Below are 55,950 nucleotides of genomic sequence, written 5' to 3'. Positions count from 1 at the left end.
CCGGTAAAGACCGGAACAGGATGCCCTTACGGGCAAGGCCACGCGACCAGTTCGCGGTCGGACAGTTTTCGCAGGGCTTCGATTTCACGGGTGCGCTGGCGATAGCGGCGATCAAAGGGGGTCTCAAAGGCGCGCGCCAAGCGCTTGCGCAGGGTGGCACGGTTGGAAGCGAAACTGTTTTCGCAATAGGCCATCTTGAACTCCCCCGGTTGGGTCATGCCGTGTGTGGCTGATGGGTTCAATCTAGGCACTGGCGCCCTGCCCCATAAGTCGGGAAAGCCGGGCCGTCCGGAATACCGGACCCCGGTCCGGCTTCTGGCGACAGGCAAGGGACCGGGCAGGCATGAATAAAGGGGGCGCACTCACAACGCCCCCTTGGACAATCATCGAAAGAACGGATGGGCGGGAAGCCCGAATAAGGATTGGTCATTGAAACCTTGGCGCCGCGTCAAACGGCGTCACGTCCGCGATCAGGCCTTGCCCGAAAAGACGTGAAAGAGAATGTCCTCGCGGGCAATGCCGCGCCGGGACAGTTCGGCGTCCGACAGTGCGCGCAACGCGTCGATGCGGGCGGTGCGCTGTCGGTAACGGCGGTCGAAGGGGGTCTCGAACAGGCGCGCGAGGCGCTGGCGGAGGGTGATGCGGTTCGAGACAAAGCCGTTGTCGAAATATGCCATTTTCCAAATCCCTTCCGGATGCAGCAGTTGCGCCAAACCTAGAAAAACACGCAGCCTCCTGACAGTCGGGTAAGCCATACCTAGGGTTTTCCCGACCCTGCCCCGGGACGTGGTCGGGGTGATCTGCGCAGGGCAGACCGTGTGCTAACAGCCGTCCAACGCGGGGCCACGCTCTGACGCCTACGCCGGACGCAACGGCGGTCGAATGGCGTGTCCGGGAAAGCCATGCGAAAACCCCGTTGAAAGGGGTCAGCGAGTGTGAGTGCGGGCCGATCCTGCCCGCGTCCGGAGCCCCGGCCCAAGCCTCTGCGACAAAAAGGTTTGATCTGCGTCAAATCCGGCCATTGCCGCCCCTAGGGTCACATTCTAAAACGTGAAACGAACTTAGGGCCCGGACGGATTCCCGTTCCGTGTCCTCTGCATAGGGATCAGCAGGAGGCAAACAATGGCAGATGCAGCCATTCACGGCCACGAGCACGAAGACAACCGCGGGTTCTTTACCCGTTGGTTCATGTCGACGAACCACAAGGACATCGGGATTCTCTACCTGATCGTCTCTGCGTTCGTCGGGCTCATTTCGGTCGTTTTCACCGTTTACATGCGCATGGAACTCATGTCGCCGGGCGTTCAGTACATGTGCATGGAAGGCATGCGCTTCCTGCCGACGGCGGTCGAGAACTGTACGCCCAACGGCCACCTCTGGAACGTGCTGATCACCGGCCACGGCATCCTGATGATGTTCTTCGTGGTCATTCCGGCACTGTTCGGCGGTTTCGGCAACTACTTCATGCCGCTGCAGATCGGCGCGCCGGACATGGCGTTTCCGCGGATGAACAACCTGTCGTTCTGGCTGTATGTCGCGGGCTCCACCCTGGCGGTCTGCTCTGTCTTCGCACCGGGCGGCAACAACCAGCTTGGGTCCGGCGTGGGCTGGGTTCTTTACCCGCCGCTCTCGGTCAACGAAGGCGGCATGTCGATGGACCTGGCGATTTTCGCCGTCCACGTCTCTGGCGCGTCGTCGATCCTGGGCGCGATCAACATGATCACCACCTTCCTGAACATGCGGACCCCGGGCATGACCCTGTTCAAGGTGCCGCTGTTCTCCTGGGCGATCTTCGTCACCTCCTGGCTGATCCTGCTGTCGCTGCCCGTTCTGGCCGGCGCGATCACCATGCTGCTGACGGACCGCAACTTCGGCACGACCTTCTTCGATCCGGCCGGTGGCGGTGACCCGGTGCTCTACCAGCACATCCTGTGGTTCTTCGGTCACCCCGAGGTCTACATCGTGATCGTGCCCGGGTTCGGCATCATCAGCCACGTCATCGCGACCTTCTCGCGCAAGCCGATCTTCGGCTATCTGCCGATGGTCTGGGCCATCATCGCGATCGGCGCACTGGGGTTCGTTGTCTGGGCACACCACATGTACACCGTCGGCATGTCGCTGACCCAGCAGAGCTACTTCATGCTGGCCACGATGGTCATCGCGGTGCCAACGGGCGTGAAGGTGTTCAGCTGGATCGCTACCATGTGGGGCGGCTCCATCGAGATGAAGACCCCGATGCTCTGGGCCTTCGGCTTCCTGTTCCTCTTCACCGTCGGCGGCGTGACCGGCGTGGTGCTGAGCCAGGCGGGCGTCGACCGTGCCTACCATGACACCTACTACGTCGTGGCGCACTTCCACTACGTGATGAGCCTCGGCGCCGTCTTCGCGATCTTCGCGGGTGTCTACTTCTACTTCCCGAAGATGAGCGGCCGGATGTACTCCGAGTTCTGGGGCAAGATCCACTTCTGGATGATGTTCATCGGTGCAAACCTGACCTTCTTCCCGCAGCACTTCCTGGGCCGTCAGGGCATGCCGCGCCGGTACATCGACTACCCCGAGGCATTCGCCACCTGGAACTACATCTCCAGCTGGGGTGCGCTGCTCTCCTTCGCATCGTTCGTGCTGTTCTTCGGGATCATGTTCCACGCCCTGACCCGTGGCGCCCGCGCCACCGAGGCAAACCCGTGGAACGAGTACGCGGACACGCTGGAATGGACCCTGCCGTCGCCGCCGCCGGAGCACACCTTCGAGCAGCTGCCGAAGCAGGAAGACTGGGACAAGAGCCCCGCCCACTGAGGGACGCTCTTACCTGAAACGCGAAAGGCCCCGGCATCTGCCGGGGCCTTTTCCTTTGGTGCGGGTGAACCCGGATCAACCGCCGTCGCGCCATTCATAGACGTATCGATAGCAGCCCAGCGGCTGCAACGTGACCGTCATCTGAAACCGGCCATCCTTGTAGCGCGCGCCCTCGGGCGGCGCGAACGTGCCGCTCCATGCGGCCGAATGTGCCTGGTTGTAGGCGGTGCCGATGAACCCGTCGGTACGATCCTTCACGATTTCGACACTCCCACGAGAGCCCTTGGCACAGTTTTCGCCCTCGGTGCCGAAATGGTAGAACAGCCCGCCATGCCCCCAGCCGGCGGCATAGTCCCCCTGAACGGTGGCAGAGAGCAGCACCTCCTGCCCCGGGACAAGGTAAGGAGGTGGCGCGGCCCAGGTATAGGTCACGACATAGGCGTCCCAGGCAGCGCCACAGCGTGGCTTGCTGCGGGCATACTGTCCGCTCCCGGCGCCGACCGCCCCTTTCGGATCGTAGCAGCTGTTGTTGTCGGCAAAGGTTGTCATCCCTGCCTCCGAAACCATCGCCCAATGCCCGCCCTGCGGCGCGCCCGGGCGCGGATCATTCCGCACCGGCGGCAAAGCCGGATCGGCCAGGCTAATGCGCTGCGCAATCTCGGCGCACCGGCCCTCGATGATCGGCAGGACGTAATGCGACAGCGCGAGGCTCTGCAGCCGCGCCTGCGCCACCTCCTGCAGGTCGATGCCGACCTCTCGATTGCGCCGTGCCTCGATCCGGGACAGCGCCGCGTCAAAGGCACGGTCAGCGACGGCCCTGGCGTCGTCGCGAAGGTTCTCGATGATGCGAAGCCGCTCATCGTTGCCGATATCGCGCTCTGGCACCGCGCCCTGCACCTTGGGCGGGCCGAATATCTCCTCGTAGGATTTGCGGAACCGCCGGTCCGCCTCGGCATAGGCCGCTTCTCGCGCGGCCAGCGCAGCCCTCGTCGCTTCTGCCGCGCGCAGCATCTCGGCCTCGATCTCTGCCACGTTGCGATCGGCCTTGTCGCGCAGCATGCCCTGCGCCCGCAGCACGACATTGCCGTCCCAGCCATTCATAAGCGCGTGCTGCACCATCTCCTGCACCCAGCGGGCGCGGTTCTCGGCCACGCGTTGCCGGTTCGCCTCCAGGATCGCCTCCGGGGTCAGCGCCAGCTTGCGCCCGGTGTTCGCACCATCCAGCACAACCTTGGTCCAGCCCGAGGCGATGAGCGACAGGAGATCCCATTCGTCCGGCATCTTCCAGATTTCCAGCAGCGACATGGCGTAGTCATCGAAAAGCACATCCATGTCCGGTGGCAGATGCGCATCCAGGTAAAGCGCCGTCATTACCGCCCGGGCGCACTCGTCGCCCCCGGTCATGTCCAGGACCTGCTGCAATTCCACCAGGTCCGCGCCGTGATAACGATCGAGGTCGCGCACCCCCGGCATGACCCAGCCCCGGGCCAAGGCACGCGCGACATGATCGTCGATCTGGCGCCGGGCATCGACCACATCGGCAAGCGCCACGCCCCCCGTCAGGACCAGTGCAAGGGCGGTGGTGGTCAGTCCGCGCGCCCATTGCCGCCGTCCCCGCCTTTGTTCCGAAACGCACATCCTGCCATCCTCCCGGTTCTGTGACACCGACCTTAGCAGTTGCCCGGGAACCCGGACTTTGACCCACAACAATTCTGCTGTATATCGCAGTGTGACGTGCACCCGGGGTGATGCCGGGAACCTTTCCGACGGAACAATGCCTTATCACTGGACAACGCCCCCACGCGAAGCTTCACAGGTCCTGCAGCTTTGGCCGCACAATTCCCTGTCGGCCGAGGGCTTTGCCGCGATGATCCTGGGCTTCTTTCTCTTTGCCTCGGTGCCGCTCTACAGCGTGATCGGGACGGCGGTGCTGTGGGGTCTCCTGCCCTTCATGCTAACGGCGACGGCGGCGCTCTATTATGCGCTGCGCCGCAACCAGCGCGACCGCCGCATCCTCGAGGTGCTGACCGTCACGCCCGAGGTCACGCATCTGACCCGCACCAACCCCAAGGGCGACACGCAGGACTGGGAAAGCAACACCTACTGGGTCAAGGTCGCCTGCCACGAGTCCGGCGGGCCGGTCCCCTATTACGTCACGCTCAAGGGCAATGGCCGCGAGGTCGAGATCGGCGCCTTCCTCAGCGAAGACGAACGCCGCGCCCTGTTCAACGACCTGACCGACGCGGTGCGCCGCGCGGCCAATCCCTGAAGGCGAAAGCATGGCGCAGGTTCCCGCTACCCCGAAATGGCACCGGGCCGCGTTGCGGCTGTCGGTGGCCCTGAACCGCGAAGGCTGGATCGAGCGGTTGACTCCGGCCCCGAGCGAGGCCGCCGCCCTGCGTCTGCGCGATGCCCTGGCAGCCCGCGTGCCACCGCTGCGCAAGCGCGTGGTTTTCCTGATCCCGCTGGTGGGGCCGGACCATGTCGGCGACTGGGAGGCGGTGAGCGACAGGCTCTCGGCGACACTGGACTGTTTCATCGCCCAGGACGACCCGAACTGGCAAGCGGTGATCTGCTGCCAGGAACGCCCGCCCCTGCCCGACGACCCGCGCATCACCTTCCTGCCCTTCTCGGCGCCGGAGCCCGGCAATGACAAATGGCTGAAGCTCGCCGCGCTGACCGCGCATCTTGACGACATGGACCTGCCGCCCGCCTATGTCATGAGTTTCGACGCCGACGACCTGCTGCGCCAGGGCAGCGTGCGCGAGATGCTGCGCCGCCAGGCACCGGGGGGCTATCTTGTTCAGTCCGGCTTTGTCATGGACGATGCGACCGGGACGATCGCCCTTGCCGATCGCCCCTCGCTGCGCGAGCCCATGCGCAAACCCTTCTGGAAACTCTGCGGTTCCTGCGCGGCGCTGGCCCATGATCCGGACCTGCAGCAAAGCACCGCCTTCCTGCAGGCGATGACCCAGCACGAACACCGCATGTTCCCCTACCTCGCCGCGTTGGCCGGTCGGTCGCTGGCGCCGCTGTCACAGCCCTCGGTTCTCTACGTCCTGAACCACGGAGAGAATTTCGGCGCACGCCGTGGGCGGGTCAGTTTCAAGACCCGCTTCGTGGAACGCTTCCGGATCGACGATCCGTCGGAACTGGCGCTGATCGCCGATGGCTTTCCCGTGCCGGAGATCGCAGATGACCCGGCAGAGGCCACCGCCTGACTCCAATGGGTCTGACCCCAACACGAAAAAGGCCGCCCCGGAAGGCGGTCCTTTTTATCCCCGTCAAGTTCCCGCCCGTCAGGCCGACAGACGATCCTTGACCCGGGGGCCGACGGATCCGAAATCCATCTGGCCGGTGTATTTCGACTTGAGCACCCCCATGACGCGGCCCATGTCGCGGATCGATTCCGCGCCGACCTCGGCCATTGCCGCGTCGATTGCCTTGGCGACCTCCTTGTCGTTCAATGCACGCGGCAGGAATTCCTCGATCACCTCGATCTCGGCGGTTTCGCGTTCGGCCAAGTCCAGCCGGCCTGCCTCTTCATAGCTCTTGGCGCTTTCGCGGCGCTGCTTGACCATCTTGCCAAGGATGGCCAGCACTTCGGTGTCATCGACCCCGGTTTCATTGCCTTCCCCGCGGACGGCGATGTCGCGATCCTTGATGGCGGCGTTGATCAGGCGCAGCGTCGACAGGCGATCCTGTGCCTTGTCCTTCATCGCCTGCTTGACCGCCGCGTTCACCTTTGCACGCAGTTCCATGACCTTATCCCCTCACGGTTCATGAATTTGTGACACTACTTCAGGACGCCCCCTGTTGCAAGCGCAGCATTTTGAGGCAACGTCTTGATAAACAACAATTTTTGTTTTCAACCAAGCACTTGACCAACGCCCCGGGCGGCCTTAGGTTCCGGCCAATTTGCCGCCATCCGGAGATCTGCCATGCCTGCCGCCCACGCACGCCCGACCGCTTGCCTTGCCCTTGCCGACGGGACGCTTTTCTATGGCACCGGTTTTGGCGCCACCGGCCAGACAACGGCAGAGCTCTGCTTCAACACGGCCATGTCCGGCTACCAGGAGATCATGACCGATCCCTCTTACGCGGGCCAGATCGTCACCTTCACCTTTCCGCATATCGGCAATGTCGGCGTGAACCCGGACGATGACGAGACCGGCGACCCGGTGGCGGCGGGCATGGTCGTGAAATGGATGCCGACGCAAAGCTCGAACTGGCGCGCGGCGCAGGAACTGGGTGATTGGCTGGCGGCGCGCGGGCGCATCGCCATCGGCGGCGTCGATACCCGCCGCCTGACCCGCGCCATCCGCCAGCAGGGGGCACCGCATGTCGCGCTGGCCCATGATCCCGACGGCAACTTCGACACAGAGGCGCTGGTTGCCGCCGCGCGCGGCTTCCCGGGCCTCGAAGGTCTGGATCTGGCGCTGGATGTCACCTGCGCGCAAAGCTATCGCTGGGACGAGATGCGTTGGGCCTGGCCCGATGGCTACCAGCGTCAGGAGCAGGCGCGGCACAAGGTTGTCGCCGTGGACTACGGCGCCAAGCGCAATATCCTGCGCTGCCTTGCTTCGGCCGGCTGCGAGGTCACGGTTCTGCCCGCCACGGCAACCTTCGACGATGTCATGGCGCATGAGCCGGACGGCGTTTTCCTGTCGAACGGCCCCGGCGATCCGGCGGCCACCGGCGCCTACGCGGTGCCGATGATCCAGCGGTTGCTGTCGGACACCAAGCTGCCGGTCTTCGGCATCTGCCTCGGGCACCAGATGCTGGCGCTGGCGGTCGGTGCCAAGACCATCAAGATGAACCACGGCCATCACGGCGCGAACCATCCGGTCAAGGACATGGACACCGGCAAGGTCGAGATCACCTCGATGAACCATGGCTTTGCCGTAGACAGCCAGACACTGCCGCAAGGAGTGCTGGAAACGCATGTCTCGCTGTTTGACGGGTCCAACTGCGGCATCCGCCTGGCCGATCGCCCGGTGTTCAGCGTGCAGCACCACCCCGAGGCCAGCCCCGGCCCGCAGGACAGTTTCTACCTGTTCGAGCGCTTCGCCGCCTCGATGGACGCGGCCTGACCGCCCGTTTGTCGGAAAAACCGCGCCCTGTTAACCGTTTGGCGGCCTCTTGCCGCCAGGCGGCCATGTTTGGTTAAGCTTTCATTTACCAATACCATGTGAAGGTTCCGGTAACCGAGTTTACCGGGACGAGGCATGTCAGAACACCGCCTCCATCTGGCCGAGGCCAAGCTGGCCCAGGCAAAGGCCCGACGTGGCCAGCCCATCAGCCACATTCTGATGGAGGACGGCCGCGTTGCACCGACCGAGATGCTGGGCGCAATGGCCGAGGCCAGCCGCATCGGCCAGTCGGTGCCGCAGGTCGTCGTGGCCGAGGCCATCGCCTCACGCGAAGAGGTGCTGGAGGCGCAGGCGCAGCATTTCGGCGCCCTTGTCCTGCGTCGCCGCGACAGCCCGCCCGATCCCGCGGTGATCGACCTTTTGCCAGCCGGTTTCTGCCTCGAACACGGGATAATGCCCTGGATGCGGGTGGGCGACACGCTGCTTCTGGCCACGTCACGACCGGATGATTTTTCCGACCTGCAACCGCGCTTACCGCCCGACATCGGCCCCGTGGTCATGGCGCTGGCGCTGGAGTCAGACATACATGCCGAGATCTCGGCCCGGGCCGGCGCGCAGCTGGCAGCGGCCGCCGAGACATGGGTGCCCGACGAGGACAGCTGTCGCGACCTGAACCGGATGACCCCGCGCACCCGGATGCTGGCGATTGGCGCGGGCCTCGTCTGCCTGATGCTGCTGGTGCTGGCCCCGCGGCTCTTGTTCGGGGCCGCGCTGGGTCTGGCCCTGGGATCGCTGGTGCTGGCACAACTGATGAAGCTGGCGGCCCTCGCCGCCCTGCCCCGGCGTGCTCCGCCGGTGCACGCCACCTTGCCCGCCGATCCTCCGCTGGTCTCGATCCTGGTGCCGCTCTATCGAGAAGAGGACATTGCCCAGACCCTCGTCAAGCGCCTGTCGCGCCTGACCTATCCCAAGGCCCTGCTGGACGTCGTGCTGGTGCTGGAGGCCGGGGATCAATTGACGCGCGAGACGCTGGCCCGCACCCGCCTGCCGCCCTGGATGCGCACGATCACCGTCCCTCCCGGCGAGATCACAACCAAGCCGCGCGCACTGAACTATGCCTACCGGTTCACACGGGGACAGATCGTCGGCATCTACGATGCCGAAGACGCCCCCGCCCCCGACCAGATCACCCGCGTCGTGGGTCATTTCGACCGCGCCCCGCCCGAGGTCGGCTGCCTGCAAGGCATCCTCGATTTTTACAACCCGCGCGCAAACTGGCTGTCGCGCTGCTTCACCATCGAATACGCCAGCTGGTTCCGCATCCTGCTGCCCGGCCTGTCCCGGCTGGGCTTCGTCGTGCCACTGGGCGGGACAACGGTGTTCTTCCGACGCGAGGTCCTGGAAAGGGTCTGCGGCTGGGACGCGCACAACGTGACAGAGGATGCCGACCTCGGCGTGCGCCTCGCGCGCCACGGGTTTCGGACCGAACTGATTTCCAGCGTCACACGCGAAGAGGCCAACAACCGCTTCTGGCCCTGGATCAAGCAGCGCTCGCGCTGGCTCAAGGGATACGGCATCACCTGGTGGGTCCATAGCCGCAACCCGCGCAGGCTCTGGCGCGATCTCGGCCCGAAACGCTTTGCCGGGGTACAGCTGCTCTTCCTGACGACACTGGTTCAATTCACCCTCGCCCCGGTTCTGTGGTCCTTCTGGCTGATCCTGATGGGACTGCCGCACCCGCTGGACCCCCACCTGTCGCGCCCCCTGATCCTAGGGCTGACAACGCTGTTCCTCAGCGCCGAGGCGGTTTCGATCGTGATTGGCCTGGCCGCGCTGGCGCGCAGCCCGCACCGGGCGCTCTTTGCCTGGGTGCCGACGCTCTTCGCCTATTTCCCGCTGGGAACACTGGCGATCTACAAGGCGCTTTGGGAAACGCTGCGCAACCCCTTCTACTGGGAAAAGACGCAACACGGCCACTCCGCCCCGGACCGCCCCGGAGCGGACCTGCCGCCCGAGGGCTGAAGCCACGATCACACAGTCATGTGCTCGGCGTTGTCCTGCTTCAACCGGGTGATGAAAGCGGTCGAGATATGATCGCGCAGCGCTCGGTAGGCGGCATCCTCGTCCCGTTTGGAAATCGCGTCGACGATGGCCTGGTGCTCGCCCAACGCGATCTCGCCCCGCCCCTGCACCGCCAGCGAGGTCGTCGCCATCAACGCCATCGACCGATAAATGAGGTCCAGCTGCTGCACCAGGTACCGGTTGTGCGAGGCAAGGTGGATCATCCGGTGGAACCGCCGGTTGGCCCGCGCCATCGTCGCAGGGTCGTTCAGCAGCGCGCGGTCCTCCTCGATCATGTCACGCAACACCCGGACCTCTTCCTCGGTCGCGTGCCGCGCCGCCAGTCGCGCGGCCAGCCCCTCCAGCTCGGAGCGCACAGCATACAGCTCGGCCATCTGGTTGTGATCCAGCGAGGCCACGATCAGCGATCGCCCGTCCCGTGCCAGGAGCGACTGGGTTTCCAGCCGTTGCAACGCCTCGCGGATCGGCGTGCGCGACACGCCGAAACGCTCTGCCAGCTCGCTTTCGACCAGGCGGTCTCCCGGCTTGTAGATACCTGAATCGATGGCTTCGAGTATCATCGTGTAGGCATCTTTCTGTGCCGGCTTGACCTCGCTCATAGAACCCTCCCTGCGTCCACCGCGCAACGATAGCGCCAGCGGCACGGCAGGTTCAAGCTGTGCGGATTGCCGCGCGACCGACCAAAAGGTAGGCATGCGTCATGACCAAGGACAGATTTGCCCATGTGCGGGCCTGGGTCTTTGACCTGGACAACACGCTCTACTCTCCTGCGGTGCGCCTCTTCGACCAGATCGAGGCGCGCATGAACAGCTATGTGATGCGCGTGACCGGCGCGGCCCGGGACGAGGCCGCCCAGATGCGCCACGACTACTGGGCGCGCTATGGTACCACCCTGGCCGGGCTGATGACCCATCACGAGGTCGATCCCGAGGATTACCTGGTGGACGTGCACGACATCTCTTTCGATTCGCTGACGCCCGATCCGCATCTTGCAGAGCTGATCGCCACCCTCCCCGGCCGTCGCATCGTCTACACCAACGGCAGCGCGCCCTACGCGGCACAGGTGCTGAAGGCCCGCGGGCTGGACGCGGCCTTTGACGCGATCTACGGGGTGGAAGACGCGGGCTACACGCCCAAGCCCCGGCCCGAGGCATTCGAGCGCATCTTTGCCCGTGACGGTCTGGATCCGGCAGAGGCGGCGATGTTCGAGGACGACCCGCGCAACCTTGCCGCTCCGCATGCGATGGGGATGCGCACGGTTCATGTCGCGCCAGAGGCAGCGCCGGCCGATCATATCCACCATCACACCGATGACCTGACTGCATTCCTGCGCGGGTTGAAGTAGCACGCCGCCACGATCCGCACGGGAATGATCCCCCAGTGCTTCATCCGGGATGCGACATTAAGCATCTGTTCGGCGGGCCCGGAAGTGTTATCTCAAAAGGCAGCAAAGATCAGGAGATGCGAATATGTCGAGTGCCGAAACCGCCGCCATCCAGGACATGCCCCGCAAGGCGATCTCGCCCGAGCAGATGGCCTACCTGATCGCCGCTTTGCTGGTCGGCGCAGGCGCCGCCATGACCGCGCTTTTCGGCCTTCCGGGGCTTGCGATGACGGCATTGGCCCTCGTGCCGGTGGTCTATGTGGTGCTGATCCTCATCTCCGTCGGCAAGTAGCCCCAGGACGCGCCCGCGACCGCAAACCGCGTCCCGCGCGACACCGGTCCCGATACACATATCCCCGCACCGGCCCCAGGGTCTTGGCCAAGGAGACGTGAAGATGGATTACGATATCGTCATTTCGGGCGGCGGCATCGCGGGTCTGACCGCGGCGGCGGGCTTTGCCTCCGCCGGCTTCTCGACCCTCTGCGTCGACCCGACACCGCCGGTGACAGAACGCGAGGCCGACGGTGCGGACCTGCGCACGACGGCATTCTTGCAACCGGCGCAGTCGTTCCTCGAGGAAATCGGCCTCTGGTCCCGGCTGGCGGACCACGCCATGCCACTGCAGGTCATGCGCATCGTCGATGCCGGCGGCCCAGTGGCCGAACCGCGCGTCACCCGCGATTTCGACGCCGCCGACCTCTCGGACAAGCCCTTTGGCTGGAACCTGCCCAACTGGCTGCTCCGCCGGGAAATGGCGGCACGCCTGGGCGAACTGGCCAATGTCGATTTCCGTCCCGGCACCGGCACGACGGCGCTGTTCACCCGCGAGGGCGAGGCCCGCGTGACGCTTTCCGACGGCAGCAAGGTGCGCTGCCGGATGGTGGTCGCCGCGGACGGACGCGCATCCCCCATGCGGCAGGCGGCAGGCATCGACGTCAAGACCACGCGGTTCGGACAAAAGGCACTGGCCTTCGCCGTCACGCATCCGATTCCGCATTGCAATGTCTCGACGGAAATCCACCGCACCGGCGGCCCCTTCACCCTTGTTCCCCTGCCCGACCTCGATGGCCGCCCCTGTTCGGCGGTGGTCTGGATGGAGGACGGCCCCAAGGCGCAACACCTCTTCGACCTGGACGCCGCGACCTTTCAGGCGGAAATGTCGGAACGCTCGTGCTTTCTCTTCGGTCCGCTGGAACTGGCCTCGCGCCGCACGATCTGGCCGATCATCGCGCAAGAGGCAGAGCGGCTCTCCTCGCAGCGCCTGGCACTGGTGGCCGAGGCGGCGCATGTGGTGCCCCCGATCGGCGCGCAGGGCCTGAACATGAGCCTCAAGGATCTCGCCGCCCTGCGCGACCTGGCAATGAGCCGTCCCGAGGGGCTGGGGGATGCACAGATGCTGGACGCCTATCACCGCAGCCGCATCACGGATATCCGCGCCCGCGTTGCCGGGATCACCGCGCTGAACCGAATCTCGCAACTCTCGGCGCAACCGCTGCGTGACATCCGGGCCAAGGGGCTGGACGCCCTTTATGGCCTCAAACCGGTGCGAACATCGCTCATGCAGATGGGCCTGGGCGCGCGCGGATAAGGGCAAGGGCGCGCGCCCGGTGTTTCTTTGGGCCGAAAATACCTCCGGGGGAGTCGCCAAGGGCGACGGGGGCAGCGCCCCCTCTTACAGGACCTCGTCCACCACCTTACGCAACCGCGCCACCGTGGCCTCGACATCATAGAGTTTGTCCAGCCCGAACAGACCGATGCGAAAGGTCGAGAACTCCGGCGGCTCGTCGCATTGCAGGGGCACACCTGCCGCGATCTGCATGCCATGCGCGGCAAAGGCCTTGCCCGTCTTGATATCCGGATCGGCGGTATAGCAGACCACCACGCCCGGCGCGCCATAACCATCGGCGGCGACGGATTTCACGCCCTTCTCGGCGAACATCGCGCGCACCGCGTCGCCCAGCGCCCATTGCGCCGCCTTCAGCTTGTCAAAGCCGTAGGCGCGGGTTTCGGCCATCGTGTCCCGGAAGGACCGCAGCCCGTCGGTCGGCATGGTGGCGTGGTAGGCATGGCCGCCGTTCTCGTAGGCCTGCATGATCTGGTACCACTTCTTCAGGTCCACGGCGAAACTGTCCGACGTGGTCTCGTCCAGACGCGCAAGCGCGCGGTCCGACATCATCACCAGCCCGGCGCATGGGGTCGAGGACCAGCCCTTTTGCGGCGCAGAGATCAGCACGTCGACCCCGGTTGCGCGCATGTCGATCCAGGCACAGCCCGACGCGATGCAATCCAGCACCATCAGCGCGCCGACCTCATGCGCGGCCTTGGCCAGCCGGGTCACGTAATCGTCCGGCAGGATCACCCCGGCCGAGGTTTCGACGTGTGGGGCAAAGACGACATCGGGGCGCGTCTCGGCGATCCTGGCCTCGACCTCCTCGATCGGTGCGGGGGCAAAGGGCGCATCCGGCGCATTGCCGGTGCGCCGCGCCTTCATCACCGTGGTTTCTCCGGCGAAACCGCCGGCCTCGAAGATCTGCGACCAGCGGTACGAGAACCAGCCGTTGCGCACCACCAGCACGTCAGCACCGCGCCCGAACTGGCGGGCGACCGCCTCCATCCCGTAGGTGCCGCCACCGGGCACCAGCGCCACGCCATCGGCGGCATAGACCTCTTTCAGCATGGCCGAGATGTCGCGCATCACCTCCTGAAAGGCAGCGGACATGTGGTTGAGCGAGCGGTCGGTGAAAACGACCGAGAATTCTTCCATCCCGTCGGGATCGACTGTGTCAAGCAAGGCAGCCATAGGGTCCTCCATGTTTGCGCCAAGCTCTATCCCGCCCGGCGCGCGTCGAAAAGACCAACCATCGTGGCGGAGATGAAAAACGGCGGCGCGAGGCACGCGCCGCCGTTCCCATGCTGTCGGACCGAACCCAGCTGGATCAGTTGCTGACCAGGGCCGTGCTGGGCGTATGGGCCGCAACCACCACGACATCGCCGGTGCGGATGAACTTGAAGGCCGTGTCCGGCGCATCCGGCAGGCCGAAGGTGACGTTGTCCCCGTCCTGCAGCAGCATGACCAGGCGCGCGGGCGCGGCTGTGTCATCGGTGACATAAGTCGCGACCAGCTCGTAGCCGCCCTCTGCCTCGGTCCAGTAAAGGCTCATGTTGACGCCGGCCTCGTGCAGGGTCGCGCCGGCGGCCGGGGCGTCGAGCGTGACGGTCCCCGCAAGGGCAGCGGTCGAGGTCAGGGCAAAGGCGGCGGCGGTCAGCAGCTTGTTCATAAGGGTCCCCATGTTGGTCCTGGTTGCATGGTGGGTCCGCGTCGCACGGGCCCCGAAAATTCTGCGCCGCAGCATAGACCACATCGGCTTGCCTTCACCATGCGCGTTTCCGCATAGCTGCCATGTGGATTCCGACCAAGTCACTGTATGCAAAGGAATACTTTGGCGGCGCCTGTCCCCAAAGCCAATGAATTGCCTTCAGCCCAGCGGCCCGGGCCGCCGTTCCTCGCTGAGCAGCACGTTGGCATCCAGGTTCCCGACCCCCGGCAGCGTCATGATCCGCCGGCGCAGCACGCGCTCGAAATCCGGCAGGTCGCGCGCCACGACGCGCAGGCGATAGTCATAGGCGCCAAGAACATGTTCCACCGTCTGCACCTCCGGGATGGCGCTGACCGCGCGCTCGAAATCCTCGAGGCTGACGCGCCCCTTGGTGGCCAGCTTGACCCCAAGGAAAACGGTCACGCCAAACCCCAGGGCCGCGGTGTCCACGTCCAGCCGGGTGGCGCGAAAGACACCCGCCTCGCGCAACCTCTTGATCCGACGCCAACAGGCGGGCTGCGACAGGCCCAGGTCCCGCCCCAACGCCCCGGCCGAGGCGGTCGCATCCTGCGCCAGCGCACGGATCAGCGCGCGGTCGGTCTCATCCAGGGCGATCATAGCGGCAGCGCCTCGCGGTCCTTGACGCGCGCGACATGCATCAGCGCCTCGATGTCGGCGATATGCGGCAGGGTCAGCAGCCGCTCGCGGTACAGCTGCTGGTAATGCGCCATGTCCCGCGCGATCACCGACAGCCGCACGTCCACCTGCCCCAGGAAGGTCTGGATCTCCAGCACCTCCGGGACCTCGCGTGCCGCCGCGATGAACTCGTCGAAGGCGCGCGGCTGGGTCTTGTCCAGAGTCACCCGCAAGCTGACCTCGACCTCGTAGCCCAGCGCGCGCCAGTCGATCACCCCGCGCAGCCCGTGCAGCACGCCCTTTGACCGCAGCCGCTCCAGCCGCCGCGCCAGCGTCGAGGCCGTGACCCCGGCCCGATCGGCCAGAGCCCCGCCGGCCATGTCCGGCTCTGCCATCATGTGGCGCAGGATGCGCCTGTCCGTATCGTCAAGCATGAATTCACCGCAAACGTGCAAGATGGCGAATGAAGTTTCTTCTCTCTGGCAAATACTCATGAAAAACGCAAACACTCTCGCGCCGCCGGGCGTAGAGTGCAGGCCAGAACAACAAGACCAAGGAAGGAGCGCCGACATGCGCGTTTACTATGATCGCGATTGCGATGTGAACCTGATCAAGGACAAGAAAGTCGCCATCCTGGGCTACGGTTCCCAAGGCCACGCCCATGCGCTGAACCTGCGCGACTCGGGCGCCAAGAACGTCTGCGTGGCGCTCCGCGAAGGCTCGCCCTCGCGCGCCAAGGCCGAAGGCGAAGGCCTGCAGGTCATGGGCATCTCCGAGGCCGCGGCCTGGTGTGATGTGATCATGTTCACCATGCCCGACGAGCTTCAGGCCGAGACCTACAAGAAATACGTCCACGACCACCTGAAGGAAGGCTCCGCCATCGCCTTTGCCCACGGTCTGAACGTGCATTTCGGCCTGATCGAGCCCAAGCCCGGCGTCGACGTCATCATGATGGCGCCCAAGGGCCCCGGCCACACCGTGCGCGGCGAATACGTCAAGGGTGGCGGCGTGCCCTGCCTCGTGGCCGTCAACAACGATGCCTCGGGCAAGGCGCTGGAAATCGGCCTGTCCTACTGCTCGGCCATCGGTGGCGGCCGTTCGGGCATCATCGAAACCGATTTCAAGGAAGAGTGCGAAACCGACCTCTTCGGCGAACAGGCGGTGCTTTGCGGCGGCCTCGTGGAACTGATCCGCATGGGCTTCGAAACCCTGGTCGAGGCCGGCTACGAGCCGGAGATGGCCTATTTCGAGTGCCTGCACGAGGTGAAGCTGATCGTGGACCTGATCTACGAAGGCGGCATCGCCAACATGAACTACTCGATCTCGAACACTGCCGAATACGGTGAATACGTCTCCGGCCCGCGGGTCCTGCCCTACGCCGAGACCAAGGAACGCATGCGCGGCATCCTGCACGACATCCAGACCGGCAAGTTCGTGCGCGATTTCATGACCGAGAACGCCGTTGGCCAGCCTTTCTTCAAGGGCACCCGCCGCATGAACGACGCTCACCAGATCGAGGAAGTCGGCGAGAAACTGCGCGCCATGATGCCCTGGATCTCGGCCGGCAAGATGGTCGACAAGTCCAAGAACTGAGGCATTGCCGTCAGGCCACCCGCACGGGCGGCCTGATCAACCTCTGGAAGAGCGTCCCGCCCAAGGGGCGCTCTTTTCTTTTTGTCCAGTGTTCCTCGGACAATACGGGCCTTTCACCTTGCCGCCCCATCGCAAATGGCGACGCGTGACCTTGGCAGCTACGGCACAGGAAGTCGGGCAATCGAACTGCCGTCGGGACCGGGCGGGCAGCCGCGAATTTCGCGCTTCGGCGCGCCAGGCTAGTCAGGATTTCCGGAAATTGCCGTCACGAAACATCGTGATATCGTGACTTGCGTGCACTTTTTTCGACGCACGCCTTTGAAAATATCATCGCGATCAAACCGACGGGCAGAATTTTACCCTCCGGTGCGATTTGAAATTTAACAACACCTTTTCAAGGATATAGAAATGGCTAGCTTTACTCTCGCGGGATTTTCCTCTCTCGCACGCAGCCTGACGGCTGCCGAATACGGGATCGTTACCAAGGACGCGGAGCTTGTCGTCACCAGCGGTGACGCAATCTCGGCGGACGGGTCTCATTTCCTCACGTTGAACGGTACCGTTCTGGCGCACAGCTCCAGTTCGTTCAACGCGCTGGATTTCGACGGCACCAGCATGCATGTCTTCATCGGCCCCAATGGCTTCATCTCTGCGGCGAACGGCGACACCCTGTCGATCAATGCCTCCAGCACCGTGCGCATCCAGAACGCCGGCACGATCCTGTCCGGCTCGGACGCGGTGGACGTCCGGCAGACCGACGGCGCGATCAACCTTACGATGTCGAACAGCGGCACGATCATGGGCGAATCCGACGGCGTCAATCTCGATGCAGGCTCGGGCTTTACCCGGTTCGTGAACACCGGCACGGTGATCGGTCAGGAAGGCTATGGGATCTGGATGAACTGGCAATCCGGATCGACCGGCAGTTCCTTGCTGCGCAACACCGGCACGATCACCGGCGATGACGGCAGCTACAACGCCAGTTCCGGAACCGGCTCAAACACCATCATCAACGACGGTGTCATGAACGGCGTCGTTTTCCTTCAGGACGGAGACGATGTCTACGAAGGCGGCGGCGGCAAGGTCTCGGGCACCGTGTTCGGTGGTGACGACAATGACCAGTTGTCCGGTGGCGCCTTCACCGACTCGTTCGACGGAGGGCTGGGCGATGACACCCTGGTCGGACGCGGCGGAGACGACCTGCTCGACGGCGACATCGGCGATGACTTCATTCTGGGCGGCGCGGGCAACGACGAGATCGACGGCGGCTCCAACAACGATACGATCAACGCCAATGCCGGCGACGATACCGTTCTGGGTGGGACCGGCAATGACCTTCTGGTGGGCCAGGATGGCAGCGACTTGCTGGACGGCGGCAACAACGAGGACACCATCGACGGCGGCAACGGCGACGACATCCTCGAAGGCGGCAGCGGCAACGACATCCTGCGCGGCCGCAATGGCGAGGATGAGCTGGCCGGCGGTCTGGGCCGCGACTTCCTGACCGGCGGCCAGGGCGCGGATGTCTTTGTCTTCCGCAGCACGGCGGAAACCGTCGTCGGTGCCAACCGCGACCAGATCCTCGACTTCGAACAGGGCGTCGACCTGATCACGATCGCGGGCCTGTCCCCGGGGGTCTTCGAGTTCCGCGGCACAGCGGGCTTCGCCCCCTCCGGCAACCCCGAGCTGCGCCTGTTCGAGACCGCCACAGGATCGACCATCGTGCAGCTCGACTCCAACGGCGACGGCGCGGTGGATGCAGAGATCCGCGTGGCGGGTGTGACCGGCCTGACGGCGGATGATTTCGTGCTCTAGGCGCGATTCAACCCCCGCGTGAAACAACCATTGACGGATGGTTGGTTCGCGGCAAAAGTTCGCGCCGGAACAGGTTCCTTGTTCCGGCGATTTTTTCGATCTCATTCGATCTATTTTCAGGAGAAATGAAACATGGCAGATTTCGGACTCGGCGCGTTTTCGACGACCGCACGCACCCTCGACGGCAGCGAATCCGGCTTTCTCGACCGCGATGGAACTCTCTACGTTGACGGCGACGCCGCCGTCACCGCCACAACCGGCACAAACTGGCTGAGCAACCACGGCTTTATCTATGCCTGGGGGGCCGGTCACCAAGGCGTCGATGCAAACGGCTCGGTCTTTGAAATGCTCAACGGGGTCGATGGGGTCATCGACGCCGAGAACCCCACCAGCGGCACCATCGACATCAATGTGACCATAGCGGCGAATGTCGTCAACCACGGCACCATCCATTCCACCAACAGCGATGCGATCAACTTTCAGGACAGCGATGGTGCGGCCCGCTTCAACCTGATCAATACCGGCAGGATCACCAGCAACGATAGCGAAGCCGTCGATGCAGATGTTGGCGAATCCTACATGTACCTCAGCAATGCCGGGCTCATCTCGGGCGAAAACAGCGGTTTGTCCCTCACCTCGGACGCCACGAATTCATTCACCCATATTCTCAACAACTCAGGCGTGATCGAGGGGCTGGCAAGCAGGGCCCTCAATTTCACCTTCGGCAACACTGGCGATTTCCTGATCACCAACTCAGGCACGATCAGTGGCTGGTCCGAAGGGCTTCGCACCTCCCGCGATACCGATGTCCTTATCCTGAACTCCGGCCTGATCGAAGCGCGCGCCTTCGGCGGCGATGCCATCGACCTGAACGGAGGCGATGACGTGGTCCGCAACGCCGGCACGATCATTGGCGACGTGACCCTGGAAGACGGCAACGACTACCTCGACAACAACGGCGGCGTGATCAACGGCACTGTCCTTGCCGGCGCAGGCAATGACACCATGGCCGGTAGCGACAGTTCCGACGATTTTCGGGGCGGTAGCGAGGCCGATACCATCGTCGGCCGGGGCGGCGATGACCTGCTGGACGGCGATAGCGGCGACGATTTCATCCTCGGCGGTGCCGGAAACGACGACGTTGACGCAGGCGCGGACAATGACACGGTGAATGGCAACGCCGGGGACGACTCGATCTACGGCGAGGGCGGCAATGACCTTCTGGTCGGTCAGGACGGCAGCGACCTGCTGGATGGCGGCGAGGGTCAGGACACGATGGACGGCGGCAACGGCGACGATACCATCGAGGGGGGCGCCGACAACGACATCCTGCGCGGGCGCGCGGGCGAGGATGAACTGGCGGGCGGCCTGGGCCGCGACTTCCTGACCGGCGGCCAGGATGCGGATGTCTTTGTCTTCCGCAGCGCGGCAGAGACGGTCGTGGGCGCCAACCGCGACCAGATCCTCGACTTCGAACAGGGCGTCGACCTGATCACAATCGCGGGCCTGTCCCCGGGGGTCTTCGAGTTCAAGGGCACCAGCGCCTTTGCCCCCTCCGGCAACCCCGAGCTGCGTCTGTTCGAGACAGCGACCGGGTCGACCATCGTGCAACTCGACGCGAATGGCGACGGCACGGCAGACGCCGAGATCCGCGTTGCCAATGTCACCGGACTGACGGCGGACGACTTCGTGCTCTAAGCCGTCGTCTAGTCGGGATTTCCGTAAGGTGTCCCCACACGGTTTGCCGGGTACTTTGCCGGCAGTGAACCGGCGGTCCCTGACCGCCGGTTCATCCAACTACAGCCAACCAAGTACGCGCGGTAGATCTGCAAAGATCCGTCGCGATTTGAACCCAGTAAATCTTGCAGGAGCCTCTCATGGCCAGTTTTACCCTAACCGGATTTTCCTCCGTCGCCCGTACACTGACTGCGTCGGAATTCGGAATCGTCACCAAGGATGCCGAACTCGTTGTCACGACAGATGACGCGATCACCTCGGACGGCTCACATTTCCTGACACTGAACGGCACGGTCCTTGCGCATAGCGCCAGCTCCTTCCACGCCGTCAATCACTACGGGACCAGCCTGCATGCGTTCATCGGACCCGATGGTTTCGTGTCTGCGGCCAACGGCGACACATTCAGCGTCAACGCCAGCAGTACGGTCCGGATTCAGAACGCGGGCACGATCATGTCGGGTTCGGACGCGCTGGATGTACGAGCCACCGACGGCTCGCTCAACATGAGCATATCCAATACCGGCACGATCATGGGGGAATCCGATGGCGTCGTTTTGGATGGCGGCAGTTCCACGATCAGATTTGTGAACACCGGCACGATCACCGGGCAAGAAGGCTTTGGTGCCTTCATGAACTTTCTCAGCGGGACCACCGGCGCCACGCTGCTGCGCAACAGTGGAACGATTTCCGGGGAAGAAGGCAGTTTTACCTCCGATAACGGAACTGGTGTCAACACGGTCGTCAACGACGGCATCATGAACGGCGACATCTTTCTGGGGGTCAACGACGACGTCTATGAAGGCGGCGGGGGAAAGGTGTCTGGCACCGTCTTTGGCGAAGGAGACAACGACCAATTGTCCGGTGGTGCCTTTACGGACGCTTTCGACGGAGGATCGGGGAACGACACCCTGGTTGGCCGGGGCGGCGATGACCTGCTGGACGGCGATAGCGGCGACGATTTCATCCTCGGCGGTGCCGGAAACGACGACGTTGACGCGGGCGCGGACAATGACACGGTGAATGGCAACGCCGGGGACGACTCGATCTACGGCGAGGGCGGCAATGACCTTCTGGTCGGTCAGGACGGCAGCGACCTGCTGGACGGCGGCGAGGGTCAGGACACGATGGACGGCGGCAACGGCGACGATACCATCGAGGGTGGCGACGACAACGACATCCTGCGCGGCCGCGCGGGTGAGGATGAACTGGCCGGTGGCCTGGGCCGCGACTTCCTGACCGGCGGCCAGGGCGCGGATGTCTTTGTCTTCCGCAGCACGGCGGAAACCGTCGTGGGCGCCAACCGCGACCAGATCCTCGACTTCGAACAGGGCGTCGACCTGATCACAGTCGCGGGCCTGTCCCCGGGTGTCTTCGAGTTCAAGGGCACCAGCGCCTTCGCCCCCTCCGGCAACGCGGAACTGCGTCTGTTCGAGACAGCGACCGGGTCGACCATCGTGCAGCTCGACTCGAATGGCGACGGCACGGCAGACGCCGAGATCCGCGTTGCCAATGTCACCGGACTGACGGCGGACGACTTCGTGCTCTGACATCTGCCCCGGACCCTGTGCGTCCGGGGCCCCTGCCCTGTGCAGGGGTGCAAGTTGTTATACCATAACACTCGCCCCATCTGGGGCGCATGACTTACGACATCGAGACCCGCAGCGGTCTGCCCACTGAAATGCAGACCCTGCTCCGGGTCCTGCCACGCGATGGCTGGCAGGCGCACCCGGGACTTGCCGACAGCACGCGCAACTGGATGCGCGCCCACCAGGGGTTTCGCCAGCTTGGCGAGATCCTGCAGGAGGATACAGAGGCCTTCCTGGACAAGGAACTGGACGATCAGGCCTATGCCGGGCGGCTGGCGCATTTCGGCAACCTGCTGGTGCGCAACCTGCACGGGCACCACAGCTGGGAGGACCGCAGGTTCTTTCCCGAGCTGGAAGAGGCCGACCCGCGGTTTGCCGCCGGGCTGGAGATGCTGGAAAGCGACCATGTCGCGCTGGATGACTTGCTGGATCGCTTCACGCGCTCTGCCAACCGGGTGGTGCAACTGTCCTCGCTGGAGCCGCGCCAGATGGGTGAAGAGGCCCGACCGGTTCGTGACCTCTCGGAAACGCTGCGGGGCTTCCTGGCCCGGCACCTGACCGACGAGGAGGACCTCGTGGTGCCGATCCTTCTGCATCACCGCCTGCGGGGCTAGGCACCGCGCGGTGACCCAATCAAGCGTTAACCGGGATCGGGCAAAACCGCTCCCGGTCGACCAGCAAACCGGATCAGCGCCCCTCCCTCGGGGTCCGTACGATCTGCGCAGAACGGGGCGGAACACGCCCCCAGGGCCGGGATTGGCACCCCGGCGCTTGTGATCCGTTTCCGGCGGCCGCCGGCCTTGCATCCGCCCCAATGGGCAAAGGCACAAAGAAAACCGCCCCGGTCGACCGACCGGGGCGGCATTCGCGCTGCGTCAAGGGCAGGCTTACCAGCAGCTGACCAGCACGGTCATTTCCGCGGCAAGGTTGGTCAGGTCCTCGGGTGCCAGCGGGGTCAGCCCGCCGCGCGCCACCGGCTGGATGCCGTTGTTGCGCAGGAAGTCCAGGATCATCTCGCCCTTGGCGGCAAAGCTCACCTGTTCCGGCAGGACACGGCCACCGGGCGCCTGCTTGGGCAGCAGCATCCCCAACACCGTGCCACCGCTGTCGAAGACAGGGCCGCCCACGTCCCCCGGCAGCGCCGAGAGCGCCAGCCGCTTGACGCGGTCCTCGCCGCCGAGGCCCCGCAGGTCCTCCAGCGTGCCGAAGGTCAGTGTCGGTGCGGTAAGCACGCCGCCAAAGGAAAAGCCGGCCACCGCCACTTCGGATTGCAGGCGCAAGTCGCCCGAGCGGAACTGCGCCACGCGGCGCGGCGCCAGCTGTTCGACCGGGGTCAGCACCGCGATCCCCAACGCTTCGTCCACGGCCAGGACGCGCGCGTCATGCACGCCGTTCAGCGTCACGCGTTCGCAGCCTTCGACCAGGTCGGCAGAGGTCAGGACCGTGCCGCGCGCCTCGATGAAGAACCCGGTGGCGCTGGCCTTGGCTGTGCGCACCTTCAGGCCAGAGACCAGGTCGACGGCCTGGCCATCGTCGGTCACCTGCGCCGGGTCCAGCACGCCGTCGATGCGGGCATAGCTGTCCTGCATGATCTTCAGGACGCGGGTGCGGCGTTCCTCGTCCCCCGCGGGCCAGACCAGGCCAAAGCCCTTGATCTCGCCGTTCTGCAGGCCGACCTCGAAATGGCTCACGATGCGGTCATTCTGGCCGGTGATGGTAAAGCCGCGCGCGTCGCGGCGGCGCTCGCCCTCGACCGGAATGATCTCCAGCGTCTGCATGATTTCATACAGGCCCGCCAGGTTGCCCGCGTCGCCGGGCTGGCTGACCAGGATCACCCGCGCGCCGAGGTCGCCCTTGGGCTTGTAGATCGCGAAGGGCGACTCGTAGCGGTCGAACTCGACCACGCCCAGCGGCAGCTCCATCGCGATGCCGGTGCGCGCATCCTGGACCAGTTCCATCCCCATGCCGTCCAGAACGGCGTTGTACTGTCCCAAGAGAACCGCGCGCTGGCGCGTGCTCAGCACGCCGGTCGGGTCGAAATTGTTGGCCTCCTGCCAGCGCGACATGGACCCGCGCGTGCCGGGACCAAAGGCCCCGTCGATGGCCCCTTCGTAGAACCCGGCCCATTGCAGGGCGATCTGCAGCGCGTCGCGTTCCGCGCGCGTCAGCGCACGTTCGGAGGCGCGGGCTTCCTGCAGGGTTTCCTCGGGGATCTCGGGGGCCACGGGTTCGGGTGTGGCGACGGGCGCCTCTGCCACCGGATCGGCCACCGGGTCCGGCTGTGGCGCGGGCTGTGGCGCCGGATCGGCGGTGTCCTGCGGCACCGGCACCACCGGGGCGCCGTCGTTGTTCACGCCGACCGGCCAGAACTGCTGGCCAAAGGTCTCGCGCGCCTCGATGTAGCTGTCCGCCGGGATGCGCCGCGCCTGCAACAGCTCGTTCAGCCGTGCCTCGGCCTGCGAACGGGTATAGGGGCCCAGCGCAATCCCGTACCAGCCGCCGCCAAGGGCAAAGCCGTTCACGTCGGGCAGACGGCCCGAGTAATCGCGCACGCTGTCCTGTGCGCTGGCCAACGAGGTGCGCGCCTCGACCTGGATGAAGACGATGTCATCCGCCGCCTGCGCCGAGGCACCATCCTGCACCAGCGCCGAAGCGACGACCAGCGCCATCGCGAAGAAGACCGAAATTAGTCTTTGTATCATGGGAGTTAGGGACCCTTTGGCTCTGAAATCTCAACCTTATCCACCGACCGAGTCTTATCAGAAGCCGGGGCACATGCACGCAAAAAGGGCGTGAAGCGCGCCCGTCCTATCAGATTGACCCCGCCCGCACAGCGCCCTAATCAGGCGCCAGCCGAAAAAAGGAGCCCTGACATGGCCGGGAGCCCGCAAAAGCCTCGCAGTTTCCAGGAAATCATCCTGCGCCTTCAGACCTACTGGTCGGGCAAGGGCTGCGCGATTCTGCAGCCCTACGACATGGAGGTCGGCGCCGGCACCTTCCACCCGGCGACCACCCTGCGCGCCCTCGGCCCCCGTCCCTGGGCCGCCGCCTATGTACAGCCCTCGCGCCGCCCGACCGACGGACGCTACGGCGAGAACCCGAACCGCCTGCAGCACTACTACCAGTACCAGGTGCTGATCAAACCCAGCCCGCCGGACCTGCAGGCGCTCTATCTCGGCAGCCTCGAGGCCATCGGCATCGACATGGCGCTGCATGACGTGCGCTTTGTCGAGGACGACTGGGAAAGCCCGACGCTGGGCGCCTGGGGTCTTGGCTGGGAGGTCTGGTGCGACGGCATGGAAGTCAGCCAGTTCACCTATTTCCAGCAGGTCGGCGGCCATGACTGCACGCCGGTCTCCGGCGAGCTGACCTATGGTCTCGAACGGCTGGCGATGTACGTCCTCGGCGTCGATCACGTCATGGAGATGCCCTTCAACGACCCCGACAGCCCGCAGCCGCTGACCTATGGCGATGTCTTTCGCCAGACCGAAGAGGAATATTCGCGCTGGAACTTCGACGTGGCCGACACCGAGGTGCTGCTGCGCCACTTCGAGGAGGCCGAGGCCGAATGCGCCCGCATCCTCGACCAGAAACCGCAGGACCCCAAAATGGACCGCCGCATCGTCATGGCGCATCCCGCCTATGACCAGTGCATCAAGGCCAGCCACATCTTCAACCTGCTGGATGCGCGCGGCGTGATCTCTGTCACCGAACGGCAGAGCTATATCGGACGCGTGCGCGCGCTGGCCAAGATGTGCGCCGATGCCTTCACCCAGACCGAGGCCGGGGGGTACGCCGCGTGAACCTCGGCAAGCTCATGGCGGGTGCCATCGTCCTCTGCGGCCTGATCGCGGGGATTTCGATCTACTACCTGCAGGTCTACCACTTCTACGAGGACGTGGTGCCGACGGGCACCGATGACGTCATGCTGACCACGCAGGACGGCAGCCGGACGGCAATCCCCTATGCCGATTTCCGGGGCATCGACGCCGACAGCTCGCCGATCCGCTACCGCGCCTGTTTCAGCACGACGCTGACGCCCGCCGCGGCGGCAGACATCTACCTGCCCTACGAGGGCGCCGAGCCGCGCAACGCGCCCGGCTGGTTCGATTGTTTCGATGCCGAAGCCCTGGGCGAAGAAATCGATGCCGGCACCGCCCGCGTCTTTACCGGCCACCGCAACATGGAATTCGGCATCGACCGCGTCGTGGCGATCACCGACGACGGCCGAGGCTATGTCTGGCACGAGATCAATGAATGCGGCGACAAGGCCTACGACGGCACGCCGCTGGGGGACGATTGCCCCGACCGCGACAGTTTCGAGAAGGATCAATAAATGCCCGATCTTCTGATCGAACTCTTCTCCGAAGAGATCCCCGCCCGCATGCAGGGCAAGGCGGCCCAGGACCTCAAGAAGCTGATGACCGACGGTCTGGTCGAGGCCGGGCTGACCTATTCCGGCGCCGAGGCCTTTTCGACCCCGCGCCGCCTTGCGCTGACCATCCACGGGTTGAGCGCCGAAAGCCCCACCCTGCGCGAGGAACGGCGCGGCCCCAAGGTTGGTGCGCCGGACAAGGCGCTCGAGGGGTTCATGCGCGGTGCCGGTGTCACCCGCGACCAGCTGGAAGAGCGCGAGGAGAAAAAGGGCGCCTTCTACTATGCCACCGTGGTCACCCCGGGCCGCCCGGCGGCAGAGATCGTGGCCGAGCAGCTTGAAAAGACCATTCGCAACTTCCCCTGGCCCAAATCGATGCGCTGGGGCGCCGGTTCGCTGCGCTGGGTGCGGCCCCTGCACCGTATCCTCTGCCTGCTGACCGACGAGGCCGGCGATCATCCGATCGACCTGGACATCGACGGCATCAAGGCCGGTCAGACCACCGAGGGCCACCGCTTCATGGGCCACGGCGCCTTCGAGGTGACGGGCTTCGAGGACTACGAGACGCGCCTGAAACGCGCCCATGTCATCCTGGACCCGCAGGCGCGCGCCGATACCATCTGGCATGATGCCACCAACATGGCCTTTGCCCGCGGGCTGGAGGTGGTCGAGGACCAGGGCCTCCTGCGCGAGGTCGCCGGGCTGGTGGAATGGCCCGTTGTCCTGATGGGCGACATCGCCGAAGAGTTCCTGGGACTGCCGCCCGAGGTGCTGCAGACCTCGATGAAGGAACACCAGAAGTTCTTCTCGGTGAAGAACCCCGCCACGGGCCGGATCGAGAAATTCGTGACCGTCGCCAATATCGAGGCCTCGGACAATGGCGCCACGATCCTCGCCGGCAACCAGAAGGTTCTGGCGGCGCGCCTGTCGGACGCCAAGTTCTTCTGGGAAAACGACCTGCGCGTGGCGCAGTCCGAAGGGCTGTCCGCCTGGACGGAACGGCTGGGCAACGTGACCTTCCACCATGCGCTTGGGTCCCAGCGCGACCGCATCGCGCGGATCACTGCGCTCGCGCGCAGCATCGCGCCCGCCGTTGGCGCCGACCGGCACCTGGCCGGCGAGGCCGCGGATGTGGCCAAGGCCGATCTCTCCACCGAGATGGTCTATGAATTCCCCGAACTGCAGGGCCTCATGGGCCGCTACTACGCCGAGGCCGCCGGGCTGGATGCCTCCGTCGCCGCCGCCTGCGAAGAGCATTATGCGCCGCTTGGCCCCTCTGACGCGGTGCCCACCGCGCCGGTCTCGGTCGCCGTGGCACTGGCGGACAAGCTGGACACGCTGACCGGATTCTGGGCCATCGACGAGAAACCCACCGGGTCGAAAGACCCCTATGCCCTGCGCCGCGCCGCGCTTGGCGTGATCCGGCTGGTGCTGGAAAACGGATTGCGGATCAACCTCGACCGTTTCATCGACGCGCAGCTGGTCCGTCACAAGATCGCGCTCGGGAACGGCGACCTCGACGACACCCAGATCGAGGAACTCGAAGAACTGGTGGAGGAGATCGCCGACCACGGCGTCTTCGGCGCTGCCTGGGCCGCCCTGCGGGACCGTCTTTCGACCGGCGGCAAGGAGATCGCCCCGGTCGTGGCCCCCGTCCCCGACCTGAGCGACGACCTGCTGGGTTTCTTCCATGACCGGCTCAAGGTCTGGCTGCGCGACCAGGGCATCCGCCACGACGTGATCGACGCCTGCCTCGCGATGCCGGGCACCGACGATCTGCGCCTTCTGGTCACCCGGGCCGAGGCGCTGTCCGAATTCCTCAAGACCGACGACGGCGAGAACCTGTTACAGGGATTCAAGCGCGCCAACAACATCCTGGCCCAGGCCGAGGAAAAGGACGGCGTCGAGTACAGCTTTGGCGCGGACGTCAAATTCGCCGAAACCGACGAGGAACGTGCGCTCTTTGCCGCGCTCGAGGCCGCCGAGACCCGCATCGCCCCGGCGATGAAGGACGAAGATTTCGGCGCCGCGATGGAGGCGATGGCCGGTCTGCGCGCGCCCATCGACGCCTTCTTCGAGGCGGTGCAGGTTAACGCCGAAAACCAGGTGGTGCGCCGCAACCGGCTCAACATGCTGGCCAGCATCCGCAACACCTGCCTGCAAGTGGCCGACCTGACGAAGATCGAGGGCTGAGCGGCGGCTCGGGCGCAGCCCGACAAAGGCGCCAGTGGCGCCTTTGAGCCCCGAACGGGCGGAGCCCCGGTCGGCCTGACCCTGCGCTTATGGCGCCGGCAAGGACAGGCACGGGCGGAACTCGGGCCACAGCCATCTTTCGACCAGCACAGGGGGCTCTGCCCCGTCTCCCCACGCTCTTTCCCCCGAGGGTCTTCGGCACTCCGTGGAAGCAGCAGCCCGGCCCACTCCGCCCGCGGCCGGCGATTAGGCACCGCGCCCGCGCCGGAGGCGCGACCAAACCCCTGCGCCGGAGGCGCGACCAAACCCCTGTGCCGGAGGCGCGTCCAAGCCCCAGTCGCGCCCGATCCGGTTTCCCGCCTTGCCAAGCGTCGCTCAGCGCGTATTCTGCCCGCCAACGCAAAGGTGCTGCAGTGCAGAAACCCGATATCCAGAACCCGCATGTGACCCTGATCACCCAGGACGCGCCCATGTCCACGCCCACGCACGGCGGGCGGGCCAAGTGCCTGCAAAGGCTGGTGCGGCTCGACCTGCCGGTGCCGCGCACCGTGGCGCTCTCCTTTGACGCGGTGCATCGCATCGCCGCGGGCAAGTTCCCCGACATGGGGGCGTTGATTGCCGCCTTCGACCCGGGCGCCCTGCTCTGCGTGCGCCCCTCTTCCGAGGATCCGGACTGGGGCGGCCCGGGTGCCATCCTGAACATCGGCATGAACGACGCCCGTTTCGTCGACATGTCGGACAGGATCGGCCAGGAGGCCGCGGCGGGGCTCTACCTGCGCTTCGTGCAGGCCTACGCGATCCATGTCGCCCGGCTCGACCCGGACCTGTTCGACGAGATCGAGGACAACGGCACCGCCGGCCTCTCCGCCGCCCTGCGCGCCTATGAGGAAGAGTCCGAGGAACAGTTCCCGCAGGATCCCGCGCTGCAGCTGCGCGAGGTACTGCGCAGCATGGCCCGCGCCTGGGAAGGCACCTCGGCCCGGCTGCTGCGGCAGGCCAAGGGCGCGCCGGTGGACGCCGGCCTGGGCCTTGTCGTGCAGGAAATGGCCTTGGGACTGGGTCACGGCGAATGCGGTTCGGGCGTGTTGCAGCTGGTCAATTCGGACACCGGCAAGCGCCAGTTGACCGGCCGTTACCTCAGCCAGAGCCAGGGCCGCGAGGCCCTGCAGGGCGGCGCCGCAAGCCTCTACCTCGAACGCGACCCGCGCGGCCCCTCGCTGGAGGAACTGGCGCCCAAGGCCTTTGCCGATCTCAAGGCCCATGCCGACCTGATGCGCGCCCGCCTGCGCGCCGAGATGCAGATCGAGTTCACCATCCAGAACGGCGAGGTCCATATTCTCGACGGGGTGCGCGTCAAGGCCAGTTCGCGCGCGGCACTGCAGATCGCCGTCCGCCTGGCGCAGGACGGGATCATCACGCCCGAGGACGCGGTGCTGCGGATCGAACCCCGCGCCATCAGCGAGCTTCTGCACCGGCAGGTCGCCCCCGAAGCCCGGCGCGAGGTCATCGGGCGCGGCATCGCCGCCAGCCCCGGCGCGGCGACCGGCAAGATCGTCTTTTCCGCCGCCGAGGCGCAGGCCAGCGCCGCGCGCAACGAACCCTGCATCCTGGTCCGCCGCGAGACCTCTCCCGAGGATGTGCGGGGCATGCACGCGGCGGTGGGCGTGCTGACCGAACGCGGCGGCATGACCAGCCACGCCGCGGTGATCGGCCGCGGCCTCGGCCTGCCCTGCGTGGTGGGCGCGGCGCGGATGAATTTCAACCTGCAGCGCCGGACCATCCAGGGCGAGGACGGGCGCACCTACCGCGAGGGCGACACGGTCACGCTCGACGGGACCTCGGGTCAGATCCTGCGCGGCGCGCCCGAGATGATCGAGGCGGCGCTCGACGATGCCTTCAACACGCTGATGGGCTGGGCCGACGAGGTGCGCGACATCGACATCCGCGCCAATGCCGACACGCCCGCCGATGCCGCCACCGCGCGCAATTTCGCCGCCCAGGGGATCGGCCTGTGCCGGACCGAGCACATGTTCTTTGAAACCGACCGCATCACCCCCATGCGCGAGATGATCTTTGCCGACACGGCCGAGGACCGGCAGGCGGCACTGGCTCTGCTCCTGCCGATGCAACGCAATGATTTCACGGAGCTCTTCCGCATCATGGAGGGGCTGCCGGTCTGCATCCGCCTGTTCGATCCGCCCCTGCACGAGTTCCTGCCCACCGACCGCGCGGGCCTGCGCGACCTGGCCGAGGCGCTGGATCTTCCGGTTTCGGACGTCACCCGGCGGGTGCAGGCGATGGGCGAATACAACCCCATGCTGGGCCTGCGCGGCGTGCGGCTGGGCATCACGGTGCCCGAAATCTACGACATGCAGGCACGCGCCATCTTCGAGGCGACGCTGGACGCCAGCCGCGAAGGCGCCCCTGCGGTGGTGCCGGAGATCATGCTGCCGCTGGTTTCGGCCAAGCGCGAGGTCGAACTGATCCGGACCCGGATCGAGGCGGTCGCGGCGGCGGTGCGCACCGAACGCGGGCGCGACATCACCTATCGCCTGGGCGTCATGGTCGAGACGCCGCGCTCCTGCCTGCGCGCGGACGAGATCGCGCCCTATTCGCATTTCCTGTCTTTCGGGACCAACGACCTCACCCAGATGACCTACGGGCTGTCGCGCGACGATGCGGGCCGGTTCATGTCCGACTACGTCAGCCAGGGGGTCTTTCGCGAGGACCCGTTCCACGTCCTCGACATCGACGGCGTCGGAGAACTGGTGGCCACGGGCGTGCAGCGCGGGCGGGCGACCAACCCGTCTGTGACCCTGTCGATCTGCGGCGAACACGGCGGCAACCCCGAATCGATTGCCTTTTGCCGCTCGGCGGGGATGGATTACGTCAGCTGTTCCCCCTTCCGCGTGCCGGTTGCACGGCTGGCGGCGGCACAGCTTGCGCTGCGCGACCGCGGCCTGGACGGGCCGCGCAAACGCTAAGCCTGCAAGGCTGAAATCGCCCCGGGCGCCGGTCTCGGGCCACAGTCGGGGGGACAATCCGCCGACGAGTCCCCGAGCATTCTTTACCCAATTGCCATTATTCTGTATGGGTGCGTCCGTCGCGTGACGTGAGGCACCACGCGATGCATGTTCGATTGGGGGATATTTTCGACATGAAACTTCTGACCACTGCCCTGCGCCGTGGCCTTGTCCTTGCGGCCTTTTCGTTCATCGCCGCACAACTGGCCCTGACTTCCGGCCCGGTTTCTGCCGACCCGGCCCGAAGCGCGCAGACTCTCCTGTCACTTGAAAGCCGCGCGCTGGCGCGCGTGGGCAACACCCATCTGAAGGGGCTCGTCACGCCCGTGAAACCGATCCCTGCGGCTGCGGGCACGGTGACCGGCGGCGGCGGCTTTCTCTATGACAAGACCTGGCTGTCCCGACAGCCCGCACCCGAGGGCGGACCGCAATGGCGCTGCCTGGCCGAGGCCCTGTACTTCGAGGCCCGGGGCGAGACCATCGAAGGGCTTTTCGCGGTCTCCGAGGTCATCATGAACCGGGTCGCGTCGAAACGCTTTCCGAATTCGGTCTGCGGCGTGGTGAACCAGGGCACGGGGCGCAAGTTCGCCTGCCAGTTCACCTATACCTGCGACGGCCGCCCGGAACACATCGACGACAAACGCTCGTGGAGCCGGGTCGGCAAGGTCGCCCGCGCGGTGCTGGACGGCAAGGCAACCGGCCTGACCAAGGGCGCCACGCATTACCACGCCACCTGGGTGTCGCCCGACTGGTCGCGGAAATACACCAAGACCTTTGCCCACGGGGTCCACATCTTCTACCGCCACACCTGGCGCGGCGAATAATCCGTCGCCAAAGGTTCGCAAAAGGGCGCCTGCGGCTGGCCGTCGGGCGCCCTTTTCGTTACCACGGGCCATCACACAACAGACAGGGGCCGACATGCCCAGCGACATCCGCCTAGCCTTTGCCCATCCTTCCGAACGCAGCGTCGCCACAGCCGGAGACACGCCGCATGACCGCATCTCGGTGCGCGACCATGTGGTCGAGGTCGATATCGGCGCCTTTCAGGCCGAACGCGGCCAGAAACAGCGCGTCCGTTTCAACGTGGTGGTCGAGGTCATTCCCTTTACCGGCCCGCTGGATGACGACGTGGACCGCATCCTGTCCTACGACCGGGTGACAGAGGCGATCAGCCACGAACTCGAGGCAGAGCGGCTCAACCTGCTGGAAACGCTGGCCGAACGCATCGCGGAACGCATCCTGCTGGAACCCCAGGCCCTGCGTGCCTTCGTAAGGGTGGAAAAGCTGGATCGCGGCCCCGGCGCGCTGGGGGTGGAAATCGTGCGCTCGCGCCGCGACGTGGCCGACCACCTGGGCGAGATCGCCGAGGAAGTGGCGCAGGAGCGCCCGCACGCCCGCGTCGTCTACCTGTCGAACGAGGCGATGGGCGATTCCCGGCTGACCTCCTGGCTGGACCAGCTCGAGGCCCGGCCCGCGCCGCTGATCCTCTGCGTCGGACGCCCCGATACCGAGATCCCGCAAACCGGGCACAAGATGACCCAGCGCCGGGTCGACCTGCTGTCGATCGAACAGAACGCCTGGTGCCTGGCCGCGCGCGACGACCGGGCCAAGGTGGTCGCCACCCGGACAGAGCTGGACTGGGCGATGAAGAACGGACAGATCTGCGTCTGGGCCCCTTCCAAGATCGTGCTGGACGCGACCCAGGGCCCGCAGGCGCAGCCGCGCGACTCCGTTGCGCTGGCGGCCTGGTTCGCGGACGAACTGGACGCCTGCGAACTGCTGGTGATCGGCGAAGACCTGCCGGACGAGATCTCTGTTCCCGCCCGCGCCCTGCCCCCGAGCACCTCGCTGTTCTAACCGCTTGCCAAGTCTTTCCTGATCGGTCAGTCACCCCGCATGAGCGTCTATTTCCGTCCCGTCGTCCGTTTTGACAGCCCCCGCCCCGATGAAGCGCTCGACCTGGCGGGCGGGCCGGGCTGGTTCACGCAGGCTGTCCGCTACAGCCGCGACGCGCCGCCGCGCAACGTTTCCCTGTCCGAGATCCCCGAGGATTGGCGCACGCGCCTCTCCGCGCCTCGGGCCGCCATCGCCGGCATGGTCCTGGACAGCCCGCGCATCATGGGCATCCTCAACGTCACGCCGGACAGTTTCTCGGACGGCGGCAACCACCAGACCGCCGCCAAGGCGGTGCAACGGGCGCGCCGCATGGTCAGTTCGGGGGCGCATATCATCGACGTCGGTGGCGAAAGCACCCGTCCCGGCGCCCTGCCCGTCCCGAACGAGGCAGAGATCGCGCGGATAGAGCCGGTCATCACCGCCCTGTCACGGGAACTGACCACGCCGGTCTCGATCGACACGCGCAAGTCAGCGGTGGCGGAGGCGGCGGTGACGGCCGGCGCGGCGCTGGTCAACGATGTCTCTGGCTTCACCTACGATCCGATGCTGGCGCATTACTGCCGCGACCGGGGGCTGCCCGTCTGCGTGATGCATGCGCGCGGCGACCCGGAAACCATGCAGCAGGATCCGCGCTATGACGACGTGCTGCTGGACGTCTACGATTTCCTGGCCGCGCAGGTCGCCATGCTCGAGGAGTTGGGCATCCCGCGTGCCCGGATCATCGTCGACCCCGGCATCGGCTTCGGCAAGACGATCGACCACAACCTGACGCTCTTGCGCGACGTGGCGCTGTTCCACGGTCTGGGCTGCCCGGTCCTGGTGGGCGCCTCGCGCAAGGGGTTCATCGGCAAGATTTCCGGCGTCCAGACCTCGGCCGAGAGGGTCTCCGGCTCTGTCGCCGTGGCGCAGGCGGCGGCCGCTCAGGGGGTGCAGATCGTCCGTGTCCACGATGTTTCAGCAACCGCCCAGGCGCTGGCCATGTGGCGGGCCATTTCGAGAGGAAGCTTTCCATGAGCCGCAAGCTGTTTGGCACCGACGGTGTGCGCGGGACCGCCAACACCTACCCGATGACAGCCGAGATGGCCTTGATGCTGGGCGCAGCCGTGGGGCGGTATTTCCGCAATGAACACTCGGGCGTCCACCGTGTCGTGATCGGCAAGGACACGCGGCTGTCGGGCTACATGTTCGAGAACGCACTGACCGCCGGGCTGACCTCTACCGGCATGAACGTGCTGCTGCTGGGGCCGGTGCCAACCCCTGCCGTGGGCCTTCTGACCACTTCGATGCGGGCCGACCTCGGGATCATGATCTCGGCCAGCCACAATCCCGCCGCCGACAACGGGATCAAGTTCTTTGGCCCCGACGGTTTCAAGCTGTCCGATGACGTCGAGGCCGAGATCGAGGCGCTGGTCGAGTCCGGCGTGCGCCCCGCCCAGCCAGACAACATCGGCCGCGCCCGCCGGATCGACGATGGCCGCTTCCGCTACCAGGAGCGGGTCAAGAGCACCCTGCCCCACGGGCTGCGGCTGGACGGGATCAAGGTGGTGGTCGATTGCGCCAATGGCGCCGCCTACAAGACCGCCCCCGAGGTCCTGTGGGAGCTGGGCGCCGACGTGGTCCAGATCGGGAACGCGCCCAACGGTCTGAACATCAACGACAACTGCGGCTCGACCAAGCCCGCCGCCGCCGCCGAGGCGGTGCGCCGGCACGGCGCTGACGTGGGGCTCTGCCTGGATGGCGATGCCGACCGGATCATCCTGATCGACGAGAACGGCCAGGTGGCCGACGGCGATCAGTTCATGGCGCTGCTGGCGGCCCGCTGGGCCGAAGAAGACCGGCTGAAGGGCGGCACCCTGGTGGCAACAGTCATGTCCAACCTGGGGCTGGAACGGTTCCTGGACGACCGCGGCCTGCGGCTGGAACGGACGCAGGTCGGCGACCGCTACGTTGTCGAGGCGATGCGCGCGGGCGGGTGGAACCTGGGCGGCGAACAGTCGGGCCACATCGTGATGACCGATTACGCCACCACCGGCGACGGGCTGATGGCCGGGATGCAGTTCCTGTCGGAAATGGTGCGCACCGGCAAGCGCGCCTCGGACCTGACCCACAGCTTTACCCGCGTGCCGCAACTGCTCAAGAACGTGCGCTACGGCGCCGGTGTGCTGCCGCTGGACGCGGACAGCGTCAAGAAGGCGATCGCGGATGCAGAGGGCATGTTGACCGGCAAGGGCCGCCTGCTGATCCGCAAATCCGGCACCGAGCCGCTGATCCGCGTCATGGCGGAATGCGAGGATGAAGACCTGCTGAGCCAGGTCGTCAACGGCATCGTGGCCGAGGTCGAGGCGGTCGCCTGACCGCCTGCCCCTTTCCTGTGCCGTGCCGCCGGGACCTTGTGGCGCCGTGGCCGCGCTCAGACCTCGCCCCGCCCGCGCAGCGGGGCCGTCACCAACCGCAAGCTGCGCCGCAGGATCGCGAAGACCAGCGCCAGCGCCGCCCAGCCCGCCAGGAACCCCGCCCCGGCAAAGACCGTCCCTTCGAAGGTGGCAGGCACCGCGGGTTTGAAGCTCTGCCAGGCCCGATGTGCAACCTCGCTGTCGGGTCGCATCTCGAAGGCCAGTTTGGCCCGCGCGAAGGGGCCCGCCCCTTCCAGCCGTGCCAGCGCCTCCGACAGGCGTGCGTGCCGGGCGATGTCGCTGGCCATGTTGCCGGCCTGGGTCCGCGAAAGCTCGCCCTCCTCGGCCAGGGCCGAAAGGTAGGCGTCCAACTCCAGTCCCACCCGCGCCGCATCCGCCTCGTATCGCGTGACCTGGCGTGCCAGTTCATCCACCGCGCCGCCGAGGCGCTGCATGTATTGCTGGGAATATTCGGGGAACTGCGACAGGCTTACGGCGCCCGTCAGCCCGGCCGCAAGGGCCACTACCCGCAAGAACATCTGCCTGTGCCTCCCGTCGCGTCTCTTGGCGATCTTGGTCGCAGAATGCCAGAAACCGTCTCCCCGCACGAGAGGAAAGCGCGCGCCGAGGGTCAGTCGGCGAAAACCGCCCGCACCAATGCCGCGTCCAGCGCCAGCATAGCCTCTTCGTCTACGCAGGCGCCATAGGCCGCGACGATCGTGTATTTCCCCGCCCAGTTCACCGCAAAGGCGCCCAGCCCCGCATCCCGGAAACAGAGCGCACCGAAATGCCAGTGGTTTGCCATGTCGCGCCCGGTGCGGAACAGCATCCCCAGCCCGTAGAAGGCACCGCCGCCCAGGTCTGCCGAGGGCGTGTCCCGCGGGTCCATCGCCGTGAACCCCTCCCGCATCAGCCGCGCGTAGTCGCGCACCGACATCTGCCAGCCGCCCCAGGGGCCATAGCCCCCATACTCGGGCGAGAGCCGCGCCGTGGTGATCCCCAGCGGCTCCAGCACGCGCAGGGCGCAGGCCTTGTCGTAGCGGTTCCCCGTGACCGCCTCGATCACAAGACCGAGGATGGCGTAATTCTCGTTGTTGTAGCGATAGCTGCCGCGCTTGCCCTCCTGCCGGTCCCGGTCGAGCGCGGTGGCCGTCACCTCTTGCCAGCGGCGGGTGGTGTCGCCGCGCCATCCGGACATCGCGCCCTGCGTTTCATCCGGCCAGAGGCCCGAGGTATGTGTCACAAGCTGGGCAAGCGTGATTGTGCCGCCGCCCTCGATCCAGCGATTCAGCGGATCGTCCCAGGCCATCAGCCCCTCATCCACCAGCGCCCGGGCGCAAAGCCCGGTGATGCCCTTGGACAGGCTGGCCAGGGGCACGGCCAGGTCGGGGTCATAGCCGCTGTCCCGCCCCAGCAACAGGCTGTCCCCGATCAGGAAGACCAGCGCGCCGGGCGGCTTGCCCTGCGCCTCCAGCCAGCGGGACCATTCCAGGGCCACGCGGTCGGATTGCCCGAACGCGGGCACGGCGCAGGCGATCAGGATCAGGACTAGGCGGAACAGGCGCATGAGGTATCCAGGGGCTGACGCCCGCGGATCATGCCCCCGGCAGCACCTTGTTGTAAATCGCAGCGATCCGCGCCACCGCCTCTTCGGGCGGCATCTCCTCGCTTTCACCGGTACGGCGCGAGGTCAGTTCGACAACGCCGTTCTTCAGACCGCGCGGCCCGACGGTGATCCGCCAGGGCAGACCGATCAGGTCCATCGTGGCGAACTTGCCGCCCGCACGCTCGTTGGTGTCGTCGTAGAGCGGCTCCAGCCCCAGCGCGGTGAGCGAGGCGTAGATCGCCTCGCAGGCGCCATCGGCCTCGGCATCGCCGGACTTGAGGTTGACGATCCCGCAGTGGAACGGCGTCACGCCCTCGGGCCAGATGATGCCCTTGTCGTCGTGGCTGGCCTCGATGATCGCGCCCAGCAGGCGGCTGACGCCGATCCCGTGGCTGCCCATGTGCACCGGCACCTTGTTGCCCTCGGCATCCTGCACGGTCGCCCCCATCGGCTCGGAGTACTTGGTGCCGAAGTAGAAGATCTGGCCAACCTCGATGCCGCGCGCCTGCCGGCGGCGTGCCTCGGGAACCTTGGCAAAGACCTCTTCGTCGTGGGTTTCATCGGTGCGGGCATAGCGCGAGGTGAATTCCTCCAGCACCGCCTGGCATTCCGCGTGGCTGTCATAGTCGATCGCGCGGTCGCCGAACTTCAGATCGGTGATCTCGGAGTCGTAGAACACCTCGGACTCGCCGGTCTCGGCCAGCACCAGGAATTCATGGGTGTAATCGCCGCCGATCGGCCCGCCGGCGGCGCGCATCGGGATCGCCTGCAGGCCCATGCGTTCATAGGTGCGCAGGTAGCTGACGAGGTGGCGGTTGTAGGCGTGCAGCGCGTCTTCCTTGGTCAGGTCGAAGTTGTAGCCGTCCTTCATGTAGAACTCGCGGCCCCGCATCACGCCGAAGCGCGGGCGGATCTCGTCGCGGAACTTCCACTGGACGTGATACAGGGTCAGCGGCAGGTCCTTGTAGCTGCCGACATGGCTGCGGAAGATGTCGGTGATCAGCTCCTCGTTGGTCGGACCGTAAAGCATGTCGCGATCGTGCCGGTCCTTCATGCGCAGCATCTCGGCGCCGTAGTCGTCGTAGCGGCCGGATTCACGCCACAGATCGGCCGATTGCAGCGTCGGCATCAGCATCGGGATATGGCCCGCGCGGATCTGCTCCTCGTGGACGATATTCTCGATGTTCTTGAGCACCTTGAAGCCCAGCGGCAGCCAGGAATAGATCCCGGCGGAGGCCTGCTTGATCATGCCGGCGCGCAGCATGTAGCGGTGGCTGACGATCTGAGCCTCGGAGGGCGTTTCCTTGAGAACGGGCAGGAAGTAGCGGGACAGGCGCATAAGGGTCCTCTGGAACAGCGGTTTTGCCCCTCGTAGCGGGTTGGATGAAGGCAGGCAAGAGCGTGCGGAAATGGCCGCGCGGGTGCCCCTCGCCCGCCCCCTTTCGCGATGCGCCGCGATGGGCCAGACTGACGCCCTGACAGCCCTTGGCTGGGCATTGCTGCCATTCTGGTTCCTGCTGCTTGCGGGAACGCTCTGGCACCTGTGGCTGCTGTTCTCGGGGATGGAGTCGTTTCTGGACAACGTGGGTTTTGGCATGGGGGCCGTCGTCGCGGCCTTTCTGGGCGGGCCGTTCGTGATCTGGGGGGCGGTACTGAAACATCGCACCGTGGAATTCCAGAAGGAAGGCCATATCACCGAGCGGATCAGTAAGGCGGTGGAACAGCTTGGGGCGGAGAAGACGGTCATTGTGCCTGCCCTCGCACCGGACGGAATGCCCGGGCGAGACAAGAACGGTAACATGGCGACCAACGAACGCACCGTCCCTAATATCGAAGTGCGGATCGGGGGACTGTTGTCACTGGAGCGGATCGCGCAGGATTCGACACGCTATGACAAGAAGCGCGACCATGTGCGGGTGATGGAGATTCTCTGCGCCTATGTGCGAGAGAATGCTCCGGCATCGGAGGCCAAGGATTTCCCGTTGCCGGAGTGGGAACCACTGGCGGACGATGCGAGCGAGGAAGAGCGCGTAGAGCACGTCAAGAAGCGAGACGAACGATTCCACGGTGAGGATGGGCCAAAGGCCCGGGACTGGGCGCAATCGCTGGACGATCCGCGCGCAGATATTGCGCTGGCGCTGCGGATCATCGGACGACGTACCAAGGAGCAGTTGCAGGTCGAGGCGCGCTGGGGGGATGAGGCGCTGGACTCGGCGGACTGGGTCTTTGATACGCCCTGCCCGAAATTGCCGAACGCGCCTGACGGCGAACCACATCCGGCGGGGGCGGTCGATGAATACATCGACCAGCTGGACGACTGGAAAATGACGATTTCCGGCTATCGCGGCTATCGCCCCGACCTGCGCAAGACCAATCTCCAAAAGGCGGACCTGAGCAAGCTGACCCTCTCCGGCGCGCGCCTTGACGGGGCGCGGATGGAGGGGGTGGACCTCGCCGGGGCGCGGATGGAGGGGGCAGACCTCTCCGGGGCGCGGCTTCCAACCTCCTTGAGCGCGGCCTCTTTGAGAGCCGCCGCGCTCAAGGAGGTTGGTCTGTCCGGAATCGGCCTCTCGCAGGAACAGATCGATGAGATGTTCGGGGATGCCAGTGTCACCTTGCCCGAGGGCCGCGAAAGGCCAGCACACTGGCCGAGATGGGAATTGCCCAACCACGGCAAGCACAATTTTCGCGACGAATGGCTAAAGTGGCAGGCCTATCCCGAGGGCTATGTCCCGCCCGATCCTCCGTGTGGCGGCAAATAGGGTCCCGGGGCCGGCCCGGGACGGGGACAGGAACCGAAAGGCGGAACATGCGGAAACAGGAGATCGCGCCGCGGATGGCGGAGGTCTGGGAGATGATGCCCGAGAGCACGCGGGCCAGCGCGCGGGCCGAGATGGTGCTGGTGCAGGACTTCCTGGACGGCACTCGGCACGTGCCCGAGCGGGAGATGCCCGCGCTCCGGCGCGAGTTCGACCGTTGCCTGGCCCGTTATATCACCCCTGCCCCGCCCGCACCCCAAGCGGCGCCGGAACCGGCGGCTGCGTCCCCGACGGAGGAGGATCTCTACGAGACCGTCGCGCGCAGGGCGCTCTCCTGTTTCGAAACCACCGTCGACGGGTCGGTGGCGCGGGCGGATGACCTGGCCCGGATGGCTCGGACCCGGGGTCAAGAAGCGCTGCGCGGCCTGACCCGCAATCCGTTGAAGCGCCGCCGCCTGATGCGCCGGCTGAAGGCAGAGATCGCCGCGGAACGCAGCAAGGTGATCCAATAGGCCATCCATCCACCGAAGACTCCCCAGTTTTCGCAGCACCGTGACGCGCAAATCCTTGAATCCCGGCCATATACGGGCGATGAAGGGGAGTGCGAAAGGATAGCCAATGGCCCTGCCCGTAAGGGATCAGATGAAGTACTGGGGGATCGCGGCGGCGGTCTTTTCCGTCGTGCTCTGGTTCCTGGGTGACGTGCTCTTGCCCTTCATCCTGGGCGGCGCCATCGCCTATTGCCTGGACCCGGTGGCCGACGCGCTGGAGCGCGCCGGGCTGAAGCGCGGGGCGGCGACGGCAGTCATTACCGTGGCGGCGCTGATCCTCTTTGTCATCATGACGCTGGCGGTGATCCCGCTGTTGATCCAGCAGGCCATCGCGCTGTTCGAGTTCGCGCCGCAACTGTTCCGCGACCTGCAGGCCTTTCTGACCGAACGCTTCCCCAACATCATGGACGAAGGCAGCGTGGTCCGGTCCACGCTGACCGACCTGGGCGACACGATCAAGCAGCGCGGCGGCCAGCTGATCCAGGCCGCGCTGGCCTCTGTCGGCTCGCTTCTGAACCTGGTCATGCTGCTGCTGATCACGCCGGTCGTGGCGGTCTATCTGCTGATGGACTGGGACCGCATGGTCGAGCGCGTCGACGACATGCTGCCCCTCGACCACAAGCCGGTGATCCGCCGCCTTGCGGGTGAGGTCGACCGCGTTCTGGCGGGTTTCATCCGAGGCATGGGGTCGGTCTGCGTGATCCTGGGTGGCTATTACGCGCTGGCGCTCTGGGCCGTGGGGCTGCAGTTCGGGCCGGTGGTGGGCGTGATCGCCGGGGCGCTGACCTTCATTCCCTATGTCGGCGCCATCGTCGGCGGCGTGCTGGCCGTGGGGCTGGCGATCTTCCAGTTCTGGGGTGAATGGTGGTGGATCGTGGCGGTCTACGCGATCTTCCAGTTCGGCCAGTTCGTCGAGGGCAATATCCTGACGCCCAACCTGGTGGGCAATTCGGTCGGTCTGCACCCGGTCTGGCTCTTGCTGGCCTTGTCGGTCTTCGGCACGCTCTTCGGCTTTGTCGGTCTGCTGGTGGCGGTGCCGCTGGCGGCGGCACTGGGTGTCCTGATCCGCTTCGCGATCCAGCAATACAAGGGCTCGCGCCTGTTCCTGGGGATTTCTGCGCGCAGCAGCTTTTTCGAAAGCGACGAGAAATGAGCACCGGCAACCAGTTGCCCCTGCCCCTGCCGTCGCGGACGGCGCTGGGTTGGGAGGATTTCTTTGTCAGTCCGGCCAACATGCTGGCGGTCGCGCAGATCGAGGGCTGGCGCGCCTGGCCCTCGCACAAGCTGGTGCTGGTCGGCCCGCCCGGATCGGGCAAGACCCACCTGGCGCATGTCTGGGCGGCGCAGTCTGGCGCGCGGATCGTCAAGGCCCGGGATCTGAGTGCCGAAACCATCCCCGCCCTGGCGGGCGGCCCGGTCTGCGTCGAGGACATCGAAGAGATTGCCGGCGACCGCCCCGCCGAGGAAATGCTGTTTCACCTGCACAACCTTGTGCTGGCGAACGGCGGCACGCTGATGGTCACCGCCACCCGCGCGCCCGCGCTCTGGCCGCTGGTACTGCCGGACTTGGCCAGCCGCATGATGCACGCCCAGCTGGCCCAGATCAGCGAACCGGACGATTCCCTGCTGGCGGCCCTCCTGGCCAAGCTCTTCGCCGACCGACAACTGCTTCCCGGGCCGGAGGTGCTGTCCTATCTTGTGCGCCACATGCCGCGCAGCTATGCCACGGCGGCGCGGCTGGTGGCGGCGCTGGATGCCGAGGCCCTGGCCCACCAGCGTGACATCACCCGACCGATGGCGGCGCGGGTTCTGTCACGGCTGGTGCCCCCGGGGGCCGAGGATCGCGGCACCTCGCGGCACGATCCCGGTGGCGCGCAGGGCTGAACCGCGGGCCCCGGCGCCTGCCCGGCCACAGCGGCCAAGATCTACCGGCACGTCACCTGCGTGCCGTCATAAACCTGTTTCAGTTGCAGAGGCATAAGCGCCCCATGACCCAAGCCGATTTTCTCAAAGCCCCGCTGCCGCCCGCCACCGACCTGCCGGACCTGGATCCGACCGGCCCCGGACGCTTCCACAACCGCGAGCTGAGCTGGCTCGGCTTTAACTGGCGCGTGCTGGAAGAGGCCGAAAACACCCGCGTCCCGCTGTTAGAGCGGATGCGCTTCTTGTCGATTTCAGCGGCCAACCTCGACGAATTCTACACGGTCCGTGTCGCCGGCCTGCGCGAACTGGCCCACAACGGCAACACCACGCCCGCCGCCGACGGGCTGACCCCGGCCGAACAACTGGTGCTGATCGACCAGGACGCCCGCCGCCTGATGGCCGAACAGCAGCGCGTGCTGACGCTGTTGCGCGGACTGATGGCCGAGGAAGGCATCTCTATCGTCTCGCGTTCCGATCTGAACGAAGCGGACGTGAAATACCTCTCCGAGGCCTTCCTGGCGCAGGTCTTTCCGGTGCTGTCGCCGCTGGCCATCGACCCGGCGCACCCCTTCCCCTTCATCGCCAACATGGGCTTTTGCCTGGCGCTGCAGCTGGAACGCATCCGCGACAAGCGCCCCCTGCAGGCGCTGCTGCCGATCCCGCAGCAGATCGACCGGTTCATGGAACTGCCCGGCGGCGACCGCGAGCACCGGTTCATCCAGCTCGAAGAGGTGCTGCTGCTGCACATCGACAGCCTGTTCCCGGGTTACCGGGTCAAGGATCACTTCGGCTTTCGCGTGCTGCGCGACAGCGACCTGGAAGTCGAGGAAGAGGCAGAGGACCTGGTGCGCGAATTCGAGGTGGCGCTCAAGCGCCGTCGCCGCGGCGAAGTCGTGCGCCTGACCATCACCCAGGGCGCCCCAGAGGCACTGCGCAAGATCGTCATGGACGAACTGCACGTCCGCCCCGATGAAGTGATCGAGCTGGAAGGCATGGTCGGCGTGGCCGACACCAAGGAACTGGTGATCGACGCCCGCCCCGACCTGCTCTGGCCCTCCTTCACCCCGCGCGTGCCCGAACGGGTGCAGGATCATGACGGCAACATGTTCGAGGCGATCAAGCAGAAGGACATGCTGCTGCATCACCCCTACGAGACCTTCGACATGGTGGTGCGGTTCCTCAAGCAGGCGGCGCTGGATCCGGACGTGGTGGCGATCAAGCAGACGCTCTACCGGACGTCCAAGAACTCTCCCATCGTCGAGGCACTCTGCGAGGCGGCGGAAGACGGCAAGTCGGTGACCGCGCTGGTGGAACTGAAGGCCCGGTTCGACGAGGCGGCCAACATCCGCCAGTCGCGGCGGCTGGAACGGTCCGGCGCGCATGTGGTCTATGGCTTCCTCGACTGGAAGACCCATGCCAAGATTTCCCAGGTCGTGCGGCGCGAGGGCGACCGTCTGGTGACCTATACCCACTGGGGGACCGGCAACTACCATCCCATCACCGCCAAGATCTACACCGACCTGTCGTTCTTTACCTGCGACGGGGCGCTGGGGCGCGATGCGGCCAAGATCTTCAACTACCTCAGCGGCTACGCCATGCCCGCCGGGCTGGAGAACCTCTATATCTCTCCGCATTCGCTGAAATCCGGCATGATCGAGATGATCGACAAGGAGATCGAGCACGCCAAGGCGGGCAAACCGGCGCAGATCTGGATCAAGATGAACTCTCTGATCGAGCCGGACATGATCGACGCGCTCTACCGCGCCAGCCAAGGCGGCGTGCAGGTCGACTGCGTGATCCGGGGCATCTGCGGATTGAGGCCGGGGATCAAGGGTCTGTCCGACAACATCCGCGTCAAGAGCATCGTCGGCCGGTTCCTGGAACATTCGCGCATCGCCTGTTTCGGCAACGGCCAGGGCCTGCCCAGCAAGAAGGCGCGGGTCTTCATCTCGTCCGCCGACTGGATGGGCCGCAACCTGAACCGTAGGGTCGAAACCGGGGTCGAGATCCACAATGCCACCGTCAAGGCGCAGATCGTCAGCCAGGTCATGGCCGCGAACCTCGCCGACACGGCGCAAAGCTGGATCATGGAGCCGTCGGGCAAGTTCACCCGTCACCCGGTGCCTGAGGGCGAATTCGCCTTCAACTGTCACCGCTTCTTCATGGAAAACCCCTCCCTTTCGGGGCGCGGGTCCGCGGGGGCCTCGGACGTGCCTAAACTGACCCATACCAGCGACTGAACCTGCCCTGGGTTCCAAGACGGAAAGCGCCCCCACGGGGGCGCTTTTGCGTTTTAATCAGACGTGCGGGACGGGCGTTAAAACAGGCGATGTGAAGGTGGTGCCCGCGAGACCCGGCATCACGTCCGATGGACGTTTTGTGGCCGTAGTGCGAGATGCTACTTGATACTCAATAGCCCGCCGTTGTTGGGAAACAAACGCGCGCTCACGCCCATTAAATTGACAACCATCTATATAGATGGTAATCGATTCACATGACTGATCTCACCGCATCACTTTCTGCCTTGGCCGATCCGACAAGGCGTGAAATCATCGCCCACCTGGCACGAGGCGAGGCCACAGTTTCGCAACTGGTTGAACAGTTCGACCTCACGCAACCAACGATCTCTTCTCACCTCAAGGTGCTGGAAGGCGCGGGGCTGGTTCTCCGCACGCGCGTTGCCCAGACTCGTCCCTGTCGCCTGAACCCGGATGGGCTGAAAACCATCGCGGATTGGCTGAAGGACTATGAACAGTTCTGGCAAGGCACGCTGGATCATTTTGCCGAACATGCGGAACGCCACTTTCCCGACCAGAAAGGTACAACAGATGACCGCTGACCTTAGACTCGAACGTCATATCAACCAGTCACTTGAGACGTGTTTCGATCTTTGGACGCATCCCGACGAGGTAGCACAATGGTGGGGACCGAAAGACGATGCGGGCCGTCCGTTCAAAGCAACAGTTGAGGCATGGTCTCTGAAGCCCGGTGATGCGTGGGCAATTACTATGACAGCTCCGGACGGAACCGTGTTTTCCCAGAGTGGCACGATGCTTGAAGTCGAGAGGCCGAGGCTGCTTCGATTTACCTTCGCATGGGTCGAAAAAAACAAGCGCGGTCCTGAGACGGAAATTCGCGTGAGCTTCGCGCCAGACGGCCAAGGCACACGCGTGATCTTCGAACAGCTCGGCTTTGCCGACGAAGCGACCCGCGATGGACATGTTGAGGGATGGCGGGAATGTCTTGATCGGCTCTCCAAGCTCCGCACGCAAACGACGGAGGTTGAACCATGAGCGGCACTCTTCAAACTGGCGGATGCCATTGCGGTGCCATTCGTCTCACGGCGAAACTGGACCTCAATCAGACCACGATCCGCTGCAATTGTTCGATATGCACCAAATCCCGCGCATGGATTGCGCCTATTCCAGCCGCGGACTTCACGCTTGTCGAAGGATCAGAAAACATAGCCGAATACCGCTTCGGCGCGGAGGCCATCACCCACTGCTTCTGTCGAAAATGTGGCGTAAAAACTCACGGTCGGATCAGGGGCGAGAGCGGTAAGGATGAACTCGTAGCAGTCTCGGTCCAATGTCTGGACCTTGAACCGAAAGCACTGGAAGCCGTCCCGCGATCCTACGTCGATGGGCTGTCTGACCGACAGGACCACGAACCCGAGTTTCACGGGTACTTGTGAGGCACAAATTCACGGAAGCGGACTTCGATAGCGAAATGCTGAATGGCAGCATAGCCGACACCACTGACACCCGTGTCGCACAGGCATTCAATGGCTCTCTCTCGTCGAACGCCGCAGCGCCATGACAGCCCCCCGGCTGGCCGAAAAGAGGTTGGCGAGAAACTTCGCCGTTTCGAAATCGGCACCCTGAAGCTCGAAAAACCCAAGGCAATCCGCGTCATAGTCTTGCCCCACTATGACCGCTTCAGTGCCGCAAATCGTTAAAGGCGGGTTAAAACCGTCGGGGCAATAGTCCCCCTGCACGAGCTTTTCGTGGCGCGGTCGACCTCTTGTCCTCCGCAGCGTCAGAACGGCGGTCATCATGCCGGGTGCGAAACGCGCCCTCTGACGAGAAAGGCGAAAGCTCATGTCGAGTATCAATTCCAATCCCGGGGCCACGGCGGCCCTTCAGACGCTGAAATCGATCAACGCCTCGATGGCGGACACGCAGATGCAGATCGCGACCGGCAAGAAGGTCGCGTCCTCGCAGGACAACGCGGCGGTCTGGGCGATTTCCAAGGTCATGGAGGCCGACGTCCAGGGCTTTCAGCGGGTGTCGGACAGCCTGAGCCTGGGCCAGGCCACGATTTCCGTCGCGCGCCAGGGCGCCGAGACGGTCACGGAACTGCTGACCGAGGTGAAAGGCAAGATCGTCGCCGCACAGGAGGAAAACGTCGACCGGGCCAAGATCCAGACCGATATCGACGCCCTGCGCGACCAGATCAGTTCGATCGTGAGTTCGGCACAGTTCAACGGCCAGGCGATGCTGACCAACACCGACCAGACCGCAGGGTCCGGCGGGATCAACGTCCTGTCCTCGATCAACCGGTCTCAGGATGGCGTGACCTCCAGCGACATCCGGGTGTCCAAGCAGGACCTGGGCCAGGGACAGGCCAGCATCGGCAGCGGGCTGACCGCGCTGGCCGCCGGCGCCAATGACGTCACCGGCACCGGCGATGCCACCGCCGCCACCATGACCGGCAACGCCACCGCCCCCACCGGGACCACCACCTTTGGCGCCGCCGCCACCACGACGGTTGCCGCCGGCACCGGCTTCTCGGTCGAGATCTCGGCCACCGCGGGCAACGGGCCGTCCAACACGTCGGGGCGCAACGACATCGCCTATGTCGCCCGTGACGGCGACACGATGGAGGACGTGGCCGCCGGTCTGGCCGCCGCTTTCAACAAATACGTCAGCGACGACCTGGGCGCCGGCAACGAGGGCACGATCGACGCGACCGCCAGCGGCAACCAGATCACCTTTACCGGCGCCGACCAGGGCGGTGACAACTTCTCGATCACGGTGCAGCAGTACGACCCCGATGCCACCACCACCATCGGCGGCAAGCTGGCCGAACTGGGCAATATCGACGTCACCAGCCAGGCCGGGGTCGACAGCGCCCTGACCGAGATCGAAGGCCTGATCCAGACCTCCATCGACGCGGCCGCCGCCTTTGGTTCTGCCGAGATGCGCCTGGACACGCAAAAGGACTTTGTCTCGGGCCTCGCGGATGCGCTGAAATCGGGCATCGGCACGCTGGTGGATGCCGATCTGGAAGAGGTTTCTGCCAAGTTGCAGGCGCAGCAGGTCCAGCAACAACTGGCCATGCAGGCCCTGTCGATCGCCAACCGGGCACCGCAGTCCCTGCTGTCGCTGTTCCGCTAAACAGCCTGCACCAGACCTTGGGAACCACGCGTCAACCCTGCCCACGGTCTGGTGCTTCTTATTGACCCCCCGGGTTCGATAGGGTCATAACCCCGCCAGGAAACAGCGGGGTTCGGATGGACGGGCAAGAGGAAACGCACGGGCACTGGGACCCGTTTGGCAGGCCGCTCTTCAACGATCCGAAGGCACGGGCCCTGTCCCGTGTGGGTGTCGTCGACATCGGCTCGAACTCGGTCCGGCTGGTGGTCTTCGACGGGGCCGCGCGCAGTCCGGCCTATTTCTACAACGAAAAGATCATGTGCGGCCTGGGCGCCGGGATGGCCGAAACCGGCCGCCTGAACCCCGAGGGACGCGAACGCGCGCTGCGCGCCATGCTGCGTTTCCGCGCCCTGGCCAATGGCATGGACCTTCCGGACCTGACCGTGGTGGCCACCGCCGCCATGCGCGATGCCGAAGACGGCGAGGAATTCCGCCGGGTTCTGGAATCCGCCACCGGCCTGCGGGTCTGGGTGATCGACGGCGCCGAAGAGGCGCGGCTGTCGGCACAGGGCGTTCTGCTGGGCTGGCCCGGCAGCTATGGGCTTGTCTGCGATATCGGCGGCTCGTCGATGGAACTGGCGGAAATCCACGACGGCGAGGTCGGCCGCCGGGTGACCTCGCCGCTGGGTCCGCTGAAACTGCGCGACATCGAAGGCGGGCGCAAGGCGCGCGACAAGCAGATCAAGCGCGAGCTCAAGGCCCTTGCCGAACACATGGGCACCCAGCGTGACCGGCTGTTCCTTGTCGGCGGCAGCTGGCGGGCGATCGCCCGGATCGACATGCACCGGCAGGGTTATCCGCTGCAGGTGCTGCACGAATACCGGATGGACGCGGATTCGGTCCGCGAGACCGTGGCCTACATCGAGGCCAACGAGGATCACGACAGCTTGCGCAAGGCCTGCGGCGTCTCGGCCACGCGGATGGCGCTGGTGCCTTTCGCCAGCGAGGTCCTCTTGCGCCTGATGGAGTGTTTCGAGCCCAAGGACATCGCGATTTCCAGCTACGGTATCCGCGAAGGCATGCTGTACGAACAGATGCCGCAGGACTTGCGCGACCGCGATCCGCTGATCGAAGCCTGCCGCTTTGCCGAGGCCAAGGATGCGCGCATGCCCGGGTTCGGCGCCGCGCTATACGAATTCGTGCTGTCGCTCTTCCCCGAGGCCAGCACCTCGCGGCGGCGGCTGATCCATGCCGCCTGCCTGTTGCATGACGTTAGCTGGCGCGCGCATCCCGACTACCGCGCCGAGGTCTGTTTCGACAATGCCACGCGTGCCAACCTGGGCGGGCTGAAGCACTGGGAACGGGTCTATTTGGGGATGGCGCTGATGCACCGTTATCGCAACAAGCGCGAGGGCACGCGGTTCGAGGATCTCTTTGCCCTGCTGGACGAAAAACACCAGCGCGAAGCCGAGGTGCTGGGCAAGGCGTTGCGGTTCGGCGCGATGCTCTGGACGCTGAAGTCGGATGGCACCGGCCCGCGGCTGGCATGGGACCCGGAAACCAAGGCCCTGGAACTGCATCTCGATGGCACCATTGCCCCGCTCTACGGTGAAGTCGGCGAGGCGCGGCTGAAATCGCTTGCCGATGCCCTGGGGGCGAACAGCCGGGAAATCATCGTCGGCTGAGACGGTCCCGCTCCGGCGAAACTACAGGTCGATTTCCGCGTCCGGCGCGCCCCCGGGATCCGGCAGGTCGGGCGCCTCGGGCTCGAGCGGGACGCGGCGGCGGATGATGATATCGCCGTTCTCCAGCATCTCGGGCGGGTGATAAAGCGTCCAGTCCTCGACCTTGTCGAGGATCTCGCCCAGGGCGGGGCCCATCTCGGCGGCGAAATCGCGCATCATGGGCTGCATCTCGCGCAGGGTCTTGTCCATCTCCTCCAGCGCCGGTTCCATCTCTGTCATCAAGCCGCGCAGAAAGAGCTTGGCCCCCTCTTCCATCAGGTTCAGACCGTCGGGCTCTTCCTCGGCGGCCAAGGGCGCGGCGACAAGGGTCAGGACGAGGGCGGGCATGGCAAACTGTTTCATGCCCACAAATATAGGCACCGCAAATGGCGCTGGGAAGAGTTCAGAGATCGATGTCCAGCGTGACGGGAAAATGGTCCGAGGCCACCAGCAGCGAGGCGCGCAGGGCCTCGTCCTGCCAGCATTCCGCGTCGTCGAAGGGATGCCAGATACGCCAACGCGGGTTGCGTGCCTGAAGCCCGGGCGAGATCATGACGTAGTCCAGCAGCGCCTGCAGATAGCGTTTCTCGTCGTAGAGGAAAAAGCGGGCGGTGGTGGGCTGCGCGCCCAGCCGCCGCTGCAGCGCCTCGGCCGCATGCGGGTCATAAAGATGGAGTTCTTCGCCGTCGCCATCCCCCAGGATGATCTCGACAGAGCTGCGCCCGAACAGCCCCTCGTAGCTGTCGAGGCCGGGGCCGTCGTTCAGATCCCCCATCAGCACCAGGTCCTCGCCCGCCTCGAGGTGCGCCGCCACCCGCCGGCGCAGCCAGACCGCCTGGGCCAGTTGCTTGCGCCGGTTGGCAATGGCCAGTCTCATGACCTCTTCGTGGCCTTTCGCCCCGTGCGGCGCCTTGGATTTCAGATGCGCACCGATCAGGCGCAGACGGTGCCCCGAGACGGTTTCGACCGCCAGTTCCAGCGGCGGCTTGGAAAAGGCGACGCGGTCTGCACGGGCGTCGATGTCGAGGTCGATCTCGAACTCGGTATCAAAGCGCGGCGCCGCCTTGCTGCTCTGCGGATCATGACGCACGCGCATCTTGTCCGCATCATAGAGCAGCGCGATTTCCTGCTGGGTGTTGTTGACGAATCCGGTGGCCACCTCGCGCGTGCGCAGCCCTGCGGCCTCGGCGAAATTGGCCAGCGCGCGGGTGGTGGACCGGCGGCGATTGGTGTCGGGCGCCTCGATCACCATGATCGCATCCGCCTCCATCCGCCGAAAGACATATCCCAGCGCCTCCAGCTGGTCGCCGCGGGCGATGCGATGACGCCCGCCCAACTCATTGTCGATCAGCGGGCGGCCCTTGTCGTCGAACAACGAGTCGAACCATTCGACGTTGTAGCTGGCCAGGCGCATGGCCCGTCAGGCGGTTTCGCGCGCGGAAATCTCTTCCCAGGCGCGGTTGATGTCGATCAGCCGTTTCTCGGCGATCTTGACCGCCTCCTCGGGCACGCCGCGCGCGATCATCGCGTCCGGGTGGCTTTCGCGGACCAGCTTTCGCCAGGTCTTGCGGATCTGGTCCAGCGGCATCTCCGGGCTGACCCCCAGCACCGTGTAGGGATCGGGCGCCGCATCGGGCACGAAACGGCTGCGCAGGGTGCGGAACTGGTCTTCGTCCATGCCGAAGATCGCCGCGACTTCGGCCAGAAAGGCATCCTCCGCCGGGTGATAGGTGCCATCGGCCAGCGCGATGTGGAACAGCCCCTCCATCAGGTCGCAAAGCGTGCCGGTGCCCTGCCCGAACATGGCGGCGATGCGGCGGGCGTAATCCTCGTATCCCGCCACGTCCTGCCGGGCGAGGTTGAAGACCCGCGCCGCCCCGGGTTCGTCCTCGCGCGCGATGTGGAACACCTCGCGAAAGGCCGTCACCTCGTCGCGGGTCACCAGCCCGTCTGCCTTGGCCATCTTGGCCGAAAGCGCGATCACGGCGATGGTAAAGGCCACGCTGCGCTCGGGGGGCGTGCGCAGCCGGTCAAACACCGCGGCCAGCCCCTCGCCCGAGGTCAGGGCCTGCAAGGCCCGGGATATGCGTGTCCAGATCGACATGGGGGCAAGTCTACGCGGTCATGCGGGCGCTGTCAGGGGCGGATCAGCGAAAATTCTGCACCTGCGAAAACCCGTCGCGGGTCAGAGACGCAAAGCGCCCTGCGGGCCGGTCAACTCCGCCGCAAGCCGTGGCCTGTCGGCAGGTTCAAAACGCACAAGCGACGCCCGCAAATGCGGTGCCAGCAGCGCCTGCAAATCGGCGGCTGCCGGATGGGCCACGATCAGGCGGTCCAGCACCAGCCCCGATGGCGGCAGGCTCTGCCCGGGCGGGGTCGGCACATGCCATTGGATCAGCGCCGGGAACAGCCCGTCGAAGGGCAGCCTGCCGTCTTCCGGCACTGCCATCGACCAGCGCAACCCGTCGCGCTCGAGGTCCACCCGGCGCCCGGCCATCGGCAGGGCGGCGATGGCGGCGTCGATGTCCGGCACCCGGCAGATCCACTTGTCCAGCCGCGCCGGCCCGCTGAAATCATCCAGCCCGAACCAGCGCGCATCCGGCGGCGGCGGGGCATCGGGGTCGATGGCGATGGCCTCGAGGTACAGGTGCGGCGCAAGGCCGATCAGCCGGTTGTGAGTGCCATAACGCGCGTGCCGCCCGCCCGGCCCCATCGGAACGCCCAGGGCCGCCTCGCAACAGGCCACCGCCGCCGCCAAGTCCGTGCCCGCAACGGCCACATGATCGAGTTCCATCATCGCAGAGACCCTTTCATCCAGATGCGGCGGCGACGATAGACCCGCATCGCCGGGAAGAACAGGGCCGCGGCCTGCTCTCTCCCCACGTTGCCATGCCCGGGCGCCCGCCCTGCTTCTTCTCTCTGAAAATACTCCAAAACGGGGCCGCAGGCCCCGCCGCGCGCGCCCCGAAGGGCGCGCGCGGATCGGCCCGCGTCAGCGGGCCGAAATCCCTCTCAGGCCGCGTCGGCGCGGGCGTCGCGGATCAGCCGCAGGATGTCCTGCGCCGCCTCGGGGATATTGGTCCCCGGACCAAAGATCGCCTTCACGCCGGCGTTGTACAGGAACTCGTAATCCTGCTGCGGGATGACCCCGCCGCAGATCACGATGATATCCCCGGCGCCCTGTGCCTGCAGTTCCTTGACCAGTTGCGGCGCCAGGGTCTTGTGACCCGCCGCCTGGCTGGAAATGCCGATCACGTGCACGTCGTTGTCGATCGCGTCCTGCGCCGCCTCTTCGGGGGTCTGGAACAGCGGGCCCACGTCCACGTCGAAGCCGATGTCGGCAAAGGCGGTGGCGATCACCTTGGCGCCCCTGTCATGGCCGTCCTGGCCCATCTTGACCACCAGCATGCGCGGACGGCGTCCCTCGGCCTCGGCGAAATCCTCGACCGATTTCTGAATGGCGGCAAAGCCCTCGTCGCCCTCGTAGGCGGCACCGTAGACGCCCGCCAGTGTCTTGACCTCGGCGCGGTGACGGCCGAATTCCTTTTCCAATGCCATGCTGATCTCTCCGACAGAGGCGCGCGCGCGAGCCGCTTCGACCGCCGCGTCCAGTAGGTTCCCCCCTTCTTTCGCCCGGCGCGTCAACTCGTCCAGCGCCGCCTGGCAGGCCGCCTCGTCGCGGCTGGCCCGGATCTTTTCCAGGCGCGCCACCTGGCTTTCGCGCACCTTCTGGTTGTCGATGTCGAGGATATCGAGGTCCTCTTCCTTCTCCAGCCGGTACTTGTTCACCCCGACGATCACGTCGTCGCCCCGGTCGATGTCGGCCTGGCGGCGGGCGGCGGTCTCCTCGATCCGCAGCTTGGGCATGCCGCTCTCGACGGCGCGGGTCATGCCGCCCATCTCGTCGACTTCCTTGATCAGGTTCCAGGCTTCCTCGGCAAGGTCATGCGTCAGCTTCTCGACGTAGTAGGAACCGGCCAGCGGGTCGACCACCTTGGTGACCCCGGTTTCCTCCTGCAACACAAGCTGGGTGTTGCGGGCGATGCGCGCGCTGAAATCCGTGGGCAGGGCGATGGCCTCGTCCAGCGCGTTGGTGTGCAGCGACTGGGTACCGCCAAGGACCGCCGACATCGCCTCGTAGGCCGTGCGGATGACGTTGTTGTAAGGGTCCTGTTCGGCCAGGCTGACGCCCGAGGTCTGGCAATGGGTGCGCAGCATCTTCGACCGGGGGTTCTGCGCGCCCATTTCCGTCATGATCCGGTGCCACAACATCCGCGCCGCGCGCAGCTTGGCCACCTCCATGAAGAAGTTCTTGCCGATGGCAAAGAAGAACGACAGCCGCCCGGCGAACTTGTCGATGTCCATGCCCGCCTCCATGGCGGTCTTCACGTATTCCTTGCCGTCGGCCAGGGTGAAGGCCAGTTCCTGCACCAGGTTCGCGCCCGCCTCCTGCATGTGGTAGCCGGAGATCGAGATCGAGTTGAAGCGCGGCATCTCGTTCGACGTGTATTCGATGATATCCGAGATGATCCGCATCGAGGGCGCGGGCGGGTAGATATAGGTATTGCGGACCATGAACTCCTTGAGGATGTCGTTCTGGATGGTCCCGGACAGCACCGACTTGTCGTGGCCCTGTTCCTCGCCCGTCACGATGAAACTGGCCAGCACCGGGATCACCGCGCCGTTCATGGTCATCGAGACGGAAACCTTGTCCAGCGGGATGCCGTCGAAGAGGATCTTCATGTCCTCGACGCTGTCGATGGCGACCCCGGCCTTGCCCACGTCACCGACAACGCGCGGGTGGTCGCTGTCATAGCCGCGGTGCGTGGCCAGGTCGAAGGCGACCGAAACCCCCTGCTGACCGGCGGCCAGGCCGCGGCGGTAGAAGGCGTTGGATTCCTCTGCGGTCGAAAAGCCGGCATATTGCCGGATCGTCCAGGGGCGGCCGGCGTACATCGTCGCCTTGACGCCGCGGGTAAAGGGCTCTGCCCCCGGCAGGGTGCCCATGTGGGGCAGCCCCTCGATGTCCTCGGCGGTATAGAGCGGCTTGACCGCGATGCCTTCGAGCGTGTTCCAGGTCAGGTCGTCCAGCGGGCGGCCCCGCAGTTCCTTTTCAGCCGTCTCGCGCCAGCTTTCGGGCAGATCCGTCATCCTCTTGTCCTCTCTTCAAATCGTATGGCAGCCGGGTCCGGATCTCTGTCCCGGTTGACGGCTGCGGGGTCTCTGTCAGTGTGGCCAGCCCGTCGGCGCCCGCGCGCAGCCAGGCCAGGTCCTGTTCGTAGGCTTGGCGCAGGCGCGCCGATTGAACCTCGTCGAAGGGCGACCAGCGTGTCGGCACAGGGGCCTCCTGCAGGCCGCCCGTATCCTCGCCGCGCGCCTCGAGCGCCGCCTGCAGGGCGGTGGTGTCGGGACGGCGGTTTTCCAGGAACCGCCCGGTTTCCGCCGGCGGCAGGGCCGCTTCGCCGGTCATGACCTGCAACAGCAGGTCGGGACGGTCGGCGAAACATTCGAAGGGCGTGACCTGGATCCGAGCATCGGGACAGGCGCAGGCCAGATCGGTGATGACCGCGCGCCAGCTGCGCGGGCCCTGCGCCAGCGCGGCAATCGCATCCGGCGCCGGGCGCGACTGCCCGCGCGGCACCAGATAGGCCACCACCGAGGCCCACCAGTGATCCAGCGAGCGGATTTGCAGGGTGATCTGGACCGCGCCCCCGGCCGCCGAGGAAAGACGCGCCATCCGTTCGCCGATCGCAGGGTACAGCGCCTGCTGCCGCAGGCAGTTGCGCGCGGTGCCGATCATGTTCTCATCGGTGATGACCAGGTGGCGCAGGCCGAGACCCCGTGATTTTTCCAGGTTCACGCCCAGGCGTCCGGCGGCGCGGCGGGCGGCCCCGGGCGACCCGGGCCGTTCGACCACGTCGTAGAGCAGGCCGTTGCGGGTCCGGCGCGGCCCCCAGAAGCCGATGCCGCGCGGTTTGAGCGCGGCCCCATGCGCGCGCAGGTAGGCCTGGAAACTGGTGGTGGCGGTGCGATGGGCACCGGCGTGCAGGATGATGTCCATCAGGCAATGCTCCCCGGTCGCGACCCCG

The 55,950-nt window shown here is 65.7% G+C and carries 51 protein-coding genes; 31 read left to right on the top strand and 20 right to left on the bottom strand.

Translation table 11 applies throughout. From position 1 onward, the window contains the following. Positions 1-26 precede the first annotated feature (26 nt). Together ACQY5B_RS07740 and ACQY5B_RS07735 are read right to left on the bottom strand one after the other, a co-directional pair. Positions 27-218 (bottom strand): hypothetical protein, encoded by a 192-nt coding sequence (locus ACQY5B_RS07740; RefSeq protein WP_420325712.1) that lies wholly within the window; start codon positions 216-218, stop codon positions 27-29. A 252-nt stretch (positions 219-470) separates the two neighbouring features. Then, on the bottom strand, positions 471-677 hold the full coding sequence (locus ACQY5B_RS07735; RefSeq protein WP_305971846.1) for a hypothetical protein: 207 nt from the start codon (positions 675-677) through the stop codon (positions 471-473). Between the two features lie 445 nt (positions 678-1,122). Between ACQY5B_RS07735 and ctaD the strand changes: the two genes are divergently transcribed. Beyond that, positions 1,123-2,796: a cytochrome c oxidase subunit I gene (gene ctaD / locus ACQY5B_RS07730; protein WP_420325713.1), complete on the top strand. Its 1,674-nt coding sequence runs from the start codon at positions 1,123-1,125 to the stop codon at positions 2,794-2,796. 75 nt (positions 2,797-2,871) lie between these two features. Here ctaD and ACQY5B_RS07725 read toward each other — a convergent pair whose 3' ends face one another. Then, positions 2,872-4,434, bottom strand: a complete 1,563-nt coding sequence (locus ACQY5B_RS07725; RefSeq protein ID WP_420325714.1) for a hypothetical protein — start codon at positions 4,432-4,434, stop codon at positions 2,872-2,874. 136 nt (positions 4,435-4,570) lie between these two features. Here ACQY5B_RS07725 and ACQY5B_RS07720 point away from each other — a divergent pair, with 136 nt between their 5' ends. Continuing rightward, a complete protein-coding gene (locus ACQY5B_RS07720) occupies positions 4,571-5,065 on the top strand; it encodes a DUF2244 domain-containing protein (RefSeq protein WP_420325715.1) in 495 nt (164 codons plus the stop codon). 10 nt (positions 5,066-5,075) lie between these two features. Beyond that, positions 5,076-6,017 carry a hypothetical protein gene (locus ACQY5B_RS07715; RefSeq protein ID WP_305971842.1) on the top strand — a complete coding sequence of 314 codons (942 nt, stop codon included), beginning with the start codon at positions 5,076-5,078 and terminating at the stop codon, positions 6,015-6,017. Positions 6,018-6,095: 78 nt separating this feature from the next. On the opposite strand, the gene ACQY5B_RS07710 is transcribed toward ACQY5B_RS07715, so the two are convergent. Next, positions 6,096-6,557 carry a GatB/YqeY domain-containing protein gene (locus tag ACQY5B_RS07710; RefSeq protein ID WP_043144328.1) on the bottom strand — a complete coding sequence of 154 codons (462 nt, stop codon included), beginning with the start codon at positions 6,555-6,557 and terminating at the stop codon, positions 6,096-6,098. Between the two features lie 180 nt (positions 6,558-6,737). Between ACQY5B_RS07710 and carA the strand changes: the two genes are divergently transcribed. Together carA and ACQY5B_RS07700 are read left to right on the top strand one after the other, a co-directional pair. Beyond that, entirely contained in the window at positions 6,738-7,889 is a 1,152-nt protein-coding gene (gene carA / locus ACQY5B_RS07705; RefSeq protein WP_305971841.1) for a glutamine-hydrolyzing carbamoyl-phosphate synthase small subunit, read from the top strand. Between the two features lie 135 nt (positions 7,890-8,024). Further along, positions 8,025-9,911 carry a glycosyltransferase family 2 protein gene (locus ACQY5B_RS07700; protein ID WP_420325716.1) on the top strand — a complete coding sequence of 629 codons (1,887 nt, stop codon included), beginning with the start codon at positions 8,025-8,027 and terminating at the stop codon, positions 9,909-9,911. An 8-nt stretch (positions 9,912-9,919) separates the two neighbouring features. Here the strand turns inward: ACQY5B_RS07700 and ACQY5B_RS07695 are convergent, their stop codons facing one another. Continuing rightward, positions 9,920-10,570 (bottom strand): GntR family transcriptional regulator, encoded by a 651-nt coding sequence (locus ACQY5B_RS07695; RefSeq protein WP_305971839.1) that lies wholly within the window; start codon positions 10,568-10,570, stop codon positions 9,920-9,922. A gap of 101 nt (positions 10,571-10,671) precedes the next feature. Here ACQY5B_RS07695 and ACQY5B_RS07690 point away from each other — a divergent pair, with 101 nt between their 5' ends. The 3 genes from ACQY5B_RS07690 (at position 10,672) to ACQY5B_RS07680 (ending at position 12,944) form a co-directional block, all read left to right on the top strand. Then, positions 10,672-11,316, top strand: a complete 645-nt coding sequence (locus ACQY5B_RS07690; RefSeq protein WP_420325717.1) for a pyrimidine 5'-nucleotidase — start codon at positions 10,672-10,674, stop codon at positions 11,314-11,316. Between the two features lie 124 nt (positions 11,317-11,440). After that, positions 11,441-11,647, top strand: coding sequence for a hypothetical protein (locus ACQY5B_RS07685; protein WP_305971837.1), 207 nt, complete (start codon positions 11,441-11,443; stop codon positions 11,645-11,647). A 103-nt stretch (positions 11,648-11,750) separates the two neighbouring features. Beyond that, on the top strand, positions 11,751-12,944 hold the full coding sequence (locus ACQY5B_RS07680; protein WP_420325718.1) for a UbiH/UbiF family hydroxylase: 1,194 nt from the start codon (positions 11,751-11,753) through the stop codon (positions 12,942-12,944). A gap of 84 nt (positions 12,945-13,028) precedes the next feature. On the opposite strand, the gene ACQY5B_RS07675 is transcribed toward ACQY5B_RS07680, so the two are convergent. The 4 genes from ACQY5B_RS07675 to ACQY5B_RS07660 all read right to left on the bottom strand — a co-directional run bounded on the left by ACQY5B_RS07675 (position 13,029) and on the right by ACQY5B_RS07660 (position 15,743). Beyond that, positions 13,029-14,156, bottom strand: coding sequence for an aminotransferase class V-fold PLP-dependent enzyme (locus tag ACQY5B_RS07675; protein WP_420325719.1), 1,128 nt, complete (start codon positions 14,154-14,156; stop codon positions 13,029-13,031). 136 nt (positions 14,157-14,292) lie between these two features. Next, complete coding sequence (locus tag ACQY5B_RS07670) at positions 14,293-14,646, bottom strand: hypothetical protein (RefSeq protein ID WP_420325720.1); 354 nt, start codon at positions 14,644-14,646, stop codon at positions 14,293-14,295. A gap of 186 nt (positions 14,647-14,832) precedes the next feature. Beyond that, positions 14,833-15,291, bottom strand: coding sequence for an Lrp/AsnC family transcriptional regulator (locus ACQY5B_RS07665; protein WP_305971833.1), 459 nt, complete (start codon positions 15,289-15,291; stop codon positions 14,833-14,835). Beyond that, a complete protein-coding gene (locus ACQY5B_RS07660) occupies positions 15,288-15,743 on the bottom strand; it encodes an Lrp/AsnC family transcriptional regulator (RefSeq protein ID WP_305971832.1) in 456 nt (151 codons plus the stop codon). Before ACQY5B_RS07660 ends, ACQY5B_RS07665 begins: the two co-directional genes overlap by 4 nt. Before the next feature lie 136 nt (positions 15,744-15,879). On the opposite strand from ACQY5B_RS07660, the gene ilvC reads away from it, so the two are divergent. From ilvC to ACQY5B_RS07635, 5 genes are all read left to right on the top strand, one after another. After that, positions 15,880-16,902, top strand: coding sequence for a ketol-acid reductoisomerase (ilvC, locus tag ACQY5B_RS07655; RefSeq protein ID WP_305971831.1), 1,023 nt, complete (start codon positions 15,880-15,882; stop codon positions 16,900-16,902). A 408-nt stretch (positions 16,903-17,310) separates the two neighbouring features. After that, complete coding sequence (locus ACQY5B_RS07650) at positions 17,311-18,717, top strand: calcium-binding protein (protein ID WP_420325721.1); 1,407 nt, start codon at positions 17,311-17,313, stop codon at positions 18,715-18,717. A 132-nt stretch (positions 18,718-18,849) separates the two neighbouring features. After that, positions 18,850-20,415 carry a calcium-binding protein gene (locus ACQY5B_RS07645; RefSeq protein WP_420325722.1) on the top strand — a complete coding sequence of 522 codons (1,566 nt, stop codon included), beginning with the start codon at positions 18,850-18,852 and terminating at the stop codon, positions 20,413-20,415. A gap of 179 nt (positions 20,416-20,594) precedes the next feature. Continuing rightward, entirely contained in the window at positions 20,595-22,001 is a 1,407-nt protein-coding gene (locus ACQY5B_RS07640; RefSeq protein ID WP_420325723.1) for a calcium-binding protein, read from the top strand. Between the two features lie 89 nt (positions 22,002-22,090). Next, entirely contained in the window at positions 22,091-22,654 is a 564-nt protein-coding gene (locus ACQY5B_RS07635) for a hemerythrin domain-containing protein (protein ID WP_305971827.1), read from the top strand. Between the two features lie 273 nt (positions 22,655-22,927). Here the strand turns inward: ACQY5B_RS07635 and ACQY5B_RS07630 are convergent, their stop codons facing one another. Further along, complete coding sequence (locus tag ACQY5B_RS07630; protein WP_420325724.1) at positions 22,928-24,742, bottom strand: trypsin-like peptidase domain-containing protein; 1,815 nt, start codon at positions 24,740-24,742, stop codon at positions 22,928-22,930. Between the two features lie 171 nt (positions 24,743-24,913). Between ACQY5B_RS07630 and ACQY5B_RS07625 the strand changes: the two genes are divergently transcribed. The 8 genes from ACQY5B_RS07625 (at position 24,914) to glmM (ending at position 35,881) form a co-directional block, all read left to right on the top strand. After that, on the top strand, positions 24,914-25,843 hold the full coding sequence (locus tag ACQY5B_RS07625) for a glycine--tRNA ligase subunit alpha (protein WP_420325725.1): 930 nt from the start codon (positions 24,914-24,916) through the stop codon (positions 25,841-25,843). Further along, entirely contained in the window at positions 25,840-26,376 is a 537-nt protein-coding gene (locus ACQY5B_RS07620) for a DUF6446 family protein (RefSeq protein WP_371931784.1), read from the top strand. Before ACQY5B_RS07625 ends, ACQY5B_RS07620 begins: the two co-directional genes overlap by 4 nt. Further along, entirely contained in the window at positions 26,377-28,608 is a 2,232-nt protein-coding gene (gene glyS / locus ACQY5B_RS07615; protein ID WP_420325726.1) for a glycine--tRNA ligase subunit beta, read from the top strand. A 470-nt stretch (positions 28,609-29,078) separates the two neighbouring features. Next, on the top strand, positions 29,079-31,592 hold the full coding sequence (locus ACQY5B_RS07610) for a putative PEP-binding protein (RefSeq protein WP_420328687.1): 2,514 nt from the start codon (positions 29,079-29,081) through the stop codon (positions 31,590-31,592). Positions 31,593-31,765: 173 nt separating this feature from the next. Next, on the top strand, positions 31,766-32,455 hold the full coding sequence (locus ACQY5B_RS07605; protein ID WP_420325727.1) for a cell wall hydrolase: 690 nt from the start codon (positions 31,766-31,768) through the stop codon (positions 32,453-32,455). A 94-nt stretch (positions 32,456-32,549) separates the two neighbouring features. Continuing rightward, positions 32,550-33,488: a dihydroneopterin aldolase gene (locus ACQY5B_RS07600; protein ID WP_305971466.1), complete on the top strand. Its 939-nt coding sequence runs from the start codon at positions 32,550-32,552 to the stop codon at positions 33,486-33,488. A gap of 39 nt (positions 33,489-33,527) precedes the next feature. Continuing rightward, entirely contained in the window at positions 33,528-34,541 is a 1,014-nt protein-coding gene (gene folP, locus ACQY5B_RS07595) for a dihydropteroate synthase (protein ID WP_420325728.1), read from the top strand. Next, the gene (glmM, locus tag ACQY5B_RS07590) at positions 34,538-35,881 is read left to right on the top strand and encodes a phosphoglucosamine mutase (protein ID WP_420325729.1); all 1,344 of its coding nucleotides are present in this window, start codon (positions 34,538-34,540) and stop codon (positions 35,879-35,881) included. Before folP ends, glmM begins: the two co-directional genes overlap by 4 nt. Before the next feature lie 56 nt (positions 35,882-35,937). Here the strand turns inward: glmM and ACQY5B_RS07585 are convergent, their stop codons facing one another. From ACQY5B_RS07585 to proS, 3 genes are all read right to left on the bottom strand, one after another. Next, a complete protein-coding gene (locus ACQY5B_RS07585; protein WP_420325730.1) occupies positions 35,938-36,459 on the bottom strand; it encodes a DUF2937 family protein in 522 nt (173 codons plus the stop codon). 92 nt (positions 36,460-36,551) lie between these two features. After that, complete coding sequence (locus ACQY5B_RS07580) at positions 36,552-37,487, bottom strand: serine hydrolase domain-containing protein (RefSeq protein WP_420325731.1); 936 nt, start codon at positions 37,485-37,487, stop codon at positions 36,552-36,554. A 28-nt stretch (positions 37,488-37,515) separates the two neighbouring features. Next, positions 37,516-38,865: a proline--tRNA ligase gene (proS, locus tag ACQY5B_RS07575; RefSeq protein WP_420325732.1), complete on the bottom strand. Its 1,350-nt coding sequence runs from the start codon at positions 38,863-38,865 to the stop codon at positions 37,516-37,518. A gap of 118 nt (positions 38,866-38,983) precedes the next feature. Here proS and ACQY5B_RS07570 point away from each other — a divergent pair, with 118 nt between their 5' ends. The 8 genes from ACQY5B_RS07570 (at position 38,984) to ACQY5B_RS07535 (ending at position 46,453) form a co-directional block, all read left to right on the top strand. Beyond that, the gene (locus ACQY5B_RS07570) at positions 38,984-40,288 is read left to right on the top strand and encodes a pentapeptide repeat-containing protein (RefSeq protein ID WP_420325733.1); all 1,305 of its coding nucleotides are present in this window, start codon (positions 38,984-38,986) and stop codon (positions 40,286-40,288) included. 47 nt (positions 40,289-40,335) lie between these two features. After that, positions 40,336-40,797, top strand: a complete 462-nt coding sequence (locus ACQY5B_RS07565) for a hypothetical protein (protein WP_420325734.1) — start codon at positions 40,336-40,338, stop codon at positions 40,795-40,797. Positions 40,798-40,903: 106 nt separating this feature from the next. After that, positions 40,904-41,989 (top strand): AI-2E family transporter, encoded by a 1,086-nt coding sequence (locus ACQY5B_RS07560; RefSeq protein ID WP_305971474.1) that lies wholly within the window; start codon positions 40,904-40,906, stop codon positions 41,987-41,989. Next, the gene (locus ACQY5B_RS07555; protein WP_305971475.1) at positions 41,986-42,720 is read left to right on the top strand and encodes an HdaA/DnaA family protein; all 735 of its coding nucleotides are present in this window, start codon (positions 41,986-41,988) and stop codon (positions 42,718-42,720) included. Before ACQY5B_RS07560 ends, ACQY5B_RS07555 begins: the two co-directional genes overlap by 4 nt. A gap of 104 nt (positions 42,721-42,824) precedes the next feature. Continuing rightward, on the top strand, positions 42,825-44,999 hold the full coding sequence (locus ACQY5B_RS07550; protein ID WP_420325735.1) for an RNA degradosome polyphosphate kinase: 2,175 nt from the start codon (positions 42,825-42,827) through the stop codon (positions 44,997-44,999). A gap of 254 nt (positions 45,000-45,253) precedes the next feature. Next, positions 45,254-45,598: an ArsR/SmtB family transcription factor gene (locus ACQY5B_RS07545; RefSeq protein ID WP_420325736.1), complete on the top strand. Its 345-nt coding sequence runs from the start codon at positions 45,254-45,256 to the stop codon at positions 45,596-45,598. Further along, entirely contained in the window at positions 45,588-46,052 is a 465-nt protein-coding gene (locus tag ACQY5B_RS07540; protein WP_420325737.1) for an SRPBCC family protein, read from the top strand. Before ACQY5B_RS07545 ends, ACQY5B_RS07540 begins: the two co-directional genes overlap by 11 nt. After that, complete coding sequence (locus tag ACQY5B_RS07535; protein ID WP_420325738.1) at positions 46,049-46,453, top strand: GFA family protein; 405 nt, start codon at positions 46,049-46,051, stop codon at positions 46,451-46,453. Before ACQY5B_RS07540 ends, ACQY5B_RS07535 begins: the two co-directional genes overlap by 4 nt. An 87-nt stretch (positions 46,454-46,540) precedes the next feature. On the opposite strand, the gene ACQY5B_RS07530 is transcribed toward ACQY5B_RS07535, so the two are convergent. Further along, positions 46,541-46,861 (bottom strand): hypothetical protein, encoded by a 321-nt coding sequence (locus ACQY5B_RS07530; RefSeq protein ID WP_420325739.1) that lies wholly within the window; start codon positions 46,859-46,861, stop codon positions 46,541-46,543. Between ACQY5B_RS07530 and ACQY5B_RS07525 the strand changes: the two genes are divergently transcribed. Continuing rightward, positions 46,860-48,158, top strand: a complete 1,299-nt coding sequence (locus ACQY5B_RS07525) for a flagellin family protein (RefSeq protein ID WP_305971480.1) — start codon at positions 46,860-46,862, stop codon at positions 48,156-48,158. The two genes, ACQY5B_RS07530 and ACQY5B_RS07525, sit on opposite strands and share 2 nt — an antisense overlap. A gap of 116 nt (positions 48,159-48,274) precedes the next feature. Continuing rightward, positions 48,275-49,822, top strand: coding sequence for a Ppx/GppA family phosphatase (locus ACQY5B_RS07520; protein WP_420325740.1), 1,548 nt, complete (start codon positions 48,275-48,277; stop codon positions 49,820-49,822). A 21-nt stretch (positions 49,823-49,843) separates the two neighbouring features. Here ACQY5B_RS07520 and ACQY5B_RS07515 read toward each other — a convergent pair whose 3' ends face one another. The 6 genes from ACQY5B_RS07515 to ACQY5B_RS07490 all read right to left on the bottom strand — a co-directional run bounded on the left by ACQY5B_RS07515 (position 49,844) and on the right by ACQY5B_RS07490 (position 55,922). After that, positions 49,844-50,209, bottom strand: a complete 366-nt coding sequence (locus ACQY5B_RS07515; RefSeq protein WP_428400331.1) for a hypothetical protein — start codon at positions 50,207-50,209, stop codon at positions 49,844-49,846. A 55-nt stretch (positions 50,210-50,264) separates the two neighbouring features. Continuing rightward, the gene (locus ACQY5B_RS07510; protein ID WP_305971483.1) at positions 50,265-51,275 is read right to left on the bottom strand and encodes an endonuclease/exonuclease/phosphatase family protein; all 1,011 of its coding nucleotides are present in this window, start codon (positions 51,273-51,275) and stop codon (positions 50,265-50,267) included. Between the two features lie 6 nt (positions 51,276-51,281). Further along, complete coding sequence (locus tag ACQY5B_RS07505; protein ID WP_305971484.1) at positions 51,282-51,965, bottom strand: molecular chaperone DjiA; 684 nt, start codon at positions 51,963-51,965, stop codon at positions 51,282-51,284. Positions 51,966-52,046: 81 nt separating this feature from the next. Continuing rightward, on the bottom strand, positions 52,047-52,658 hold the full coding sequence (locus tag ACQY5B_RS07500; RefSeq protein WP_420325741.1) for a VOC family protein: 612 nt from the start codon (positions 52,656-52,658) through the stop codon (positions 52,047-52,049). Positions 52,659-52,873: 215 nt separating this feature from the next. Further along, positions 52,874-55,012, bottom strand: coding sequence for a methylmalonyl-CoA mutase (scpA, locus tag ACQY5B_RS07495; RefSeq protein ID WP_420325742.1), 2,139 nt, complete (start codon positions 55,010-55,012; stop codon positions 52,874-52,876). After that, a complete protein-coding gene (locus ACQY5B_RS07490) occupies positions 54,975-55,922 on the bottom strand; it encodes a hypothetical protein (protein ID WP_420325743.1) in 948 nt (315 codons plus the stop codon). Before ACQY5B_RS07490 ends, scpA begins: the two co-directional genes overlap by 38 nt. Positions 55,923-55,950: the final 28 nt, after the last annotated feature.

Source organism: Antarctobacter sp., assembly GCF_965277915.1.
Taxonomy (GTDB): Bacteria; Pseudomonadota; Alphaproteobacteria; order Rhodobacterales; family Rhodobacteraceae; genus Antarctobacter.
The sequence above is the reverse complement of the archived record's forward strand: the minus strand, read 5'-3'. Positions and strand labels throughout refer to the sequence as shown.

What these genes read in the sequence shown, in the direction of transcription:
- ACQY5B_RS07740 (WP_420325712.1), bottom strand. Translation starts at nt 218, where the DNA reads ATGACCCAACCGGGGGAGTTCAAGATGGCCTATTGCGAAAACAGTTTC.
- ACQY5B_RS07735 (WP_305971846.1), bottom strand. Translation starts at nt 677, where the DNA reads ATGGCATATTTCGACAACGGCTTTGTCTCGAACCGCATCACCCTCCGC.
- ctaD (WP_420325713.1), top strand. Translation starts at nt 1,123, where the DNA reads ATGGCAGATGCAGCCATTCACGGCCACGAGCACGAAGACAACCGCGGG.
- ACQY5B_RS07725 (WP_420325714.1), bottom strand. Translation starts at nt 4,434, where the DNA reads ATGTGCGTTTCGGAACAAAGGCGGGGACGGCGGCAATGGGCGCGCGGA.
- ACQY5B_RS07720 (WP_420325715.1), top strand. Translation starts at nt 4,571, where the DNA reads ATGCCTTATCACTGGACAACGCCCCCACGCGAAGCTTCACAGGTCCTG.
- ACQY5B_RS07715 (WP_305971842.1), top strand. Translation starts at nt 5,076, where the DNA reads ATGGCGCAGGTTCCCGCTACCCCGAAATGGCACCGGGCCGCGTTGCGG.
- ACQY5B_RS07710 (WP_043144328.1), bottom strand. Translation starts at nt 6,557, where the DNA reads ATGGAACTGCGTGCAAAGGTGAACGCGGCGGTCAAGCAGGCGATGAAG.
- carA (WP_305971841.1), top strand. Translation starts at nt 6,738, where the DNA reads ATGCCTGCCGCCCACGCACGCCCGACCGCTTGCCTTGCCCTTGCCGAC.
- ACQY5B_RS07700 (WP_420325716.1), top strand. Translation starts at nt 8,025, where the DNA reads ATGTCAGAACACCGCCTCCATCTGGCCGAGGCCAAGCTGGCCCAGGCA.
- ACQY5B_RS07695 (WP_305971839.1), bottom strand. Translation starts at nt 10,570, where the DNA reads ATGAGCGAGGTCAAGCCGGCACAGAAAGATGCCTACACGATGATACTC.
- ACQY5B_RS07690 (WP_420325717.1), top strand. Translation starts at nt 10,672, where the DNA reads ATGACCAAGGACAGATTTGCCCATGTGCGGGCCTGGGTCTTTGACCTG.
- ACQY5B_RS07685 (WP_305971837.1), top strand. Translation starts at nt 11,441, where the DNA reads ATGTCGAGTGCCGAAACCGCCGCCATCCAGGACATGCCCCGCAAGGCG.
- ACQY5B_RS07680 (WP_420325718.1), top strand. Translation starts at nt 11,751, where the DNA reads ATGGATTACGATATCGTCATTTCGGGCGGCGGCATCGCGGGTCTGACC.
- ACQY5B_RS07675 (WP_420325719.1), bottom strand. Translation starts at nt 14,156, where the DNA reads ATGGCTGCCTTGCTTGACACAGTCGATCCCGACGGGATGGAAGAATTC.
- ACQY5B_RS07670 (WP_420325720.1), bottom strand. Translation starts at nt 14,646, where the DNA reads ATGGGGACCCTTATGAACAAGCTGCTGACCGCCGCCGCCTTTGCCCTG.
- ACQY5B_RS07665 (WP_305971833.1), bottom strand. Translation starts at nt 15,291, where the DNA reads ATGATCGCCCTGGATGAGACCGACCGCGCGCTGATCCGTGCGCTGGCG.
- ACQY5B_RS07660 (WP_305971832.1), bottom strand. Translation starts at nt 15,743, where the DNA reads ATGCTTGACGATACGGACAGGCGCATCCTGCGCCACATGATGGCAGAG.
- ilvC (WP_305971831.1), top strand. Translation starts at nt 15,880, where the DNA reads ATGCGCGTTTACTATGATCGCGATTGCGATGTGAACCTGATCAAGGAC.
- ACQY5B_RS07650 (WP_420325721.1), top strand. Translation starts at nt 17,311, where the DNA reads ATGGCTAGCTTTACTCTCGCGGGATTTTCCTCTCTCGCACGCAGCCTG.
- ACQY5B_RS07645 (WP_420325722.1), top strand. Translation starts at nt 18,850, where the DNA reads ATGGCAGATTTCGGACTCGGCGCGTTTTCGACGACCGCACGCACCCTC.
- ACQY5B_RS07640 (WP_420325723.1), top strand. Translation starts at nt 20,595, where the DNA reads ATGGCCAGTTTTACCCTAACCGGATTTTCCTCCGTCGCCCGTACACTG.
- ACQY5B_RS07635 (WP_305971827.1), top strand. Translation starts at nt 22,091, where the DNA reads ATGACTTACGACATCGAGACCCGCAGCGGTCTGCCCACTGAAATGCAG.
- ACQY5B_RS07630 (WP_420325724.1), bottom strand. Translation starts at nt 24,742, where the DNA reads ATGATACAAAGACTAATTTCGGTCTTCTTCGCGATGGCGCTGGTCGTC.
- ACQY5B_RS07625 (WP_420325725.1), top strand. Translation starts at nt 24,914, where the DNA reads ATGGCCGGGAGCCCGCAAAAGCCTCGCAGTTTCCAGGAAATCATCCTG.
- glyS (WP_420325726.1), top strand. Translation starts at nt 26,377, where the DNA reads ATGCCCGATCTTCTGATCGAACTCTTCTCCGAAGAGATCCCCGCCCGC.
- ACQY5B_RS07610 (WP_420328687.1), top strand. Translation starts at nt 29,079, where the DNA reads ATGTCCACGCCCACGCACGGCGGGCGGGCCAAGTGCCTGCAAAGGCTG.
- ACQY5B_RS07605 (WP_420325727.1), top strand. Translation starts at nt 31,766, where the DNA reads ATGAAACTTCTGACCACTGCCCTGCGCCGTGGCCTTGTCCTTGCGGCC.
- ACQY5B_RS07600 (WP_305971466.1), top strand. Translation starts at nt 32,550, where the DNA reads ATGCCCAGCGACATCCGCCTAGCCTTTGCCCATCCTTCCGAACGCAGC.
- folP (WP_420325728.1), top strand. Translation starts at nt 33,528, where the DNA reads ATGAGCGTCTATTTCCGTCCCGTCGTCCGTTTTGACAGCCCCCGCCCC.
- glmM (WP_420325729.1), top strand. Translation starts at nt 34,538, where the DNA reads ATGAGCCGCAAGCTGTTTGGCACCGACGGTGTGCGCGGGACCGCCAAC.
- ACQY5B_RS07585 (WP_420325730.1), bottom strand. Translation starts at nt 36,459, where the DNA reads ATGTTCTTGCGGGTAGTGGCCCTTGCGGCCGGGCTGACGGGCGCCGTA.
- ACQY5B_RS07580 (WP_420325731.1), bottom strand. Translation starts at nt 37,487, where the DNA reads ATGCGCCTGTTCCGCCTAGTCCTGATCCTGATCGCCTGCGCCGTGCCC.
- proS (WP_420325732.1), bottom strand. Translation starts at nt 38,865, where the DNA reads ATGCGCCTGTCCCGCTACTTCCTGCCCGTTCTCAAGGAAACGCCCTCC.
- ACQY5B_RS07570 (WP_420325733.1), top strand. Translation starts at nt 38,984, where the DNA reads ATGGGCCAGACTGACGCCCTGACAGCCCTTGGCTGGGCATTGCTGCCA.
- ACQY5B_RS07565 (WP_420325734.1), top strand. Translation starts at nt 40,336, where the DNA reads ATGCGGAAACAGGAGATCGCGCCGCGGATGGCGGAGGTCTGGGAGATG.
- ACQY5B_RS07560 (WP_305971474.1), top strand. Translation starts at nt 40,904, where the DNA reads ATGGCCCTGCCCGTAAGGGATCAGATGAAGTACTGGGGGATCGCGGCG.
- ACQY5B_RS07555 (WP_305971475.1), top strand. Translation starts at nt 41,986, where the DNA reads ATGAGCACCGGCAACCAGTTGCCCCTGCCCCTGCCGTCGCGGACGGCG.
- ACQY5B_RS07550 (WP_420325735.1), top strand. Translation starts at nt 42,825, where the DNA reads ATGACCCAAGCCGATTTTCTCAAAGCCCCGCTGCCGCCCGCCACCGAC.
- ACQY5B_RS07545 (WP_420325736.1), top strand. Translation starts at nt 45,254, where the DNA reads ATGACTGATCTCACCGCATCACTTTCTGCCTTGGCCGATCCGACAAGG.
- ACQY5B_RS07540 (WP_420325737.1), top strand. Translation starts at nt 45,588, where the DNA reads ATGACCGCTGACCTTAGACTCGAACGTCATATCAACCAGTCACTTGAG.
- ACQY5B_RS07535 (WP_420325738.1), top strand. Translation starts at nt 46,049, where the DNA reads ATGAGCGGCACTCTTCAAACTGGCGGATGCCATTGCGGTGCCATTCGT.
- ACQY5B_RS07525 (WP_305971480.1), top strand. Translation starts at nt 46,860, where the DNA reads ATGTCGAGTATCAATTCCAATCCCGGGGCCACGGCGGCCCTTCAGACG.
- ACQY5B_RS07530 (WP_420325739.1), bottom strand. Translation starts at nt 46,861, where the DNA reads ATGAGCTTTCGCCTTTCTCGTCAGAGGGCGCGTTTCGCACCCGGCATG.
- ACQY5B_RS07520 (WP_420325740.1), top strand. Translation starts at nt 48,275, where the DNA reads ATGGACGGGCAAGAGGAAACGCACGGGCACTGGGACCCGTTTGGCAGG.
- ACQY5B_RS07515 (WP_428400331.1), bottom strand. Translation starts at nt 50,209, where the DNA reads ATGCCCGCCCTCGTCCTGACCCTTGTCGCCGCGCCCTTGGCCGCCGAG.
- ACQY5B_RS07510 (WP_305971483.1), bottom strand. Translation starts at nt 51,275, where the DNA reads ATGCGCCTGGCCAGCTACAACGTCGAATGGTTCGACTCGTTGTTCGAC.
- ACQY5B_RS07505 (WP_305971484.1), bottom strand. Translation starts at nt 51,965, where the DNA reads ATGTCGATCTGGACACGCATATCCCGGGCCTTGCAGGCCCTGACCTCG.
- ACQY5B_RS07500 (WP_420325741.1), bottom strand. Translation starts at nt 52,658, where the DNA reads ATGATGGAACTCGATCATGTGGCCGTTGCGGGCACGGACTTGGCGGCG.
- scpA (WP_420325742.1), bottom strand. Translation starts at nt 55,012, where the DNA reads ATGACGGATCTGCCCGAAAGCTGGCGCGAGACGGCTGAAAAGGAACTG.
- ACQY5B_RS07490 (WP_420325743.1), bottom strand. Translation starts at nt 55,922, where the DNA reads ATGGACATCATCCTGCACGCCGGTGCCCATCGCACCGCCACCACCAGT.